The following is a 54582-nucleotide window of genomic DNA, read 5'->3' on the forward strand; positions in this document are numbered from 1 at the left end:
GGCGCCTCCGGGGCGACGCTGGTTGGGTCGGGCATCACGCGCACGAAAGAGGAGCAACTTGAGATCCTGAGCCGCAACGCAGCGCTGAAAGTCGAGCGTTGGTTGCAGGAAAACGGCCAATGGTTTGGGGTGGAACCGATCGCGCCGGAGAGCTCGGATGCGGAGGAAGCCAAGGCCGCGCTCGAAGTTCTCGCACCCGAAGCGGCAACCGAAGCCGCAAATGGCAACTGACGCTTGATTTTCCTGTTCGAAGCCACTACCTAGCCCGCGATGTTAATTTCGGGCCAGATTTCCGGCCCTTCAAACCAAGAGGCGCCTCGATATGGCTAAAGGTAAGTTTGAGCGTAACAAACCGCACGTCAACATCGGCACGATCGGCCACGTTGACCACGGCAAGACCACTCTGACGGCAGCGATCACCAAGTACTTCGGTGACTTCAAAGCCTATGACGAAATCGACGGTGCGCCGGAAGAGAAAGCCCGCGGGATCACGATCTCCACGGCCCACGTGGAATACGAGACCCCGAACCGCCACTACGCGCACGTCGACTGCCCCGGCCACGCCGACTACGTGAAGAACATGATCACCGGTGCGGCCCAGATGGACGGCGGTATCCTGGTTGTGAACGCGGCTGACGGTCCGATGCCGCAGACCCGTGAGCACATCCTGCTGGCCCGTCAGGTCGGCGTGCCGGCTCTGGTTGTGTTCCTGAACAAAGTGGACCAGGTCGACGACGAAGAGCTTCTGGAGCTGGTCGAAATGGAAGTTCGCGAACTTCTGTCCGAATACGACTTCCCGGGCGACGATATTCCGATCATCGCGGGCTCCGCTCTGGCCGCTCTCGAAGGTCGTGACCCGGAAATCGGCGAGAACAAGATCCGCGAACTGATGGAAGCCGTCGACGCCTATATCCCGGAACCCGAGCGTGCGATCGACCAGCCGTTCCTGATGCCGATCGAAGACGTGTTCTCGATCTCCGGCCGTGGGACTGTTGTGACCGGCCGTGTGGAACGCGGTGTGATCAACGTGGGCGACGAGATCGAAATCGTCGGCATCCGCGACACCAAGAAAACCACCTGTACCGGTGTTGAAATGTTCCGCAAACTGCTCGACCGCGGTGAAGCCGGCGACAACATCGGCGCCCTGCTGCGCGGTGTGGACCGTGAAGGCGTCGAGCGTGGTCAGGTTCTGTGTAAACCGGGCTCCGTGAACCCGCACACCAAATTCGAATCCGAGGTCTACATTCTGACCAAGGAAGAAGGTGGCCGTCACACCCCGTTCTTCGCGAACTACCGTCCGCAGTTCTACTTCCGTACGACGGACGTGACCGGGACCGTTGTTCTGCCGGAAGGCACGGAGATGGTGATGCCGGGCGACAACCTGAAATTCACGGTTGAGCTGATCGCCCCGATCGCGATGGAAGAAGGTCTTCGCTTCGCCATCCGCGAAGGCGGCCGCACCGTGGGTTCGGGCGTGGTGTCCAAAATCATCGCCTGATCAGCTTTGCTGATTAAGAAATAGAAAGGGCCTCCATCGGGAGGCCCTTTTTGTTTCGGGGCGATGACAGCGACGGTGTTACCCGCAGAGCGACGGTGCAAGCCGCGGGTGGCAGTTGGCTTTGCAAGGCAAAGGCTATGAGAGCCCGAGGCTGGAGAGAAAGAAACTCTGACCGGTGGGAGGCAGTGTCTTTTGCTTGCAAAAGATCATGAGACCCCACCCCGGTTGAGAAAAGAGAAGGGCGTCCCATACCGGGCGCCCTTTTGTGTCGGTTCGAGGGGGGGGGGCGACGGCGGCCGCGACGATGACGGTCTAGGTGTCGGGTGGTTGCGGTGCAGGTTGACGTTGGCGAGAGAGCTCAGGTAGCCTGATCGCGAACATTCTGGACGGCAGGTTATTTTGCGCATTCCATTTCGGCCAATCGTCACGCTCCCCGGTGCACTGGGGCTTTGCCTGTTGCTGTCGGCAGGACCGGCTGCGGCCTCTCCGCTGATCACCGGTTCAGAGGAGAATCATGCGCGGCTCTGTCTCGATTATAGTGATACGCTGGAGCGGATCGCGGCGAATTGTCAGGCCGCGCTCGATATGCCGGGGATCAGCGAGGCAACGCAATTCGACGTTCTGCTGACGCTGGCCTGGGCGCAATACGAGATGGACGAGATGAGTGCCGCGCGCGACGCGCTAAACCAGGCGCGGGGCATCCGGCCTGAGACGGCAGGGGGCTACAATCTCGACGGCTGGTTGCGCGAAGCGGAGGGGGATCTGGCGGGGGCGGAGGACAGTTTCCGCAAGGCCCTTGCCCTGTCGCCCGACGAAGAAGCCTATGCCGGGCTTGCGACCGTGATTTTCACCCAGGATATGGCGCGCGCGGAAGAAGCCATGGGGTATCTCGATCTCGCGCTGCTTTTGGCGCCGGAATATGGCTACGCGCTGCGGGAAAAAGGCTGGCAACTGTTCCAGACCGACGATTATGCGGGGGCGTTGCTGGCCTATGATCGGGCGCTGGGACTCGATCCCGACGACCTCAACGCGCTCTATGTGAAAGCGCGTGTGCTCTTGTCGCTCAATCAGCCCTTCGAGGCGATACAGCTGATTTCCCGCGCGCTCGAGCAGGCACCAGAGAGCGCCTTTCTCTACATGTACCGCGCCATGGCCTTCCGGATGCAGGATTTCAACATGGTGGCTCTGGCCAGTGCGGAAAAGGCAATCTCCCTGAACCCGGAGCTCACGGACGCCCATGTGGAAAAGGCGCGCGCGCTCATGGGGCTCTATCGCTATGGCGATGCGGTGGCGGCGCTGCAAGCGTTGATGGGGACGGAGATGGACAACGGCTATAGTCGCTACTGGTATGCGCTCGCCCTGGCCGATGACGAACAATACGAGGCGGCGGGGGAGGCGATCGAGGTGCTGACCGCCTCCGAGGGCGCCGTGGGGGCGGATTTCGAGCTGAAAGCCTTTGTCGCCATGGCGCTCGATCAGGACGACGTGGCGCAGGAGGCGGTGGAACGCGCCCTGAGTCTCAATCCCGAGCTGTCGCATGCCACCTATTACAAGGCGGTGCTTGCGGTGCGGGCTCATGAGGTGCAGGCGGGTGTGGCGGCCTATCGTGCGGCCATGGAACTCGAACAGATCGGCTGGGCGAAAAAGGATTTCATCCGTGAGTTGATCGCGGCGGGCTATGAGGCGGAAGCGCTCGCGCTGGGGCAAGGCGAGAGCGCGGCACGGGAAGACGCGGCACAGTGATCTGTGCGCGAAAACCGCGACGGAAGGGTGTGAAACCCTCTTGCAAACCTTTTCGCCTTCGCGTAGGTCGTGGCTCGGCCTTAGGGGTATAGCTCAGCTGGTAGAGCGACGGTCTCCAAAACCGTAGGTCGCGGGTTCGAACCCTGCTGCCCCTGCCATTTCACCGGACATTCTCTTCAATATGGACGTGCGATGGGCATGCGGGCTTGAAATTGCCGTTCCGCTCGCGTATCTGCGCCGGGTAATCAGAGGTTCAGGACGAAAAGATGGCCACGAAAACCAACCCGATTCAGTTCATCCAGCAGGTGCGCGCAGAGGCGGCGAAGATCGTCTGGCCGACGCGTCGTGAGGTGATGCTGACCACGTTGATGGTGTTCATCATGGCCGCGCTGACCGCGACCTTCTTCTTCCTCGTGGATCTGATCATCCGCACCGGGCTCACCGGGTTCCTGAACCTGTTCGGCTAAGTGGATTTCGGCTATAGGTAAACTCTGGAGGAGTTTCCCATGGCCAAGTTTTTCAAGAGCATCACCGATCCTCTGCGCCGCGTTGTCGAGCGTCAGAGGATTTTCTTTGTGGCGACCGCCGCCGTAGGCGCGCGGGTGAACGTCTCGCCACGCCCGACCGCCGATACGCTCAGGATCACCGGGCCGAACGAGGCGATGTATCTCGACATGACGGGGTCGGGCGCGGAAACCGCGGCGCATCTGCGGGCGGACGGGCGGATGACGATGATGTTCTGTTCCTTCGACGAACAGCCGATGATCGTCCGCTTCTTCGGCACAGGGCGTTCGGTTTTGAAGGGTACGGAAGAGTTCGATACGCTTCTGGCGAATTATTTCGACGGCAAGGATCTTCCGGGCAGCCGCCAGATCGTCGTGATGGCGATCGAGGCAACGCAAAGCTCCTGCGGGTACGGTGTGCCCTTCTTCGACTATATCGGCGAGCGCCCGACCCTGCGCGACTGGAGTGCGCGCAAGGGCGATGCCGGAATTGCCGACTATCTCGCCGAGAAGAACCTCGTGTCCCAGGACGGCCTGCCCACCGGGTTCGAGAGCGTGGTCGACGCCCTAAAGGGTTGAACTTGCGTCCGCGAGCGTATAGAGCGGGCGCACTCTCACGAGACGGGCGTGCAGCGATTCGAGTTGCGCGCCGCTTTATTGTTTCGGGGAGCCGTGCCGCAAGGCGCGATGGGAATTAACGAGACCCGGTGCAAACCGGGAAAAGCGAAAAGGCAAAGGCACCATGGCGAAGCGTTGGTATTCGGTGAGCGTTCTCTCGAACTTCGAGAAAAAAGTCGCCGAAGCGATCAAAACGGCCGTGGAAGAAAAAGGCCTTCAGGATCAGATCGAAGAAGTTCTGGTGCCGACCGAAGAGGTCATCGAGGTGCGCCGGGGCAAAAAAGTGACGACTGAGCGTCGTTTCATGCCGGGCTATGTGCTTGTCCGCATGGAGATGACCGACCAGGGCTATCACCTGATCAACTCGATCAACCGGGTGACCGGCTTCTTGGGCTCTTTCGGCAAGCCGATGCCGATGCGCGATTCTGAGGTTCAGGCGATCCTGGGCCGTGTCGAGGAAAACGCGGAAACTCCGCGCACCACGATCACCTTCGAGGTCGGCGAGCAGGTCTCCGTCGCCGAGGGTGCTTTCGAGGGCTTCGACGGGATGGTCGAGGAGGTGGACGACGCCAACCAGCGTCTGAAGGTCTCCGTGTCGATCTTTGGCCGGGCCACCCCGGTCGAACTGGAATTCACTCAGGTCAACAAACGGGCCTGAATGAGCGCGGACCTTGTGGTCCGCATTGAGCCGTGGGAGGCGAGGGCGACGCGTCGTCCGGACCAGACCACACAACGAAAGACACTGTGAAACGCGTTTCACAGGAGTTGGAAAGGAAAAGGCCAATGGCTAAGAAACTCGCAGGCAAGATGAAGCTGCAAGTGCCCGCCGGTCAAGCGAACCCGTCCCCGCCCGTGGGTCCGGCGCTCGGTCAGCGCGGTATCAACATCATGGAATTCTGCAAGGCGTTCAACGCCAAGACGCAGGATATGGAAGCCGGTGCGCCGTGCCCGACCGTGATCACCTACTACTCCGACAAATCCTTCTCGATGGACATCAAGACGCCGCCGGCGTCCTACTACCTCAAGAAGGCTGCCGGTCTCAAACCCGTCGGCAAACGCAACCGTCCCAAAGGCGCTGCGCTTCCGGGTCGTGAAACCATCGCTTCCGTGACCGTCGCGCAGGTGCGCGAAATCGCCGAAGCGAAGATGAAAGATCTCAACGCCACCGACATCGAAGGTGCAATGCAGATCATCGTCGGCTCCGCGAAATCCATGGGCATCGAGGTGAAGTGATGGCGAAACTTGGCAAACGTACCGTCGCTGCCCGCGCAGCTTTCGCTGGCAAAGAGAACGTCACCGTCGAGGAAGCCGTTGAGCTGATCAAAGCCAACGCGACCGCCAAATTCGACGAGACCGTTGAGATTGCGCTGAACCTCGGCGTCGACCCGCGCCATGCCGACCAGATGGTCCGCGGCGTTGTGACCCTGCCGAACGGCACCGGTAAATCCGTGCGCGTGGCCGTGTTCGCCCGTGGCCCGAAAGCCGACGAAGCGACCGCCGCCGGTGCGGACATCGTGGGCGCCGAAGACCTGATGGAAACCATCCAGGGTGGCGCCATCGAGTTCGATCGCTGCATTGCGACCCCGGACATGATGCCGATCGTTGGCCGTCTGGGTAAGATCCTCGGCCCGCGCAACCTGATGCCGAACCCGAAAGTCGGCACCGTGACCATGGACGTCAAAGCGGCTGTCGAAGCTGCCAAAGGCGGCGAAGTGCAGTTCAAGGCTGAAAAAGCCGGTGTCGTGCACTGTGGCGTTGGCAAAGCATCCTTTGATGCCGCCAAACTGGCCGAAAACATCCGCGCTTTCGTGGATGCGGTTCAGAAAGCCCGTCCGACCGGCGCGAAAGGCACCTACATGAAGAAAGTCTCCCTTTCTTCGACGATGGGCCCGGGCGTTTCGGTTTCTGTGGACTCCGCGACCGGCAACTAAGTCAGCGTCTCGCGAATGCGATACGCGACGGGCGAAAAGTGTATTTTGTAGAAATGCATGATCGCCTTTCCACTTAGGACAAGATTTGAAAGGCGCTCCGTTTGGGGCGCCTTTTGCTTTCTTGTGCTTTTCTTCGGGGAGAGGCATATCGGGGCCATTATGGCGAACAAAACTTCCCAGCGGCGCAGGCGCAAGCCTTATGAACCCTCGCGTTTCTTGACTTGGGCCATGACGCTTTCCACCCTGATTGGCGTGTTGTTCGCGGTCATCGGGGTCCGACTCTTGGGCGATCCTGCGCGCTTTAAAGCCCATGCGAGAGAGGTTCCGGTTGAAATCGTTGCCTTCATACCGCGCCCGACAACGGGGGCGAAAAATGCTTTCTCTCTTAAGCTGGCTGCCACAGGCCGAGATGGTGAACGTGTTGAGGTCTACGACAATTACGCTCGCATGCGTTGGCCTTATCGTGTGGGGCAGGTTGTCGATGGCTATATGGATGACGCAGACGGTCGGATTGAGACGCCTTTGACATTGTCTGGAGCAAGTCGTTTGGGCGGCGGGCTGTTCTTCTTTCTGGGGACGGGAGGCGCGCTGGTCTGTGGTTTTGTGTTGATCTATGATCTCCGCAACCGTCGGGCTTGGCGGCGAATGCGTCATTAAGCACCAGGCTCTCTCGGAAGGCTTGCACTCTCGATTAATCCCCTCTAAACACCCTCTTGCAGCCCAGCGTGCGATTCGTCGTGCGCTGTTTTGCATTTCGTCCAAGACGGTGGGTGGTCGGGATATGCCGGTCATAATTCCTGCCTGAGACGGGAAGACGACAAGTTTCTCCGCAGGCTTGGCCTCGGGCGACTTTGGCGCAGCCCCGTAACGGACTTCGTGCCGGTTCTGGCCGGTAGAATTGAGCCGGGAGGGGAAACTCTCCCATACTTGGAGTAAAACTGTGGATAGAGCACAAAAAGAAAAAATGGTCGAAGAGCTCGGCCAGATCTTTGACAGCTCTGGCGTCGTTGTGGTTGCCCACTACGAAGGTCTCACGGTTGCTGAAATGCAGGACCTGCGCGCGCGTATGCGTGAAGCTGGCGGGTCCGTCCGCGTTGCCAAGAACAAGCTCGCCAAAATCGCCCTCGATGGAAAGCCCTGCGCAAGCGTTGCTGAATTCCTGACGGGCATGACCGTTCTCACCTATTCGGAAGATCCTGTGGCTGCGGCCAAGGTCGCCGATGCTTACGCCAAAGATAACGAGAAATTCGTGATCCTCGGCGGTGCAATGGGTGAAAACGCTCTCGACGTCGCCGGTGTGAAAGCCGTGGCACAGATGCCGTCCCGCGAGGAGCTTATTGCCTCCATCGTTGGCTGCATTGGTGCACCTGCTTCCAACATCGCTGGTGCGATTGGCGCTCCTGCTTCGAACATCGCTGGTATCCTGTCTACGATCGAAGACAAGGCTGCTGCATAAGCAATTAGAGACCGACGTGGTTGTAAACACACGCGTTGGAACACATCTTAAACGAACGGAAACAGTACAATGGCTGATCTGAAGAAACTTGCAGAAGAGATCGTGGGTCTCACCCTTCTCGAAGCACAAGAACTGAAAACCATCCTCAAAGACGAGTATGGCATCGAGCCCGCCGCTGGCGGCGCCGTGATGATGGCTGGCCCGGCAGGCGACGCTGGTGCCGCTGCTGAAGAGAAGACCGAATTCGACGTCGTTCTCAAAGACGCTGGCGCTTCCAAAATCAACGTCATCAAAGAAGTCCGCGGCATCACCGGCCTGGGCCTCAAAGAAGCCAAAGAGCTCGTTGAAGCCGGCGGCAAAATCAAAGAAGGCATCGACAAAGCCGAAGCCGAAGACATCAAAGGCAAACTCGAAGCCGCTGGCGCGACCGTCGAGCTGGCCTAAGTGCCTCGGCCTCAGGGCCAATGAAATCATGGGCTGGACCGGGACTTTCCCGGTCCAGCTTAACCTGTCTTAGAAAGGGCCTTTGCGCATCCGGCGCGAGAGAAGGTCTTTTCTCAGGAGAGGTTCAAAGGTCGGGAGCCCCCTTTGGGTCGGGGGCAGGAATAGACCGAACCCCTCTGTTTCGTCAGGGCACAGTCTCCGGCACCCAACGGTGATTGTCGCTCGCGAAAATTCGAAAGGTTTAGACGCTTATGGCATCGTCCTTCCTTGGCCAGAAACGGCTCCGCCGCTCTTACGGCAAAATCCGCGAAGTCCTCGAAATGCCGAACCTCATCGAGGTTCAGAAATCTTCCTACGAACTGTTCCTGAAATCCGGTGACGCCGCCGAACCGCTTGACGGCGAAGGCATCAAGGGCGTGTTCCAGTCGGTTTTCCCGATCAAGGATTTCAACGAAACGGCTGTGCTCGAATTCGTGCGCTACGAACTCGAATCCCCGAAATACGACGTCGAAGAGTGCATGCAGCGCGACATGACCTACAGCGCCCCGCTGAAGGTCACGCTGCGTCTCATCGTGTTCGATGTGGACGAGGATACCGGCGCGAAATCCGTCAAGGACATCAAGGAACAGGACGTGTTCATGGGCGATATGCCCCTGATGACGCCGAACGGCACGTTCATCGTGAACGGCACCGAGCGCGTGATCGTGTCCCAGATGCACCGGTCCCCGGGCGTGTTCTTCGACCACGATAAGGGCAAGACCCATTCCTCGGGCAAACTGCTGTTCGCCTGCCGGATCATTCCGTACCGCGGCTCCTGGCTCGATTTCGAATTCGACGCCAAGGACATCGTCTTCGCCCGCATCGACCGTCGCCGCAAACTGCCGGTGACGACCCTGCTCTATGCGCTGGGTCTCGATCAGGAAGCGATCTGCGATGCCTATTACAACACCGTCGACTTCAAGTTGGAGAAGAACAAAGGTTGGGTGACCAAGTTCTTCCCCGAGCGTGTGCGCGGCACCCGTCCGACCTATGATCTCGTGGACGCCGCCACCGGTGAAGTGATCTGCAAAGCGGGCGACAAGATGACCCCGCGCGCGGTGAAGAAGATCATCGACGAAGCTCAGATCACCGAGCTTCTGGTGCCCTTCGAACACATCGTCGGCAAGTTCGTCGCGAAAGACATCATCAACGAAGAAAACGGCGCGATCTATGTCGAAGCCGGTGATGAGCTGACGCTCGAGATGGACAAGGACGGCGACGTGATCGGCGGCTCCCTCAAGGAGCTTCTGGATGCGGGCATCACCGACATTCCGGTTCTCGACATCGACGGCGTGAACGTCGGCCCGTACATCCGCAACACGATGGAAGCCGACAAGAACATGAACCGCGAAACCGCGCTCATGGACATCTACCGCGTCATGCGTCCGGGTGAACCGCCGACCGTTGAGGCCGCTTCGACTCTGTTCGACAGCCTGTTCTTCGACAGCGAGCGCTACGACCTCTCCGCCGTGGGCCGGGTGAAAATGAACATGCGTCTCGATCTGGATGCGCCGGACACCCAGCGCACCCTGCGTCGCGACGACATCATCGCCTGTATCAAGGGCCTCGTCGAACTGCGTGACGGCCATGGCGACGTGGACGACATCGACCACCTCGGCAACCGTCGTGTGCGCTCCGTGGGCGAGTTGATGGAAAACCAGTACCGCGTGGGTCTTCTGCGTATGGAACGTGCGATCAAGGAACGGATGTCCTCCGTCGAGATCGACACGGTCATGCCGCAGGACTTGATCAACGCGAAACCGGCCGCCGCCGCCGTGCGCGAATTCTTCGGCTCCTCGCAGCTGTCGCAGTTCATGGACCAAACCAACCCGCTCTCCGAAGTGACGCACAAGCGTCGTCTTTCGGCTCTCGGGCCGGGCGGTCTGACCCGCGAACGTGCGGGCTTTGAGGTCCGCGACGTGCACGTGACCCACTACGGTCGTATGTGTCCGATCGAGACGCCGGAAGGGCCGAACATCGGTCTGATCAACTCGCTGGCTACCTTTGCCCGCGTGAACAAATACGGCTTCATCGAGACCCCGTATCGCAAGGTCATCGACGGTCATGTGACCGACGACGTGCAATACATGTCCGCGACCGAGGAAATGCGTCACACCGTGGCGCAGGCCAACGCTGCGCTCGACGCCGCCGGTAAATTCACCGACGATCTTGTGTCCACTCGTCAGTCGGGCGAACACGCGCTGAACCCGCCGTCTTCCGTCGACCTCATCGACGTGTCGCCGAAACAGCTGGTCTCCGTCGGTGCGGCGCTCATTCCGTTCCTTGAAAACGACGACGCCAACCGTGCTCTCATGGGCGCGAACATGCAACGTCAGGCCGTGCCGCTTCTACGCGCGGAAGCGCCGCTCGTCGGCACCGGGATGGAAGCCAAGGTCGCCATCGACTCCGGCGCCGCCATTCAGGCGAAACGTGCGGGTATCATCGACCAGGTCGACGCGACCCGGATCGTGATCCGCGCCACGTCTGACCTGGAGTTGGGTGATGCGGGCGTGGACATCTACCGTCTGCGCAAGTTCCAGCGCTCGAACCAGAACACCTGTATCAACCAGCGTCCGCTGGTGAATGTGGGGCAACGGGTCGAGAAGGGCGAAGTGATCGCTGACGGCCCGTCCACCGATATGGGGGAACTGGCGCTCGGCAAGAACATCATCGTCGCCTTCATGCCGTGGAACGGCTACAACTACGAAGACTCCATCCTGATCTCCGAACGCATCGCGCGTGACGACGTTTTCACCTCGGTTCACATCGAAGAATTCGAAGTCGCTGCTCGTGACACGAAGCTCGGGCCGGAAGAGATCACCCGCGACATTCCGAACGTCGGTGAGGAAGCTCTTCGCAACCTCGACGAGGCGGGCATCGTCTACATTGGTGCTCACGTCGAGCCGGGTGACATCCTTGTCGGGAAAATCACGCCGAAGGGCGAAAGCCCGATGACGCCGGAAGAAAAACTCCTGCGCGCCATCTTCGGTGAGAAAGCCTCCGACGTGCGGGACACCTCGCTGCGTGTGAAACCGGGTGACTACGGCACCGTGGTGGAAGTGCGCGTGTTCAACCGTCATGGCGTCGAGAAAGACGAGCGTTCGCTGCAAATCGAACGTGAGGAAGTCGAACGTCTGGCGCGTGACCGCGACGACGAAATGGCCATTCTGGACCGCAACATCTACGCGCGTCTGAAAGACCTGATCATGGGCAAAGTCATTGCCAAGGGTCCGAAAGGTGTCAAATCCGGTGTGACCGTGGATGACGAACTGCTCGGTCAGTTGTCCCGTGGCCAGTGGTGGCAGCTCGCCCTCGAAGACGAGGACGATGCCCAGATCGTCGAGGCCCTGAACGCTCAGTACGAGGCCCAGAAACGGGCGCTCGAGCACCGGTTCGAGGACAAGGTCGAGAAAGTCCGTCGTGGCGACGACCTGCCGCCGGGCGTGATGAAAATGGTCAAGGTCTTCATCGCCGTGAAGCGCAAGCTTCAGCCTGGCGACAAGATGGCCGGTCGTCACGGCAACAAAGGTGTGGTCTCGCGCGTCGTTCCGATGGAAGACATGCCGTTCCTCGCCGATGGGACCCCGGTCGACTTCTGTCTCAACCCGCTGGGTGTGCCGTCGCGGATGAACGTCGGTCAGATCCTCGAAATTCACATGGGCTGGGCCGCACGCGGTCTGGGTATCCAGGTGGATGACGCTCTGGCGGAATACCGTCGGTCTGGCGACATGACCCCGGTGCGCGATGCGATGAAATTCGTCTATGGCGAAGAAGTCTACGAAGAAGGCATCGCCGGCATGGACGACGATCTTCTCATCGAGGCCGCGTCCAACATCGTCAACGGTGTACCGATCGCGACCCCGGTCTTCGACGGTGCGAAAGAAGCCGACATCAACGACGCTCTGCGCCGTGCCGGGTTCGACACCTCCGGTCAGTCCGTCCTGTTCGACGGTCGTACCGGCGAGCAATTCGCTCGGAAGGTGACGGTTGGTAAGAAGTACATGCTGAAACTTCACCACCTCGTCGACGACAAAATCCACGCCCGTTCGACCGGGCCGTACTCCCTCGTCACCCAGCAGCCGCTCGGTGGTAAGGCGCAGTTCGGTGGTCAGCGGTTCGGGGAGATGGAAGTCTGGGCTCTCGAAGCGTATGGCGCCGCCTACACGCTGCAAGAGATGCTCACCGTCAAGTCGGATGACGTGGCCGGTCGTGCCAAGGTCTACGAGTCGATCGTCAAGGGCGAAGACAACTTTGAAGCCGGCGTGCCGGAATCCTTCAACGTGCTTGTCAAAGAAGTCCGCGGCCTCGGCCTCAACATGGAACTCCTGGACTCGGAGGGTGAGGAGTAAGGGCCTCAAACCCTTACCCTCCCTCCCTTTCCGAGACACTCTGAGGAACTCAATAGATGAACCAGGAACTCACAACCAACCCGTTCAACCCGCTGGCGCAGCCCTCGACGTTTGACGAGATCAAGGTCTCTCTGGCGTCCCCGGAACGCATCCTGTCGTGGTCCTACGGGGAGATCAAAAAGCCCGAGACCATCAACTACCGGACCTTCAAGCCGGAGCGTGACGGTCTGTTCTGTGCGCGTATTTTTGGCCCGATCAAAGACTACGAATGTCTCTGCGGCAAATATAAGCGCATGAAATATCGCGGCGTTGTCTGCGAAAAATGCGGTGTTGAAGTCACCCTCCAGAAAGTGCGTCGCGAGCGCATGGGCCACATCGAACTGGCCGCCCCTGTCGCGCATATCTGGTTCTTGAAATCGCTGCCGAGCCGGATCGGCCTCATGCTCGACATGACGCTGCGCGATCTGGAACGCGTGCTGTATTTCGAAAACTACGTGGTGATCGAGCCGGGTCTGACGGACCTCTCCTATGGTCAGATGATGACCGAAGAAGAGTACATGGACGCGCAGGATCTCTATGGCATGGACGCGTTCGAAGCCGACATCGGCGCCGAAGCGATCCGCAAGATGCTCGCCAACATCGACCTCGAGTCCACCGCAGAACAACTGCGCGAAGACCTCAAGGAGGCGACCGGTGAGCTCAAGCCCAAGAAGATCATCAAACGTCTGAAAATCGTCGAGTCTTTCCTCGAATCCGGCAATCGCCCGGAGTGGATGATCCTGACCGTGATCCCCGTGATCCCGCCGGAGCTCCGCCCGCTGGTGCCGCTCGATGGTGGCCGTTTCGCGACCTCCGATCTCAACGACCTTTACCGTCGTGTGATCAACCGGAACAACCGTCTGAAACGCCTGATCGAGCTGCGTGCGCCGGACATCATCGTCCGCAACGAAAAGCGGATGCTGCAAGAGTCGGTTGACGCTCTGTTCGACAACGGCCGTCGTGGCCGCGTCATCACCGGCGCGAACAAACGCCCGCTGAAGTCGCTCTCCGACATGCTGAAAGGTAAACAGGGTCGCTTCCGTCAGAACCTTTTGGGCAAACGCGTCGACTTCTCCGGTCGTTCGGTCATCGTGACCGGTCCGGAGCTGAAACTGCACCAATGTGGTCTGCCGAAGAAGATGGCGCTCGAACTGTTCAAGCCGTTCATCTACTCGCGGCTTGAGGCCAAAGGTCTGTCTTCGACCGTAAAACAGGCGAAGAAGCTGGTTGAAAAAGAACGTCCGGAAGTTTGGGACATCCTCGACGAGGTGATCCGCGAACACCCGGTGTTCCTCAACCGCGCTCCGACGCTGCACCGTCTCGGCATTCAGGCGTTCGAACCCACGCTGATCGAAGGTAAAGCCATTCAGCTGCACCCGCTCGTCTGTTCGGCGTTCAACGCCGACTTCGACGGGGACCAGATGGCCGTTCACGTGCCGCTGTCGCTCGAAGCCCAGCTTGAAGCCCGCGTCCTGATGATGTCGACGAACAACGTGCTGTCGCCCGCCAACGGCGCGCCGATCATCGTTCCGTCGCAGGATATGATCTTGGGCCTTTATTACATCACCATGCAGCGTGATGGGATGAAGGGCGAAGGCATGGTCTTCTCCGACATCGAGGAAGTCGAATACGCCCTGACCGCCGGCGAAGTGCACCTGCACGCCAAGATCACCGCGCGGATCAAGCAGATCGACGAGCACGGTCAGGAAGTTTGGGAGCGTCACGAGACGACCCCGGGCCGTCTGCGTCTCGGCACCCTGCTGCCTCTGAACGCAAAAGCGCCGTTCTCTCTCGTGAACCAGCTTCTGCGGAAGAAAGACGTGCAGCGCGTCATCGACACCGTCTACCGTTACTGCGGTCAGAAAGAGTCGGTGATCTTTTGTGACCAGATCATGTCGCTCGGGTTCAAAGAGGCGTTCAAGGCCGGGATTTCCTTCGGCAAGGACGACATGGTGATCCCGGACACCAAGTGGACCATCGTCGATGGCACCCGCGATCAGGTGAAAGACTTTGAACAACAGTACATGGACGGCCTGATCACTCAGGGCGAAAAGTACAACAAAGTCGTCGATGCCTGGGCCAAGTGTAACGACAAGGTCACCGAGGCGATGATGAACACCATCTCGGCGCCCAAGTACGACGAGACCGGTGCCGAACAGGAACCGAACTCGGTTTACATGATGGCCCACTCCGGGGCCCGTGGTTCCGTGACCCAGATGAAACAGCTGGGCGGGATGCGCGGCCTGATGGCGAAACCTTCGGGTGAGATTATCGAAACGCCGATCATCTCGAACTTTAAAGAAGGTCTGACCGTGCTCGAGTATTTCAACTCGACCCACGGTGCGCGGAAAGGTCTGTCGGATACGGCGTTGAAAACGGCGAACTCCGGTTACCTGACCCGTCGTCTCGTCGACGTGGCGCAGGACTGTATCGTGCGCGAAGTCGATTGTGGCACGGATCGTGCCGTGACCGCCGAAGCCGCCGTCAACGACGGTGAGGTCGTGGCAACTCTGGCCGAGCGTATCCTCGGTCGTGTGTCTGCCGATGACGTTCTGCGTCCGGGCACCGATGAGGTGCTTGTGTCCAAGAACGAGCTGATCGACGAACGCAAAGCCGACGCCATCGAGGCGGCCGGTGTTGCCTCCATGCGCATCCGCAGCCCGCTGACCTGCGAGGCCGAAGAGGGCGTCTGTGCGGCCTGTTACGGTCGTGACCTGGCCCGCGGCACCATGGTGAACCAGGGTGAAGCGGTCGGCATCATCGCGGCTCAGTCCATCGGTGAACCGGGTACGCAGCTGACGATGCGGACCTTCCACATCGGCGGCGTGGCCCAGGGTGGTCAGCAGTCCTTCCAGGAAGCCAACCAGGAAGGCAAGATCGAGTTCCGTGAAGCGAACCTGCTTGAGAACAAGCACGGCGAGCAGATCGTCATGGGCCGCAACATGAAACTTGCGATCATGGACGAAAACGGGGTCGAGCGCGCCTCCTACAAACTCGGCTACGGCACGAAAGTGTTCGTCACCGAGGGCCAGACCATCGGCCGTGGCGTGAAGCTGTTCGAATGGGACCCGTACACCCTGCCGATCATCGCGGAGAAAACCGGTAAAGCGAAATTCGTCGACCTCATCACGGGCCTGTCCGTGCGTGACGAGACCGATGACGCAACCGGGATGACCCAGAAAATCGTGTCCGACTGGCGCTCTGTGCCGCGCGGTGGCGATCTGAAGCCGGAGATCCTGATCCTCGACGAAGATGGCGAAGTGCTGCGCAACGAAGCCGGGAACCCGGTCACCTATCTGATGTCCGTAGACGCCATCCTCTCCATCGAGGACGGTCAGGACATTCAGGCCGGTGACGTGGTTGCGCGTATTCCGCGTGAGGGTGCGAAGACCAAGGACATCACCGGGGGTCTGCCGCGTGTGGCCGAACTGTTCGAAGCCCGTCGTCCGAAAGATCACGCGATCATCGCCGAGATTGATGGTTACGTGCGTTTTGGTAAGGACTACAAGAACAAGCGTCGCATCTCGATCGAACCGTCGGACGACACCAAGGAACCCGTCGAATACATGGTGCCGAAAGGCAAGCACATCCCGGTGGCCGAAGGCGACTTCGTGCACAAGGGCGACTACATCATGGACGGCAACCCGGCACCGCACGACATTCTTGCGATCATGGGCGTGGAAGCGCTCGCTAACTACATGATCGACGAGGTGCAGGATGTGTATCGACTGCAAGGTGTGAAGATCAACGATAAGCACATCGAAGTCATCGTGCGTCAAATGCTGCAGAAATGGGAGATCTCGGAATCGGGTGACACCACGCTGCTCAAAGGCGAAGCGGTCGATAAGGTCGAGTTCGACGAGGCCAACGCCAAAGCCGAAGCCAAGGGCGGTCGCCCGGCGAAAGGTCAGCCGATCCTTCTCGGGATCACCAAGGCCTCGCTGCAAACCCGCTCCTTCATCTCGGCGGCCTCCTTCCAGGAGACCACCCGTGTTCTCACCGAGGCGTCCGTGCAGGGCAAACGCGACAAGCTCGTGGGTCTCAAAGAGAACATCATTGTGGGTCGTCTGATCCCGGCCGGCACCGGTGGCGCCACCCAGCGCGTCCGCCGCATTGCCGCCGAGCGCGACAACGTGGTGATCGAGGAAGCCCGTGCAGAGGCCGAAGCCGCCGCACAACTGGCGGCCCCGGTCATGGATGTGATGGGCGACGACGCGGAAGACACGCTCTTCGTCGACACCCCGGAAGGCTCCTCCGACGAGTAATCCGACCGGATCGAAAAACGAAAGGCCCTGCGGAAACGCGGGGCCTTTTGGTTTTCAGGCGTGGGTTCGTTGGCGGCAGTGCGTTGATGTCAACTCAACCGCGCCCCCTCGCTTTGATGAAACAGCCACCGGGGATCGTCCTGCGCCTCGAACCCATGCACCGCCGCAAGCCGTTCGACGTAATCCATGCAGCACAGGTGATGCAGCCGCATCAGCTCCGGCTCACGGGTGAACTCGCCATAGACCGCATCGAAGCGTTCCGCATATTTCAGCGCGCTTTCGTCCAGTTTCTCGTTGCGGTTCTTGCCGCGAAAGAACGTCTCCGTGTAGCGATCCTTGCCCGCAACGGTGGATTTCGTCCCCATCTTGAGCGCGAAGCTTTCCCATGTGCGCGAGGCGTAATGGTTGAGCTGGGCGTATTCATGGGTGATCCAGCGGGACTGGGTCATCATCACCGGGCTGTCTTTTGGATGATAGCGCCGCATTGTCGCCCCGTCGCAGCGTTTGAGCTGGTTGGGCGGTATGCCCCAGGCCCCCTTGCCTCGCCAGCCTTTCGGGGAATGCACCCCAAGTCGCCAGAAATCCGTCGGCCAGCGCACCAGCGTTTTGAAAAACACATTGCCCTTGTGACGGCGCTCGGAAGTTCTGAGGAAACGGCGGTGGGTCGGAACGTCTTCCCATCGCAGATAGCCATTGTCGCCAAAGCAACGCCAGTGCACGGCGATGGCATGGGTCTCCGTCATATCGAATTGCGCCAGAAGATCGTCGAGCAGCCCGTCGCCGACATGCACCACGAGAAACTCGTCCACGTCGATGTTGAACACCCAGTCCGCTGCCCGGATCCGGGGGTGTGTCGACATGAGTTTCAGCGTGGTCTGTTTCACCGGGCGCTCGGGGTCGGGCACATAGGGCACGGCGGTCAGCACGCCTGCGGCATCGAGCGCCTGCAACAGCTCCGGCGAGTGATCGGTGCAGTCGTTGTAGAACACAACCAGATGGTCGAATCCCAACATGAGATACCACGCCACCCACTCAAGGATGAACGGCCCCTCGTTGCGCATGGTCGTGACGACGAGACGTTCTCCCATTTCCGATTACCCTTTACCCGAACTTTCGGTTCACTATGCATGGCGCCGTCGTCAGGGCAAGACCGGCACATGTCCTCTTCCCAGAGGCCGCGCACGATGATAGCGGGGAACGGAAAGGACGCCTCATGATCACCATGCTCTCACGCCTGCCCGACAACACCCGTGGTGCGGTGCTCATGTCGCTGTCCATGGCGGCCTTCACCACCAACGACAGTTTCATGAAGGGCGTACTCACCGAGGTGCCGATCTTTCAGGCGCTGTTTTTGCGGGCGGTGCTGAATCTCGTGATGCTCTATCTCGTGCTCGCGCCGGTCATCGGGCCGGTGCGCTTCGATCTTGCGCGGCGGGACTGGGTGTTCGTCATCCTGCGCTCGCTGGCCGAGGTGGGCGCGTCGCTGTGTTTCCTCACGGCGCTCAAACATGTGCCGCTCGCCAATGCGACGGCGATCATGCAGACCATGCCGTTGTCGATCACCATCGCGGGCTGGCTGCTGTTTCGCGATGCCCTGGGCTGGCGGCGCATGGTGGCGATCTTCATCGGCTTCTTCGGCGTGCTGATGATCGTCCAGCCGGGCACGGACGGGTTCAGCGCCTATGGGCTCTGGGCCGTGGCGGCGATGCTCTGTGTCACGGTGCGCGACATCATCGTGCGCAAGATGCATGAGAGCGTGCCCAATTCGACCGTGACCTTCGGCGCCATCGTGGCGGTGGGCATCGTGACGGGGATTCTGTCGCTTGGCATCGACTGGGTGCCGATGACGGTGAAAACCTCCGCGCAGCTCTTCGGCTCGGCCGCCTGCGTGCTGGCGGGCTATGTGCTTTCGGTTGCGGTGATGCGGGTGGGTGAGATGTCCTTCATCTCTCCGTTTCGCTACACCGCACTGATCTGGGCGCTGGTGATCGGCTTTTTCGCCTTCGGGGAATGGCCGAACCTTCTGGCGCTTTGCGGGGCCGGGACCATCGCAGCGACGGGGATCTATACCGTGTTGCGCGAGGCGCGGATGAAACGCCGGGCGGGGTAGAGGCGGCGGCTGTTGACAAGCGGGTCGACTCTACCTATACCGCGCCCCATCCGGCTCAGGGTCTGACTCTGTTTGCCGACTCTCAAATCGTAGTGATCAAGATGCGGGCCACTTTGAGGTCCACATCCTCTGGGAACTCACCGCGTCGTTCGCCTCGGAATGGGAACGATTGCGGGTTTTCGTGTTATGCGCATGTCGCCTGACACAACCATCGTAATCGCCCCGGCAAAAGCCGAGGTTCACAGAAGTCTAGGAAACGGGAAAGAGCCCTATGCCGACGATTCAGCAGCTGATCCGCAAACCGCGTCAGCCCAAACGTAAGGTTTCCAAGTCGCAGCACTTGGAACAATGCCCTCAGAAGCGCGGCGTCTGCACGCGCGTCTACACCACCACCCCGAAGAAACCGAACTCCGCTATGCGGAAAGTTGCGAAGGTCCGCCTGACCAACGGTTTCGAGGTCATCTCCTACATCCCGGGTGAAAGCCACAACCTTCAGGAACACTCCGTGGTTCTGATCCGCGGCGGCCGGGTAAAAGACCTTCCGGGTGTGCGTTACCACATCCTCCGCGGTGTTCTCGACACCCAAGGCGTCAAAGACCGTAAACAGCGTCGTTCGAAATACGGCGCGAAGCGTCCGAAGTAAGGAGATCTCAGAATGTCTCGTCGTCACGCCGCTGAGAAGCGCGAAGTCCTGCCCGACGCCAAATATGGCGATCGCGTGCTGACCAAATTCATGAACAACCTGATGATCGACGGCAAAAAGTCGGTCGCAGAGAAAATCGTCTACAACGCGCTTGATCGCGTTGAGTCGAAACTCAAAAAAGCTCCGGTGGAAGTCTTCCACGAAGCCCTCGACAACGTGAAACCGTCCGTCGAAGTGCGTTCCCGCCGTGTGGGCGGTGCCACCTACCAGGTGCCCGTCGAAGTGCGTACCGAGCGTCGCGAAGCTCTGGCCATCCGCTGGCTGATCAACGCGTCCCGTGCCCGCAACGAGAACACGATGGAAGAACGTCTTGCCGGTGAGCTGCTCGACGCGGTAAATGGCCGTGGCGCTGCTGTCAAAAAGCGCGAAGACACCCATAAGATGGCCGACGCCAACAAAGCGTTCAGCCATTACCGCTGGTAACAAAACCGAAGGACACGAGCCCAATGGCACGCGATTATCCCCTCGACCGGTACCGCAACTTCGGTATCATGGCGCATATCGACGCTGGTAAAACCACCACGTCGGAACGCATCCTCTACTACACCGGGAAGTCCCACAACATCGGTGAGGTGCACGACGGTGCAGCCACCATGGACTGGATGGAGCAGGAGCAGGAACGCGGCATCACCATCACTTCCGCTGCGACGACCACCTTCTGGGAACGCACCGAAGACGGTGAAAACGCCCAAACCCCGAAGCACCGCTTCAACATCATCGACACTCCCGGTCACGTGGACTTCACCATCGAGGTGGAACGTTCGCTCGCCGTGCTCGACGGTGCGGTTGCCGTGCTCGACGCCAACGCCGGCGTTGAGCCGCAAACCGAAACCGTGTGGCGTCAGGCCGACCGCTACAAGGTTCCGCGTATCGTGTTCGTCAACAAGATGGACAAGATCGGCGCTGACTTCTTCAACTGCGTGCGCATGATCGAAGACCGTACCGGCGCCCGTCCGGTTCCGGTTGCGATTCCGATCGGTGCCGAAACCGAGCTCGAAGGTCTTCTCGACCTCGTGCTGATGAAGGAATGGCTCTGGAAAGGCGACGACCTCGGCGCATCCTGGGTTCTCGAAGACATCCGTCCGGAGCTTCAGGACCAGGCCGACGAATGGCGTGGCAAAATGATCGAAGCCGCCGTCGAAATGGACGACGACGCGATGATGGCCTACCTCGAAGGCGAAGAGCCGGACGTTCCGACGCTCCGCGCGCTGCTCCGCAAGGGCTGTCTGTCGATGTCCTTCGTGCCGATGCTCGGCGGTTCCGCGTTCAAGAACAAAGGCGTGCAGCCGCTTCTGAACGCCGTGATCGACTACCTCCCGTCCCCGCTGGATGTCCCGGATTACATGGGCTTCAAACCGGGCGACGAGGAAGAGGTGCGTAACATCCCCCGCCGTGCGGACGACGATATGCCCTTCGCCGGTCTTGCGTTCAAGATCATGAACGACCCGTTCGTGGGCTCGCTGACCTTCACCCGGATCTACTCCGGCGTGATGAACAAAGGCGACAGCATCCTGAACTCCACCAAAGGTAAGAAAGAGCGCATCGGTCGTATGATGATGATGCACTCCAACAACCGTGAGGAGATCGAAGAAGCTTTCGCTGGCGACATCATCGCTCTGGCCGGTCTGAAAGACACGACCACCGGTGACACGCTCTGCGATGCCAAAGATCCGGTCGTGCTCGAAACCATGACCTTCCCGGATCCGGTGATCGAGATCGCGGTCGAGCCCAAAACCAAGGGTGACCAGGAGAAAATGTCCGCAGGTCTGGCGCGTCTTGCCGCCGAAGACCCGTCCTTCCGCGTCGAAACCGACCTCGAGTCCGGTCAGACCATCATGAAGGGCATGGGCGAACTTCACCTCGACATCCTCGTCGATCGTCTGAAGCGCGAGTTCAAAGTGGAAGCCAACATCGGTGCGCCGCAGGTGGCTTACCGTGAGACCATCTCCCACAAGATCGAGCACTCCTACACCCACAAGAAACAGTCCGGTGGTTCCGGTCAGTTCGCTGAGGTGAAACTGGAGATCGTTCCGACCGAGCCGGGCGAAGGTTACTCCTTCGAATCCCGTATCGTCGGCGGTGCCGTGCCGAAGGAATACATCCCGGGTGTCGAAAAAGGCATCAAATCCGTGATGGACTCCGGTCCGCTCGCGGGCTTCCCGGTGATCGACTTCAAAGTGGCGCTCCTCGACGGTAAGTTCCACGACGTCGACTCCTCGGTTCTGGCGTTCGAAATCGCGTCTCGTATGTGCATGCGTGAAGGTCTCAAAAAGGCCGGCGCGAAACTGCTCGAGCCGATGATGAAAGTCGAAGTCGTGACCCCGGAAGAATACACCGGCGGCATCATCGGCGACCTCACCTCCCGTCGTGGGCAGGTGACCGGCCAGGAACCGCGCGGCAACGCGGTGGCGATCAACGCCTTCGTGCCGCTCGCCAACATGTTCGGCTACATCAACACCCTGCGCTCCATGTCCTCGGGCCGTGCGCAGTTCACGATGCAGTTCGACCATTACGAACCGGTGCCGAGCAACATCTCGGAAGAAATCCAGGCGAAATACGCGTAAGCGTCGCCTCAGCCCAACGCGGGGGTCGGATGCTCCGATCCCCACACTGAATTAGACAGGAGGCCTCTATGGCTAAAGGTAAGTTTGAGCGTAACAAACCGCACGTCAACATCGGCACGATCGGCCACGTTGACCACGGCAAGACCACTCTGACGGCAGCGATCACCAAGTACTTCGGTGACTTCAAAGCCTATGACGAAATCGACGGTGCGCCGGAAGAGAAAGCCCGCGGGATCACGATCTCCACGGCCCACGTGGAATACGAGACCCCGAACCGCCACTACGCGCACGTCGACTGCCCCGGCCACGCCGACTACGTGAAGAACATGATCACCGGTGCGGCCCAGATGGACGGCGGTATCCTGGTTGTGAACGCGGCTGACGGTCCGATGCCGCAGACCCGTGAGCACATCCTGCTGGCCCGTCAGGTCGGCGTGCCGGCTCTGGTTGTGTTCCTGAACAAAGTGGACCAGGTCGACGACGAAGAGCTTCTGGAGCTGGTCGAAATGGAAGTTCGCGAACTTCTGTCCGAATACGACTTCCCGGGCGACGATATTCCGATCATCGCGGGCTCCGCTCTGGCCGCTCTCGAAGGTCGTGACCCGGAAATCGGCGAGAACAAGATCCGCGAACTGATGGAAGCCGTCGACGCCTATATCCCGGAACCCGAGCGTGCGATCGACCAGCCGTTCCTGATGCCGATCGAAGACGTGTTCTCGATCTCCGGCCGTGGGACTGTTGTGACCGGCCGTGTGGAACGCGGTGTGATCAACGTGGGCGACGAGATCGAAATCGTCGGCATCCGCGACACCAAGAAAACCACCTGTACCGGTGTTGAAATGTTCCGCAAACTGCTCGACCGCGGTGAAGCCGGCGACAACATCGGCGCCCTGCTGCGCGGTGTGGACCGTGAAGGCGTCGAGCGTGGTCAGGTTCTGTGTAAACCGGGCTCCGTGAACCCGCACACCAAATTCGAATCCGAGGTCTACATTCTGACCAAGGAAGAAGGTGGCCGTCACACCCCGTTCTTCGCGAACTACCGTCCGCAGTTCTACTTCCGTACGACGGACGTGACCGGGACCGTTGTTCTGCCGGAAGGCACGGAGATGGTGATGCCGGGCGACAACCTGAAATTCACGGTTGAGCTGATCGCCCCGATCGCGATGGAAGAAGGTCTTCGCTTCGCCATCCGCGAAGGCGGCCGCACCGTGGGTTCGGGCGTGGTGTCCAAAATCATCGCCTGATCAGCTTTGCTGATTAAGAAATAGAAAGGGCCTCCATCGGGAGGCCCTTTTTGTTTCGGGGCGATGACAGCGACGGTGTTACCCGCAGAGCGACGGTGCAAGCCGCGGGTGGCAGTTGGCTTTGCAAGGCAAAGGCTATGAGAGCCCGAGGCTGGAGGGCTCTAGCCATCATGCCAGTTAAGAGTGAATTTTCGATAGTTTCTTATGTAGTACTTTAGCTTCACTATATATAATCAAATCTATTTCTTGTTGATGGTCCATAAGCGTTTTGGCACGCTCACCAGCCGATAAAGTGGCTCTAAAAATTTCGCGGATCGGGAAAACTTCGCCTAAACCGATAAATTGGGAAAAATCCTCATTGAAGCCGATGTTTAGCTCATGCGGTTTGGAATAGCGGGCGTCATACAGACAGATTTGTGAACTGGAGCGGCTGGCATGTGATGGCGCGTTCACGACAGATTTTTCAAATCTTTCGTCAAAATGAACGAAGAAATTTCTTAGTGCTCTATCTTTCAACTTGCATATGCTCTCGGGGCCATACAGAAAATCATCTGGCAAACTAGGTGTTGAGGAGGAGTTCTGAACTTTCTGATATGTGTCTTGATCGTCGATGTTCAAAAACATGCAAACCTCATTGACAAATAGATGCTGCATACATCTTCCACGAGTTATGCTGAAAAGTTTTTCAGGGCGAACATTTTGTTTTCGGTTTCTCGGAGTTTCTGTATGTGTAGGCCAAATTGAGAAAGAAATATGAGCGGCATGAGTGAAAAATTCCTCTGCTGCTGCAAACAACGCAAAGTTGTTGTCCTGCTTTTGTCCGTTACGGTGTTCGTAAATTTCTTTATTTAAGCGATCTCTTGCGAACCGCGCCATTTCAGAAGAACGATAAATTTCATAAATTAATCCGTTAACAATATTCTTTAAGCTTAATATAACGCTTCCAAAATTGATCTGATTTGCCATTTAAACCCCCCTTAGTTGTCGGATAACAACAAACCCCTTGCCACAAAGCCGATCCCCCTCTATATCGCGCGAGTTCTCTTTCGGGAGAACGCATGAAGAGGGATTCGCTCAGGCCCTGAGCACTCGCTTCATAAGGTTCGACGAGGGTGTCCGATGAGCGGGCATCTTCCTCTCAACCTCAATAAGCCTACGAAAGGCAATGCTATGCAAGGCCAGAACATCCGTATTCGGCTGAAGGCATTTGATTTCCGCGTGCTCGACGCGTCGACCCAGGAAATCGTCAACACGGCGAAGCGCACCGGCGCTCAGGTCCGTGGCCCGATCCCTCTGCCGAACAAGATTGAGAAGTTCACGGTTCTCCGTGGTCCTCACATCGACAAGAAATCCCGCGACCAGTTCGAGATCCGCACGCACAAGCGTCTTCTCGACATCGTTGATCCGACCCCCCAGACCGTGGACGCGCTGATGAAGCTCGACCTCGCCGCTGGCGTGGACGTCGAGATCAAAGTTTAAGGAGGGCAATAGAGATGTTGCGCTCTGGTGTTATCGCGAAAAAGGTCGGCATGACCCGCCTTTTCATGGAAGACGGCAAACAGATCCCTGTGACCGTTCTTCTGCTCGACAATCTGCAAGTGGTTGCTCAGCGCACCACCGAGAAAGACGGCTACACCGCCGTTCAGCTCGGCGCTGGCTCCGCAAAAGCAAAACGGACCTCCCAAGCCATGCGTGGTCACTTCGCTGCGGCGAACGTGGCTCCGAAGCGCAAAGTGGCTGAGTTCCGCGTGGACGAAGACAAGCTGATCGAAGTGGGTGCGGAAATCTCCGCCGACCACTACCTCGAAGGTCAGTTCGTTGACGTTTCCGGCACGTCCATCGGTAAAGGTTTTGCCGGTGCCATGAAACGCCACAACTTCGGCGGTCTGCGCGCCTCCCACGGTGTGTCCATCTCCCACCGTTCCCACGGTTCCACCGGTCAGTGTCAAGAACCGGGCCGTGTGTTCAAAGGGAAAAAGATGGCCGGTCACATGGGTGCTGCCCGTGTCACCACCCAAAACCTCCAGGTTGTCCGCACCGACGCCGACCGTGGCCTGATCATGGTCAAAGGCGCTGTTCCGGGCTCCAAAGGCGGCTGGGTCACCATCAAAGACGCCGTGAAGAAAGCAGCTCCGGCTGATCTTCCGCTTCCGGCTGCTCTGAAATCCGCTGCCTCTGAAGCGACCGCCGCTCCGGCTGTCGAAGCTCCGGCAGAAGGGGGTGAAGCATGAAACATGACGTGATCAAACTCGACGGCGCCAAGGCTGGCACGCTGGATCTGGACGAAGCTCTCTTCGGCCTCGAACCGCGCGCTGACATTCTGCACCGTGTGGTCCGCTGGCAGCGTAACAACGCGCAGCAGGGCACCCACAAGGTGAAGACGAAGTCTGAAGTGTCCTACTCCACCAAGAAGATCTATCGCCAAAAAGGCACCGGTGGCGCTCGCCACGGCTCCCGCAAGGCCCCGATCTTCCGCAAAGGTGGTATCTACAAAGGCCCGACCCCGCGGTCTCACGGCCATGAGCTGACGAAGAAATTCCGCAAGCTCGGCCTGAAACACGCGCTCTCCGCGAAAGCCGCAACCGGCAATCTCGTGGTTCTGGACGAAGCGAAACTCGCCGAAGCCAAAACCGCTCTGCTGGCCAAAGCTGTCAAGGAACAGGGCTGGAAACGCGTGCTGATCATCGACGGCGCCGACATCGACGCGAACTTCAAAGCTGCGGCTGCGAACATCGCCGGTGTGGACGTGCTGCCGACCATTGGCGCCAACGTCTACGACATCCTGAAACGTGACACGCTCGTGATCACCAAAGCAGGTGTCGAAGCTCTGGAGGCTCGCCTGAAATGACCAACAAAGCTGAACTCTACGACGTGATCCGCAAGCCGATCATCACCGAGAAAGCCACCATGGCTTCCGAAAACGGTGCCGTGGTTTTTGAAGTCGCCATCGACTCCAACAAACCGCAGATCAAAGAAGCTGTGGAAACGCTCTTCGGTGTGAAGGTGAAAGCGGTGAACACCGTTGTCACCAAAGGCAAAACCAAACGCTTCCGCGGCATGCCGGGCAAGCGTAAGGACGTGAAAAAAGCCTATGTCACCCTCGAAGACGGCAACGCGATCGACGTGTCCACCGGTCTCTAACTTTTAGAGATAGGTTAGAAATGAAGAAGCCCCTCGGTGAGAGCCGGGGGGCTTTTTTGTAATATAAAAGAATGTAAAGAAGTATAGAGTTTTTCTCTATACTTTGCTATTTATTGTTAGTCTTTAAGTGTTGAGAGGTAGAATTTTGGATCCATATAGAAATCCATTCGCACCCGGAGCTGGTAGCCGCCCGCCAGAGCTTGCGGGGCGAGATGCTATTCTGGAAGCGGCTCGAATTTCGTGCGGACGCGCTATAAGGGGGCGAAGCGCGCGCTCTATGATGTTGCTTGGGTTGCGCGGAACAGGGAAAACAGTGCTGTTAAATGAGGTGGCAAGGGTTGCCGAATCCGAAGGCTATCTTGTGTCTAAAGTGGAGGCGCCGGAAGGAGAAAGTTTAGCACGTCTACTCTATCCGGAAATGCGAAAGGTTATGCGTTCTCTTTCGACAGTTGCCGCTGCGCGGCAAATTGCAGAGAGAGGTCTCAAAGGATTAAGAGGTTTTGCATCCATTTTCAAAATTGACGTTGGCGGGGTTGAGCTCAGCGTCGAAGCTGAGCCGGGCTTAGCTGATAGTGGGGATATTCAATACGACCTCCCCGACCTGTTCGGCGTGATTGGTCGTGCCGCTCAGGTGGCGGGAAAAGGCTGGATACTGCTTATCGATGAGGTCCAATATCTTTCCTCGGAAGATCTGTCAGCTCTTATAGTGTCAATTCACAGGATGTCGCAGGATAGCTTGCCTGTTGTTCTGGTCGGTGCAGGATTGCCACAAGTAGCAAAGTTGGCAGGAGAGGCGAAGTCCTATGCTGAAAGACTCTTTCAATATCCAGAGGTTGGGGCGCTTGATGACACAGCAGCTCGTCGAGCGGTTCAATTGCCAATTGAGGAGGAGGAAGCCTCCATTTCCACTGGGGCGTTGACTGAAGTGGTTACCCGAACTCAAGGCTACCCATTTTTCCTTCAAGAATGGGCTTCCGTGGCGTGGAACAACGCGGAAGGACCTGAAATATCGACCATTGAGGTCCAACAAGCCTATGTGGAAACACTAGCTCATTTAGATTCTGGCTTCTTCAAGGTGAGAATGGATCGCCTTACGAAAGCAGAAGTGGCATTCGTAAACGCAATGGCGCAGTTAGGTGATGGCCCCTATGCAATGGCGGACATAGCAACGGCAATGGACAGAAAGTTATCATCCCTTGGACCAGCTCGGGCTAGTATTATTTCTAAAGGGATGATCTATAGTACCGATCATGGGTATCTCGACTTCACAGTGCCGCTTTTTGCTGATTTTATGCGGCGGCAGGCACCCAACTACTAGACTCCCTCCCCAACACCCACTATACCCCGCCCATCTCACGGCCCCGGATTCGTTCTTGGGGCCCGTGATTTGTGTGGGACGAGGGCCAGACGACAGTCACGAGAGCCCCCGGCCTTAGACGAAAACGGGTCGTAGCAAACGAAGCTACATCACATGACCCAAAGCAAACGGAAGACAGAAACTATGGCACTCAAGTCGTATAAACCGACGACGCCTGGCCAGCGTGGGCTGGTTCTGATCGACCGTTCGGAGCTTTGGAAAGGGCGTCCGGTCAAATCTCTCACCGAGGGTTTGACCAAGAACGGCGGCCGGAACAACACCGGACGGATCACGATGCGCCGCAAAGGCGGCGGGGCAAAGCGTCTCTATCGCATCGTCGACTTCAAACGGAACAAGTTTGACGTCGCAGCAACCGTGGAACGGATCGAATACGACCCGAACCGCACCGCGTTCATCGCGCTCATCAAATACGAAGACGGCGAACAGGCTTACATCCTGGCTCCGCAGCGTCTGGCCGTCGGCGACAAAGTCATCGCCTCCGCCAAAGCTGACGTGAAGCCCGGCAACGCCATGCCGTTCTCCGGTCTGCCGATCGGTACGATCGTCCACAACGTCGAGATGAAACCGGGCAAAGGCGGCCAGATCGCCCGTGCTGCCGGCACCTACGCTCAGTTCGTTGGTCGTGACGGTGGTTACGCCCAGATCCGTCTTTCCTCCGGCGAGCTGCGTCTCGTGCGTCAGGAATGCATGGCTACGGTCGGCGCCGTGTCCAACCCCGACAACTCCAACCAGAACATCGGTAAAGCCGGTCGTAACCGCCACAAAGGCATTCGTCCGTCCGTCCGCGGTGTTGTCATGAACCCGATCGACCACCCGCACGGCGGTGGTGAAGGCCGCACCTCTGGTGGCCGTCACCCGGTGACTCCGTGGGGCAAGCCGACGAAAGGCGCGAAAACGCGCAAGAACAAAGCGACGGACAAATTCATCGTTCGCTCGCGTCACGCTCGGAAGAAGGGTCGCTAAGATATGGCACGTTCTGTCTGGAAAGGCCCGTTTGTGGACGCTTACGTCCTCAAGAAAGCCGAAAAAACCCGCGAGAGCGGCCGCAACGAGGTCATCAAGATCTGGTCGCGTCGTTCCACCATCCTGCCTCAGTTCGTTGGTCTCACCTTTGGTGTGTACAACGGTCAGAAGCACATCCCCGTCAACGTCACGGAAGACATGATCGGTCAGAAGTTCGGTGAATACGCGCCGACCCGCACCTATTACGGTCACGCCGCCGACAAAAAAGCGAAACGGAAATAAGTCATGGGTAAGGTTGCAAATCCCCGTCGCGTGGCTGACAACGAAGCAATGGCGAAAACCCGTATGCTTCGCGTTTCCCCGCAAAAACTGAACCTCGTGGCTCAGATGATCCGCGGCAAGAAAGTCGACAAGGCCCTCACGGACCTGACTTTCTCCAACAAGCGTATCGCTCAGGACGTGAAGAAATGTCTTCAGTCCGCGATCGCAAACGCCGAGAACAACCACAACCTCGACGTCGATGAGCTCATCGTCGCCGAAGCATGGGTTGGCAAAAACCTCACCATGAAACGCGGTCGCCCGCGTGCCCGTGGTCGTTTTGGCAAGATCATGAAGCCGTTCGCGGAAATCACCATCAAGGTGCGTCAAGTTGAGGAGCAAAACTAATGGGTCATAAGGTTAACCCGATTGGCATGCGTCTCCAGGTCAACCGCACCTGGGACAGCCGCTGGTACGCTGACACGAAAGATTACGGCGATCTTCTTCTCGAAGACCTGAAAATCCGTGATTTCATCAAGGAAGAATGCAAGCAGGCCGGTGTGTCGCGCGTCATCATCGAGCGCCCGCACAAAAAATGCCGCGTGACCATTCACACCGCCCGTCCGGGCGTCATCATCGGCAAGAAAGGTGCGGACATCGAAGGTCTGCGCAAGAAAGTCGCCGCGATGACCGACTCCGAGCTGCACCTCAACATCGTTGAAGTGCGCAAGCCGGAACTCGACGCTGCTCTGGTGGCCGAGTCCATCGCCCAGCAGCTCGAGCGCCGTGTGTCCTTCCGTCGTGCCATGAAACGCGCCGTGCAGAACGCCATGCGCATGGGTGCCCTCGGCATCCGCGTGAACGTTGCCGGTCGTCTCGGTGGTGCTGAAATCGCGCGTACCGAATGGTATCGCGAAGGCCGCGTGCCGCTTCACACCCTGCGTGCGGACATCGACTACGCCCACGCCGAAGCGTCGACTGCCTATGGCATCATCGGCATCAAAACCTGGATCTTCAAAGGCGAGATCATGGAACACGACCCGCAGGCTCGTGACCGTCGCGCCGAAGAAGCCCAAGCCGGTCCGGCACCTCGCGGTGACCGCGGCGGCCGTCGCTAAGGAGGTCTGAGACATGCTTCAGCCAAAGCGTACAAAATTCCGCAAAATGCACAAAGGCCGTATCCACGGCGAAGCAAAAGGCGGTTCGGATCTGACCTTCGGCACCTTCGGCCTCAAAGCCGTTGAGCCCGAGCGTATCACTGCGCGTCAGATCGAAGCAGCTCGTCGTGCCATGACGCGTCACATGAAGCGTCAGGGTCGTGTTTGGATCCGCATCTTCCCGGACACCCCGGTGACCGCAAAGCCCGTCGAAGTTCGTATGGGTAAAGGTAAAGGCTCCGTGGACCGTTGGGTCTGCAAAGTCAAACCGGGCCGCGTGATGTTCGAACTGGACGGCGTGTCGGAAGACGTCGCTCGTGAGGCTCTGCGCCTTGCTGCGATGAAACTCCCGATCAAAACCCGCACGGTCGTGAAAGAAGACTGGTAAGACGTGCGCTCCGCGTCAGCGGAGTGTCACGCGCATGTGGCAGTCGTTTCAAAGAAACGATGAGAACATGCCCGGTTGAAAATTAAGAAACCCCCGCTGAGAAATCGGCGGGGGTTTTTGTTATCGCGGATTTAACACTACATTAAACGTATTTGCCATTTGGCGCGAGTACAGCTGGGCCTGAAACATAACTGCCATCGGGTGCCAAAGTAGGCCGACCGTACCCACCGACATAAGTCCCATCGGGGGCGAGCTGTGGGCTCCCTGCGACATATTTTCCATTTGGCGCTAAGGAAATCGGTCCACCATCTCCCACATAAGTTCCGTCGGGGCAAAGGCGCGCTTGTCCGGCTACGTAGCTACCGTCGGGCGCTAAGTTAACACTCTTCATTATATTTTCTCCTCTATTGGCGATAAGTCGTACTGCAGGTGCCTCGACAAAATGGCTTATGAATTTGCTTATTCACCTCACCTCACCTCACCTCACCTCACCTCACCTCACCCCACCTCAATCTCCAACCCAAAGCTCAACTCCGACGACACCCCATCGCCCCAGAATCCGCCTTCGATTGGCATCGTCCCCATCTGATCCGGGGCGGCTGAGAGGGCGACGTGGCCGTCCGTGACTGCCACCCCGTGGGTCGGATCATACCCCTGCCAGCCCACTCCCGACAGCCAGACTTCGGGCCAGGCATGCAGGTGGCGCTTGCCGTCCGGCGTTTCTGCCTTGGCCTGATAGCCCGACACGAAGCGCGCGGGGATGCCAAGGCTGCGACAGACGGCGATGAACAGCACGGCGAGATCGCGGCAGGCGCCCGCACCTGTGCGAAGCGTCTCTTCCGCGGTCTGGGCATAGCCCGTCGGGCGGATGTGCCGATGCGTGCGGCGGTAGAGGGTCTCGGTCAGGCTCAGGAGAAACTCCGGCACAGTTCCCGCCTCTGCTCGCAGGTCGCGGGCAAACTGCGCAACGGTCTCGTCGATGTTACCGTTCAGATAGGGAGGCAGGTCTGGCAGCTTTGACGCAGAGGGCTGCACACCTGTCTCGCAAGTGAACTGACTGACAATGCGCAACACATCGGTCTCTCCGGCAAAGCCCACGCGTGTCTCCGACGTGCCGAAAGGCGACAGGCGATCCTCTCGCCAAGAGGGCGTGGGTGTAATGTCATAGCGATGATTGAGGGCGGTCATGCCATAGGGTTTGAGGCGCAAAATCTGGTCGCCCAAACGCACGGGCGCGGAATAGCGGTAGAGCGTTTCGTGTCGGACGGTGAAGCGCATGGTGGCCTCCTTGTGAAAGAAGGCCATGCTGCGGCTGCGAAATCAAGGGCCAAGCCTCTTGTCTCGCCGATCGAGGTCTCCATATCAGAAGGCCAAAGCCCCGAATGCTTCCCTGGCACGAGACCCCATGCGCACCCAGATTTCCCTCCTCCTCGACCGCTCCGTCACCCGCCATTTCATCATGGGGGTAATCCTGTTCAACGCCGTGATCCTGGGGCTTGAGACCTCGGGCGCAGTCATGGCGCGGATGGGCGGGCTGATCGTCGCGCTCGACATGATCTGTCTGAGCATCTTCGTGGTCGAACTCTTGGCGAAAATCTATGCGCAGGGGCTGCGGTTCTTTCGCGATGGCTGGAACCTCTTCGACTTTGTGATTGTCGGCATCTCGCTCTCGCCGGTGGGGGAGGGGCTTTCGGTGCTCCGGGCTCTGCGCATCCTGCGACTTTTGCGCGTCGTCTCTGTCGTGCCAAGCCTGCGCCGGGTGGTCGAGGCCTTTATCCTCGCGCTGCCGGGGATGGCTTCGGTGTTCCTGCTGACGGGCATCATCTTCTACATCGGCTCGGTGATTGCGACCAAGCTCTACGGGCCAACATTCCCCGAATGGTTCGGCACGCTGGGCGCTTCGCTCTACACACTGTTCCAAGTCATGACGCTGGAAAGCTGGTCTATGGGCATCGTCCGCCCGGTGATGGAGGTGCATCCGGAAAGCTGGCTGTTCTTTGTGCCCTTCATCCTGATCACGGCCTTTGCCGTGATGAACCTCGTCGTCGGTCTGATCGTGTCGACGATGCAGGATGCCCATGTCGAAGAAGAACACGCCGCCACGGATGTTTACCGCGACGACGTGGTCAAGCGTTTGGAACGGATCGAGAAGGCGCTGGAGCGGCGCTGAGTTATTCGTCCGCCCACTTGTAATTAAAGCTCACCGACACCCGGTCGAATTCCGACTGGTTCATCATCACCTCATGGCGCAGCCAGCTTTCCCAGAGCATGATGTCGCCCGCTTCCGGGGACATGTAAATGAAATTCTGCATCTCGCGGCGGGCGTCTTTCTTGCGGGCGGGGGCGCCCATCATCATCACATGGCGCGGATCTTCGAGCCGCAGCGATGAGGCGCCTTCCGGCATGGCGACATAGGTCGTGCCGGAGATCACCGAATGCGGGTGGATATGGGCGGAATGATAGCCGCCCTCCGGCAGGATGTTGATCCAGAGGTCTTCGAGCACAAGTTTGCGCTCGCCCAGATCGAATTCGAGGTCTTCGGCAAATTTCGCGACATGCTGATCGAGGCTCTCGACGATGTCCTTGAAGATCGGGAAGCGCCAGGGCAGGTCGGTGAGAGAGGCATAGGAGGTATAGCCCGGATAGCCCTTGTCATCGCACCATTGCTGCCCGGCTTCGTCATCTTCGGCGATGGCATAGCAACTATCAAAGAGTTCGTCCTGATCGACCTCGGGGGAGAACTCGTTCAGTTTCGCTTTGTAGAGACGGGTGACGAAAAGGGATTCGATGTCGGCCATGGGAGGCTCCTTTGGCAGGTTTGGCCTGTCATAGCGCGCGGTGGAGGGCTTGGCGAGGCTTAGTGACGTTTCGAGCGTTGCGCGATTGCTCTCCAGATTTAACCTTTCTTAAGGTTCATTTGTTATTAACCACGTTGACGCCGTGGGGGCGTTGCGTTTACGATATGTTCCATCATTAGCCTGCGGAGTTTTTCCTGCATGAATTCCGTGGGCGGCGCTTCGTAGTGATGCGCCGAACATTGGGGAGATGCTGAGATATCCCAGCTTTCTTTTGGGAAGCCATAGGAAATGGTTGAAGCGCAAGGAAGCGCGCCCATGCAGGAAAAGAGAACTGAGGATCGTAACCGACTGTAGTCGGGGTCGTTCCTTATGTTCTCGTGACATTGAGCGACCCATATCAATTGTGGGGAAGTTTCGATGCAGATTATCGAACTTATTTCAGAAGCAAAGTTGAGCTTTGGTTTTGCAAATGGCTCAGGGCTTGGGGCTGTGCTACTGGCTCTTGTTCTTATTGCCATTGCGTGGCGCGTTCCAAGGGGGATGTTGGTGAGAGTGATCGGGGCGGTTCGAAAAGGTCAGAAGTGACTAACTTTCCCTTGCCACCACACCCCCAACCCCTTATAGAGCGGCATCTCACAGATTCCCTTCAGGGGAGTCGTGTGTATTGACATAACCCACCGGACCGAATGTCACCCCGAATAAGGGCGCATTCCGGTGCTACCAGGAACCAAGGAGAGGCGCCAAATGAACGCCCAGGAATTGCGTGCGAAAACGCCGGACGAGCTCAAGACCGAGCTTGCCAATCTGAAAAAAGAATCCTTCAACCTGCGTTTCCAGCAGGCCACGGGTCAGCTCGAAAACACCGCTCAGATCCGCAAGGCGCGCCGCACGGCCGCTCTTGTGAAAACCATTCTGAACGAAAAAGCCAAGTCGGCTGAGTAAGGAGAGCGACCTATGCCCAAGCGTATTCTTTCCGGGGTCGTGACCTCGAACCAGAACGAACAGACCGTGACCGTGCTCGTCGAGCGCCGTTTCAAACACCCGGTTCTGAAAAAGACCATCCGTAAGTCCAAAAAATACCGGGCTCACGATGAGAACAACCAATTCAACGTCGGCGACACCGTCCGTATCCAGGAATGTGCACCGAAGTCGAAAACCAAGCGTTGGGAAGTGCTCGCCTGATCTCGATCAGACAAGCCTCCTCCCAGCTTAATCGAAACCCTGGGGGCACCGATCACTGCAGATCGCCCCAAAGGTCGGGAGAAACCAAATGATCCAGATGCAGACCAATCTGGATGTCGCTGACAACTCCGGCGCTCGCCGAGTTCAGTGCATCAAGGTCCTCGGCGGTTCCCACCGTCGTTACGCCTCCGTGGGCGACATCATCGTGGTGTCGGTCAAGGAAGCGATTCCGCGTGGCCGTGTGAAAAAAGGGGACGTCCGTAAGGCCGTCGTCGTGCGCACCGCCAAGGAAGTCCGTCGTGAAGACGGCACCGCGATCCGTTTTGATCGCAACGCCGCCGTCATCCTCAACAACAACAACGAGCCCGTTGGTACCCGTATCTTCGGCCCGGTTGTTCGCGAACTTCGTGCGAAAAACTTCATGAAGATCATCTCGCTCGCTCCGGAGGTGCTCTAATGGCTGCTAAGCTGAAAAAAGGCGACAAGGTCGTCGTCCTCGCCGGCAAGGACAAAGGCAAACAGGGTGAAATCACCTCTGTGATGCCGTCCAAAGGCAAGGCCATCGTGGAAGGCATCAACATCGCCATCCGTCACGCACGCGCCACGCAGGGCGAGCAAGGCGGCCGCAAGCCGATCGCCATGCCGATCGACCTGTCGAACCTCGCGCTGCTCGATGCCAACGGCAAAGCCACCCGCGTCGGTTTCCGCATGGAAGGCGATCAGAAAGTGCGCTTCGCCAAAACCACGGGAGACGTGATCTGATGCTCGACACCACCGATTACACCCCGCGTCTTAAAGCCGCTTACAAAGACAGCATCCGTGCTGCTCTGAAAGAAGAGTTCGGCTACAAGAACGACATGCAGATCCCGCGTCTGGACAAAATCGTCCTGAACATCGGCTGCGGTGCGGAAGCTGTGAAAGACTCCAAAAAAGCGAAATCCGCTCAGGAAGATCTTTCCGCGATCGCCGGTCAGAAAGCGCTCGTCACGAAAGCCAAGAAATCCATCGCTGGTTTCCGCGTTCGTGAAGACATGCCGCTCGGTGCGAAAGTCACCCTGCGCGGCGACCGCATGTATGAATTCCTCGATCGTCTGATCACGATTGCAATGCCCCGCATCCGCGACTTCCGCGGCGTGTCCGGCACCTCCTTCGACGGCCGTGGCAACTACGCCATGGGCCTGAAAGAGCACATCGTGTTCCCCGAGATCAACTTCGACCAGGTGGACGAAGTCTGGGGGATGGACATCGTCATCGCGACAACCGCGAAGACGGACGCAGAAGCCAAGAGCCTGTTGAAAGCTTTCAACATGCCCTTCAACAGCTAATCGCGCGAGGAGTTTGAGAACATGGCAAAGAAATCCATGATCGCACGCGAGCGCAAGCGCGAGAAGCTGGTGGCGAAATACGCCGCCAAGCGCGCTGCTCTCAAAGAGGTCGTCTACGACCAGGACAAGCCGATGGAAGAGCGTTTCCGCGCGTCCCTGAAGCTTGCTGAACTGCCGCGCAACAGCTCGGCTACCCGTCTGCACAACCGTTGTCAGCTGACCGGCCGTCCCCACGCTTACTACCGTAAGCTGAAGGTGTCCCGGATCATGCTGCGGGAACTCGGCTCCTTCGGCCAGATCCCCGGTCTGGTGAAATCGAGCTGGTAAGGGAGAGAGAATATGAACGATCCTATCGGCGATATGCTCACCCGTATCCGTAACGCTCAAATGCGTGGCAAATCCACCGTCTCCACCCCGGCTTCCAAGCTGCGCGGCTGGGTCCTGGATGTGCTGCTCGACGAGGGTTACATCCGCGGCTATGAGAAAGGCACCGACGTCAACGGTCACCCGACCCTTGAAATCAGCCTGAAATACTTCGAAGGCACCCCGGTTATCCGCGAACTGAAACGGGTCTCCAAACCCGGTCGTCGCGTGTACCTCGGTGTCAAGGACATCCCGTCGGTCCGTCAGGGCCTTGGTGTGTCGATTGTCTCCACCCCGAAGGGTGTGATGTCGGACGCAAACGCTCGTGCCAACAATGTTGGTGGCGAAGTGCTTTGCACCGTCTTCTAAGGAGGTCTCTCGATGTCTCGTATTGGTAAGAAACCGGTCGAGCTGCCCAGCGGCGTTTCCGCCTCTGTGTCCGGCCAGACCATCGAAGTGAAAGGCCCGAAAGGCACTCACTCCTTCACCGCCACGGACGATGTGACCCTCGCTGTCGAAGACAACACCGTCACCGTCACCCCCCGTGGTAAATCGAAGCGCGCTCGCCAGCAGTGGGGCATGTCCCGCACCATGGTCGCCAATATGGTGACCGGTGTGACCGACGGCTTCAAGAAGGAGCTCGAAATCAACGGTGTTGGTTATCGTGCTGCGATGCAGGGCAACGTGCTCAAACTCAACCTGGGTTACTCCCACGAAGTGAACTTCGAGGTCCCCGCCGGCGTCACCGTGACGGCTGCGAAACCGACCGAGATCACTGTGGAAGGTTCCGACCCGCAACTCGTCGGCCAGGTCGCGGCCAACATCCGCGAATGGCGTAAGCCCGAGCCCTACAAAGGCAAAGGTATCAAGTACAAAGACGAGTTCATCTTCCGTAAGGAAGGGAAGAAGAAGTAAGGACGCTCATCATGGCAAACAGCAAACGGACCCTGTTTCTGAAACGCCGCCTGCGCGTTCGGAACAAACTTCGCAAGAACAATGTCGGCAAGCTCCGCCTGTCGATCCATCGTTCGAACAAGAACATCAGCGCTCAGCTGATCGACGACGTGCAGGGCACAACCCTGGCGGCCGCTTCCTCGCTCGAGAAAGATCTCGGCGTGGTCGGCAAGAACAACGTCGAAGCCGCCGCCAAAGTTGGCGCGGCGATTGCAGAGCGCGCGAAGAAAGCCGGTGTCGAAGAGTGCTACTTCGACCGTGGTGGCTTCCTCTTCCACGGCAAGGTGAAGGCTCTCGCCGACGCTGCTCGTGAAGGTGGTCTGAAGTTCTAAGACTTGAGGGAGGGGGGCAATGCTCCCCTTCCCGATGATCCGGGTCGGGCGCCTTTCGGGCGCCCTTCACTAAGGATCGAGTTCAACGGCGTTTTTCGAAGCGCCACCTCCAAAAGGAAAGTTCTATGGCAGAACGTGAAAACCGCCGGGATCGTCGCGAGCGCGAGGAAGCCCCGGAATTCGCAGATCGTCTTGTCGCGATCAACCGTGTGTCCAAAACCGTCAAAGGTGGTAAGCGCTTCGGCTTCGCCGCTCTCGTGGTTGTAGGCGACCAGAAAGGCCGCGTCGGCTTCGGCAAAGGCAAAGCGAAAGAGGTCCCCGAGGCCATCCGCAAAGCCACCGAGCAAGCCAAGCGCCAAATGATCCGCGTGCCGCTCAAAGAAGGCCGCACCCTGCACCACGACATCGAAGGTCGTCACGGTGCCGGTCGCGTCGTGATGCGCACCGCCCCGCAAGGTACCGGGATCATCGCCGGTGGTCCGATGCGCGCCGTGTTCGAAATGCTCGGCATTCAGGACGTGGTTGCCAAATCCATCGGCTCCCAGAACCCGTACAACATGATCCGCGCCACGCTGGACGGCCTCAAACTCGAAGCCTCCCCGCGCTCCGTGGCTCAGCGTCGCGGCAAGAAAGTCGCCGACATCCTGAAAAAGGATGAACCGGCTGCTGAAGCTGCTGAAGCGTAAGGAGACTGACTCATGGCTAAAACCATCGTTGTGAAACAGATCGGCTCCCCGATCCGTCGTCCCGCGAAACAGCGTCAGACCCTGATCGGTCTCGGCCTGAACAAGATGCACAAAACCCGCGAGCTGGAGGACACCCCCTCCGTGCGTGGCATGGTCAACTCCATCCCGCACCTCGTCGAAATCGTCGAAGAGCGTGGGTAAGCCCCGACCGCAAGATTTCAAACGCCCTGCCTTCTCGGTGGGGCGTTTTTCTTTTAAAAATTCATATCGGTCGGGAATAAACCCGCCTTGCGCGCTGTATCTCTCATGTCTGCACCCGAGCAGACGATGTTTTTTGGAGATCAGACATGCTCAAGACCCTTCCCCTTGCGGCGGCCCTCGCCGCTTTCGCCACCACCGCCATCGCCGCCGACGCCCCCGTCGTGACCGGCAAGCTGGGCGAGGCCACCTATCTGATGGATGCCAGCACCCACATGACGCTCTACACCTTCGACAAGGACGAAAAGGGCGTGTCGAACTGCTATGACATGTGCGCCGCCAATTGGCCGCCGGTCGTGGGCGATGCCGACATGGAGCTGCCCTCCGGCTATTCCCTGATCACCCGCAAGGAAGGTTATGAGCAGGTGGCCTACAAGGGCATGCCGCTCTATGGTTGGGTCAAGGACGAAAAACCCGGTGACATGACCGGTGAGGGCGTGAACGGCGTCTGGCACGTCGCCCGCCCGTAACAGCGCATATCAGGCCGGGGAGGGGCGACCCTCCCCATTGATCCTTCCGGGAGGCGTCATGCCGCGGTTCAGACAGGAATTGAAAGAGGCCCTGCCGTCGCTCTGGCGTTACGCCTATGTCTTGACGCGAGATCGCAGCCGGGCCGACGATCTCGTGCAGGACTGTGCCGAGCGCGCCCTGCGCAAACGGCATCTCTGGCAGGAGGATCGTCCGATCCGGCCCTGGCTCGCGAAAATGGCGCTGAACATTCATCGCAACGGGTTGCGGACATCTGCCGCGCGCCACATCCATGTTGCCTATGACGAGGCCGATCTCTCGCCTCACGCTTTGCCCTCGGCGGAGCAGGGGCTTGAGGCGATGGAGATGCTGCGTCGCGTTGACGCTTTGCCGCCCGAACAGCGCGAAGTGCTTTTGCTCGTGGTCATCGATGGTTTGAGCTATGCAGAGGCGGCGGGCGTTCTCGACATCCCGATCGGCACGGTGATGTCGCGGATCTCGCGCGCTCGTGCGAGTTTGAAGCAGGAGCCGACACCGGGACCGCCCGTGCGGCTGAGGAGTGTGACATGACGGATGCGCAGGATTTCGACATTCATCGGTATCTCGACGGGGAAATGACCCGTGACGAGGCCCTCGCGTTCGAGCGCCGGATGGAGCATGACGAGGCGCTCGCCACAGAGGTTGCGGAGATGATGCAAGATATGGACAGGTTGCGCGCCGCCGTTCCGACCCCGTCCGAGGCGCATCTGGACAACCTCCTGTCCCGCGCCGAACCCGTCGCCCGCCCGATCTGGGGGCAACTGGCCGCGGCGGTCGTGCTTTTGGCCGTGGGCTTTGGTGGCGGTCTTCTGACGCGCGGGCCGGGAGCTGCGCCGGATATGGCCGGCGATGTGCTCGCCCAGGCTTCCGCCGCCCACGCGCTTTATTCCGTCGAGGTGGTGCATCCGGTCGAGGTGCCCGCCTCCGAGCGCGATCACCTCAAGGGCTGGCTCAGCAATCGTCTGGGTGCCGAGGTGCGCATTCCCGACCTGACCGGCGCGGGGCTGTCCCTCGTCGGCGGGCGGCTTCTGCCCTTCGAACAGGGGGCCGCCGCGCAGTTCATGTATGAGGATGCGGAGGGCGCCCGCGTGACCCTTTACCTGACGCCTGCGCAGACCCGTGGCACCTCGGCGCTGCGTTACGGCCAGAAAGATACACTTTCCGCCGCCTATTGGCAGGACGGTCTCTGGCATTATGCCCTCGTCGGTCCGATGGGGCGCGACGGTCTCGCCAGAATTGCCCAGTCGGTGCAAGGCGCGCTGTTCTGATCCTCAACATTTCAGAAACAAGTTGAGAGAAAAGTCGCGTTCCCGCCGCATTGCTTTCGGCGGGCGTTAACACTTACGCGCGACACTTTTCCTGTACCAACCCGCCACGCCCACAGGGGCAGGCGATCTCGTGACAGTGAAAGGAACAGACCGATGACCGCATTTACCAAAGCCCTGCAAGACTGGATGGCCAATTTCATAACCAGCATCCCGGCTTTTGACCTCTCCGTGTTTGACATGTCGGAACCGGGCGAGCGCTGGGTCAAGTCGCATTACGGGCGACACGGCTGACCGATGAATAATTTTTGGGCCTATATGGACAAAATTTAACCAGTTTTAAAACTGCTTGCATTATGTGCATAGCGGCCTCTCGAAAACTGGGGGATGTCATTCGTCCGGACTCCCCCTACATCGGCGGCACATTGAAAGAGACCCCATTTCCGGGGCATTCCGGCCCCGTTCAATAAAGGACAAGAACAATGGCTCACTTCACCGACACCACCCGCACTTCGGGTTTCGGCTTCTCTCTGCGCAACATGGTTGCCCGCCTGCGCGAGGCCCACGCCCGCCAGCGCGCCTATGCCGACACCTACAACCAGCTCAACGCACTCTCCGACCATGAACTGCACGACATCGGTCTGGGGCGCTCCGACATCATGGACATCGCCCGGCAAACCGCCGCGCGTATCTGACACGCTTTATCCGAGAGGACCCGACATGCAACGCGCCGCCTCCTTCCTGAAACCGAACCGCCTGATGGCCGCCCTGCGCGACCGCTGGCATGCCGGTCCGATCCCGTGCTGGAAAGACTACCTGCGCGCCACCGCCGAGTGAGGCACCGGGCAGGCCGCTGTCGAGACATCGCTGGACAAGACAGACACCCCGCAGGAGACTGTGGGGTGTTTTGGTTGGGTGATTTAAATTGAAAATTAATGTATTATGACTATATTATAGGTGAGTTAGTTTAGGCAGTGTTTGTAAAGTCGTATGGGAGAGTTGTCATGAGTGTGAAGACATACCGGTATATGCACTATGTAGGTACGATGCTGGCCATCGGTGCCGCCCTCGTTGTGCTCATTTCCGTTACTATTTCTGCGCTCTGAGATTTATTTCGGTTGTGCTGCAAAAAACGCGGTTCCGACAATCATGCCCAAATGAAGATTGCCAAGAATCGACTGAAGCGCGGCAAACATTCGGGCGTCCGTTGCTGGTCTGAAGTCGCCAAAGCCTAATGTTGAGAACGTTACGGTCGAGAAATAAATGTAATCTCTGACTGAAGGCGCGATATTTTGGTCCGGCCCTATAATTTCATATATTCTATAGATGAGCGAGAAACTCATTATCGATAGGCTTATTGATATAAGTGTATCAACAGCAAGGCGAGCTGGGTTGGGCCAAAAATTCTGAGATGTCAAAAACGGAATGGCAGCAATTACCAGTAAGAAATATGCGAACGACCAGATAAGCGCTACAAACGCGACAAAACGCTGACCTGAAATGTCAAGACGGGGAATGGCTGCTTCGGCTATAAGAGCCAATACGATAACAAGTGATAGCAGGCTCCAAACTTTCCGGCCATTGCTTCCAAATGTACTGGTGCGTTTCGGGAATAAGAATTTCAAGATATAAAGCCCTAATTGGATAGTGTCGGAGAATGTAATAGCCATTCTTGCATTCTTAAACAGCTCAGTCTATACGCCCCCGGTGGACAGCCCTGTCCATCAGAATCAACACATGTAAGCCGTGTTTGCCCACTCCGTCGCTGGAGGGCACATCCGGCAAGGAGAAGCGACATGAAACTGCACGAACTGCGCGACAATCCCGGCGCAACCAAAGCCCGCACCCGCGTTGGCCGTGGCCCCGGCTCCGGCAAAGGTAAAATGGGTGGCCGTGGTATCAAAGGTCAGAAATCCCGTTCCGGCGTGGCCATCAACGGCTACGAAGGCGGCCAGATGCCGCTCTACCAGCGTCTTCCGAAACGCGGCTTCACCAAGCCGAACGCGAAGAAATACGCTGTCGTGAACCTCGGCCTGATCGAGAAATTCATCGAAGCCGGCAAGCTCGACGCCGCCAACGTGACCGAAGAGACCCTCGTGACCTCCGGTCTGGTGCGCCGCAAACTCGACGGCATCCGCGTTCTGGCCAAAGGCGATGTGAAATCCAAACTCACCATCACCGTGACCGGCGCGTCGAAATCCGCTGTCGAGGCTGTTGAAAAAGCCGGCGGTTCGCTGACCGTTGCCGTGAAGGCCGACGCGGCAGCCGAATAAGGCTTGTGGCAAGGGCCTTCGCCCCTTACATCAAGACCTGAGTTTTCCAAGCGCCGCCCCCCGGAAAGCCGGACGGGCGGCGCTGACGTGAATAGAGAGACCATATGGCATCCGCAGCAGAACAAATGGCGGCGAACCTCGACTGGGGCACCCTCGGGAAGGCCAAGGAGCTTCGCCAGCGTATCTTTTTCACCATCGGTCTGTTGATCGTCTACCGTCTCGGGACCTTCATCCCGGTGCCGGGCATCGACGGCAACGCGCTCAAAGACTTCATGGATCAGGCGGCCTCGGGCCTCGGCGGCATTCTGTCGATGTTCACCGGTGGCGCGCTCGGCCGGATGGGGATTTTTGCCCTCGGCATCATGCCCTACATCTCCGCCTCCATCATCGTGCAGCTTCTGACCTCGATGGTTCCCTCGCTCGAGAACCTCAAGAAAGAGGGCGAAGCGGGGCGCAAGAAGATCAACCAGTACACCCGTTTCGGCACGGTCGCTCTGGCGCTGTTCCAGGCCTACGGTCTCGCCGCCTCGCTTGAGGCCGGGAACCTGGCCCACGATCCGGGTTGGTATTTCCGCGCGGGCGTCGTGATCACGCTGGTCGGCGGCACCATGTTCCTGATGTGGCTCGGTGAACAGATCACCAACCGCGGCATCGGCAACGGCATCTCGCTGATCATCTTCGTCGGCATCGTCGCCGAGATCCCGGGCGCTCTGGCTCAGTTCTTTGCCTCCGGTCGTTCTGGTGCGATCTCTCCGATCGTGACGCTGATCGTGATTGCCATGGTCGTGGCCGTGATCGCCTTTGTGGTCTTCATGGAACGCGCGCTGCGCAAGGTGCATATCCAGTACCCGCGCCGCCAGCAGGGTATGAAGATCTATGATGCGCAGTCCTCGCACCTGCCGATCAAGGTGAACCCGGCGGGCGTGATCCCGGCGATCTTCGCCTCGTCCCTGCTGCTGCTGCCGACCACCATCGCGACCTTCTCGGGTCAGCAAGACGTGGGGCCGGTGATGTCCACGATCCTCGCCTATTTCGGGCCGGGTCAGCCGCTTTACCTTCTGTTCTTCACGGCGATGATCGTCTTCTTCGCCTATTTCTACACCGCCAACGTCGCCTTCAAATCGGAAGACGTGGCCAAGAACCTGAAGAACCAGAACGGCTTCATTCCCGGCATCCGTCCGGGGAAGAAAACCGAGGAACACCTCGATTACATCGTGGCCCGTATCCTCGTGATCGGCTCCGCCTATTTGGCCGCAGTCTGTCTGCTGCCGGAAATTCTGCGCAGCCAGTTCGCCATTCCCTTTTATTTTGGCGGCACTTCGGTGTTGATTGTGGTATCGGTGACGATGGACACGATTCAACAAATTCAGTCCCACCTGCTGGCGCACCAGTATGAGGGGCTCATCGAGAAATCTCAGCTGCGCGGGAGGAAGCGCAGCAAAAGAGGGACAGCAAGACGATGAATATTATTCTGCTTGGACCGCCGGGCGCGGGCAAGGGAACGCAAGCACAACGTCTCGTGGAGGAGCGGGGCATGGTGCAGCTTTCGACCGGGGATATGCTGCGCGAAGCACGCACCTCCGGCACCGAAATGGGCAAGAAAGTCGCGGCGATCATGGATGCGGGTCAACTTGTGACCGACGAAATCGTGATCGGCCTGATCGAAGAGAAGATCCAGCACGGCTCCGCCGGCGGCTTCATCTTCGACGGTTTCCCGCGCACTCTGGGTCAGGCGGACGCGCTCAACGAGTTGCTGTCCCGCAACGGCGCCCAGCTCGAAGCCGTGATCCTGCTCGAGGTCGATGACGAAACGCTGGTGAAGCGCATCGTCAATCGCGCCGCCGAAGCGGTCGCTGCGGGCAAGGAAGCGCGCGCCGACGACAACGAGGAAAGCGTTAAGATCCGCCTGATGGAATATTACAAGAAGACCTCTCCGCTGATCGGCTACTACTACGCCAAGGGCGATCTGAAGACGGTCGACGGGCTTCAGAGCATGGACCAGGTCTCCGCGGATATCGCAAAGGCGCTGGCCTGAGGAATTCAATCGCCGGAAGGTCTTGACCCTCCGGCGATTCGACTCTATGGCAACCCATCCCCTCTGGGGTAAAGGATTCGCAAACGGGTCGTTTCAGCTCATGTTCGCCCGGACGCAATCATCACCTGAATTCAGCTGTCGCTCGCGAGGGACCCCCCGCGAGCTTCCGTTGTGAAAAAAGGTTCCGGGGTTACGGAACCGCAACGAAAGGAAAGTCAACGTGGCACGTATCGCCGGCGTCAACATCCCGACCGCCAAGCGCGTTCCGATCGCGCTCACCTATATCACCGGCATTGGCAACACCTCTGCCGTCGCCATCTGCGAAGCCGTCGGCATCGACCTTACCCGTCGTGTCAACGAGCTGTCCGACGCCGAAGTTCTCGCCATTCGCGAGCACATCGACGCCAACTACACCGTCGAAGGTGATCTTCGTCGTGAAACGCAGATGAACATCAAGCGTCTCATGGACCTCGGCTGCTACCGCGGCCTGCGTCACCGCCGGAACCTCCCGGTTCGCGGTCAGCGCACCCACACCAACGCCCGCACCCGCAAGGGCCCGGCGAAGCCGATCGCCGGCAAGAAGAAGTAAGGGGAGTATTCAGACATGGCACGTGATACCCGTCGCACGAAGCGTAAGGTTTCCAAGAACATCGCCGCTGGCGTTGCTCATGTGAACTCCACCTTCAACAACACCAAAATCCTGATCTCCGACGTGCAAGGCAACGCGATCTCCTGGTCGTCCGCTGGCACGATGGGCTTCAAAGGCTCCCGCAAATCCACTCCGTATGCCGCTCAGATGGCTGCCGAGGATGCGGGCCGCAAAGCTCAGGATCACGGTGTGAAAACCCTCGAAGTCGAAGTGCAGGGCCCGGGTTCGGGTCGTGAGTCCGCGCTGCGCGCACTCGCTGCCATCGGCTTCAACATCACGTCGATTCGCGACGTGACCCCGATTGCGCACAACGGCTGCCGCCCGCCGAAACGTCGTCGCGTGTAATCGAAATAACGATTTCAGGATCGCGGGCCATGTTTGCCCGCGGTCCGTTTTTGCGTTTTGAGACCCCTCGGGCGTCCCCCCGTTTAAGGACATGGGCGGGAGGACAAGAATGGAGGCACCAGCATGATCCACAAGAATTGGGCCGAGCTCATTAAACCGCAACAGCTTGAAGTGAAACCGGGCAACGAACCGGCACGTCAGGCTACCATCGTTGCCGAACCGCTTGAGCGCGGCTTCGGTCTGACGCTGGGCAACGCGCTGCGTCGCGTGCTGATGTCGTCGCTGCAAGGCGCGGCCATCACCTCCGTTCAGATCGACAACGTCCTGCACGAGTTCTCCTCGGTCGCGGGCGTGCGTGAAGACGTCACCGACGTCATCCTGAACCTCAAAGGCGTGTCGCTGCGCATGGAAGTCGAAGGGCCGAAGCGTCTCTCGATCTCCGCCAAAGGTCCGATGGTCGTGACCGCCGGTGACATTTCCGAATCGGCTGGCATCGAGGTCCTGAACAAGGATCACGTCATCTGCCACCTCGACGATGGCGCCGATCTGTTCATGGAGCTGACCGTCAACACCGGCAAAGGCTATGTCTCTGCCGACAAGAACAAACCGGAAGATGCGCCGATCGGCCTGATCCCGGTCGATGCGATCTATTCGCCGGTCAAGAAAGTGTCCTACGACGTGCAGCCGACCCGTGAAGGTCAGGTGCTCGACTATGACAAGCTGACGATGAAAATCGAAACCGACGGTTCCGTGACCCCGGAAGACGCCGTGGCCTTCGCTGCGCGCATCCTTCAGGACCAACTGGGCATCTTCGTGAACTTCGACGAGCCGGAATCGGCTGGTCGTCAGGAAGAAGACGACGGTCTCGAGTTCAATCCGCTTCTTCTCAAGAAAGTGGACGAGCTGGAACTGTCTGTCCGTTCGGCGAACTGCCTCAAGAACGACAACATCGTCTACATCGGCGATCTCATCCAGAAAACCGAAGCCGAGATGCTCCGCACCCCGAACTTCGGCCGCAAGTCGCTCAACGAGATCAAAGAGGTTCTGTCCGGCATGGGCCTGCACCTCGGCATGGATGTCGAAGAGTGGCCGCCTGAGAACATCGAAGAGCTGGCGAAGAAATTCGAAGACCAGTTCTGAGTGAAATGTTGAGGGTCGGCAAAAAGGTCCGACGCTTGTCCGACAAAAGTCCGACGCTTTGCCGACCCTCAAATCCGGGCATTTTGCCCACCGAAGACACGGGCATTCCGCCCCAAGGAGAACCGGTGACACGCATCGCCGGTCAGACAAAGCAAAACACGCTAAAGGAGATAGAAAATGCGTCACGCTAAAGGTTACCGCCGCCTCAACCGGACCCACGAACACCGCAAAGCGATGTTCTCCAACATGGCAGGCTCGCTCATTGAGCACGAACAGATCAAAACCACGCTGCCGAAAGCCAAAGAGCTCAAGCGCATCATGGACAAGCTGATCACCCTCGGCAAACGCGGCGATCTTCACGCCCGTCGTCAGGCTGCTGCTCAGCTCAAACAAGACAAAGACGTCGCCAAACTCTTCGAAGTTCTGGGTCCGCGCTATGCTGAGCGTGCCGGGGGGTACACCCGCGTTCTGAAAGCCGGTTTCCGTTACGGCGACATGGCTCCGATGGCGATCATCGAGCTCGTGGACCGTGATCCGGCCGCCAAAGGCGCCGCCGACAAAGCCCGCCTCGAAGCCGAAGAAGCTGCGATGGCTGACGAAGACTGATCCCGGTTTTCTGTGCGATTTCGAAAGCTCCGCTTCGGCGGAGCTTTTTCATTTTGCAGGAATGGGCGCGAAATTGAGCAGCCTGTGCGCCGCCTCTTTCACTATTCACCATGTAACGTGATTTTGGCTTTCAAAATCTGACTCTTTGGTTTACTCATCTTAAGGGTGATCGCCTTATGGTTGTCACGCCTTTCGTAACCCAAAATGAATTTTACCCATGCGTGACACGACAGAACTCAATCGACTGTTTGCCCAGCTTCGCTCCGCATCTCCCGTCGGATATTCCGCCGGGTTGCACATCCGTTTCGCCTCGCCTCTGGTCGCGGAATCGACCTACGACCCGAAATGGCTCGAGCATTATGCGGCAAATGCTTACGCGTTGAGGGATCCGATGATCGCCTGGGGTTTGAGCTGCGAAGGGTCTACAAGGTGGAGCGAAATAGAACTCCCCGATCCATTCCAAATTTGGAGGCAGGCCGCCGAATTCGGCCTGAACTACGGTGTTGCCGTGTCCTGTGGACCGGTTCAGTCACGAAGCATTGTAGGTTGCGCCCGGGCCGATCGCGAATTCACGGATCAGGAGATCTCGAAAATCGTGACGATCGTGCGCACGCTGCATGAAATCTCTGAGCCGCAAACGGATCTGACACAGGCCCAAATTCAGGCCCTCCGGTGCATCGCGGGCGGTGATCGTCACGCAGCAGCCGCGGCCAAACTCGGGATCTCGGAGAGCGCGCTGAAGGCGCGTCTCGTCTCTGCCCGGGAACGTCTCATGGCCCGGACGACCTCGGAAGCCATCCAAAAAGCCAAGGAGATCAAGCTGTTGTGACGGTGCTTGCTCCCGCGTTGCGTTGAAGAAATCAACCAACACCGGAGACGTACCATGCAAACGACCACGCTTTCTTTTGCCAACCTGCACAACCATGGCGATCTTTTTGCCAATATGCTTCGCGCGCGACACGAAACGTTCATCCAGCACGCGAAATGGGATCTGCCCCAGGCGGATGGCATGGAATACGATCAATACGACACGCCCGCGTCCCGTTGGATCGCGGTTCACGAGTTTGGCGATGTGTTGGCCGGTATCCGCTTGACCCCCACGACCACGCGCTGTGGCATTTATTCCTACATGATCCGCGATGCCCAACGCGGTCTGCTCGACAGTATCCCGTCGGATCTTCTGTTCGACGAGGCCCCGGTGGCGGAGCATGTCTGGGAATCGAGCCGGATTTTCGTATCGCCACGGGTGCCTGCGAAATCCCGTCTCAAAGTCCAGATGAGCCTGATCGGGGAGATGACGAATTCCGCGCGTGAGCTGGGCGCGACCTCGGTCGTCTGCCTGATCCCGGAGAACGGCAACCGCTGGGGGCGCCGTGTCGGGCTCGACATCGACGTGATCGGTCCGGTGATGGACATCGGCGGTGCTCGCAACGCCTGCATGCGCATCAATTTGATCAACAAACTGCACTGATCCGATGTGCTTGAGAAAGGGGCCAGAACGCTGCCTTTTGGCCCCGATCCCTCTTTCGCGCGCCGCTCAGGCGGCGTAACCTCGGGCTATGGCCGATCTGTTCTCTTCCGATGATACGCCCCCGAAGCACAGTGCCGCGCCGCGGCCGCTGGCTGACCGGTTGCGCCCGCAACATCTGTCCGAGGTGATCGGTCAGCAACAGGTGCTGGGGCCCGAAGCTCCGCTGGGGGTCATGCTTGCCTCGGGGGCTTTGTCGTCGATTATTTTCTGGGGCCCGCCGGGGGTGGGCAAAACCACCATCGCGCGGCTTCTGGCGGATGAAACGGATCTGCATTTCGTACAGATCTCCGCGATTTTTTCCGGGGTGCCGGAGCTGCGCAAAGTGTTCGAGGCGGCCAAACTCAGACGCGCGAACGGGCAGGGAACGCTTTTGTTCGTCGACGAAATCCACCGTTTCAACAAGGCGCAACAGGACAGTTTCCTGCCGCATATGGAGGATGGCACGATCCTCCTTGTGGGCGCGACGACGGAGAACCCGTCCTTCGAACTGAACGCCGCTGTGCTGTCGCGATCACAGGTCATGGTGCTGACGCGGTTGACGCATGAAGACCTTGCGCAACTGACCGAACGGGCGGAGCGAGAGCTGGACAAGACCCTCCCCCTGACCGAGATGGCCCGCTTTGCGCTCTATGAGATGGCCGATGGCGACGGGCGCACGCTTTTGAACCTGATCGAACAGATCGCCGCGTGGAAAGTGGACGCCCCGCTCGATCCGGAGCAGCTTGGCAAGCGCCTCATGCGTCGGGCCTCGAAATACGACAAGAGCGGTGACGAGCATTACAACCTGATCTCTGCCCTGCACAAATCGGTACGCGGGTCCGACCCGGATGCAGCGCTGTATTGGTTCGGGCGGATGCTGGAAGGGGGCGAAGATCCGCGCTATCTGGCGCGTCGGATGTTGCGCATGGCGATCGAGGACATCCAGCTCGCCGATCCGCAGGCCCATGCGGTTGCGTTGCATGCCTGGGAAACCTATGAACGGCTCGGCTCGCCGGAGGGGGAGCTGGCGCTGGCGCAATGTGTGGTGTACCTCGCGCTCGCGCCGAAATCGAATGCGGTCTACACGGCGTTCAAGGCGGCCCGCGCGGCGGCGCGCAAGACCGGCTCTGAACCGCCGCCGAAACATATCCTGAACGCGCCGACGAAACTGATGTCGGAGCAGGGCTATGGCGAAGGTTATGCTTACGATCACGACGCAGAAGACGGGTTTTCGGGCCAGAACTATTTCCCCGACACGCTGCCGCGCACGCAGTTCTACCAACCGGTTGAGCGCGGTTTCGAGCGCGATCTGGCCAAGCGGGTGGCCTATTTCGACAAGCTGCGCAAACAACGGGGCGGTTGACATTCGGAGCCGTCCCCCACAGGAACACGGGCAACTGAAGAGGATGACATGGCACCATTGATCCAGGTTGCATTGGGCGGCGCAGTCGGTGCTTCGGCGCGCTATCTGTCCGGTCTCGCGATGACCCATCTCATGGGCAAGAGTTTTCCGTGGAACACGATGTTCGTGAACTTCCTCGGTTCTTTTCTCATGGGGGTCGTGGTGGTGACGCTGGCGCATGAAAACGGCAACCGCTTTGCGCCGCTACTTATGACGGGCATGCTGGGTGGGTTCACCACCTATTCGGCCTTCTCTCTGGATGCGATGACCATCATAGAGCGGGGCGATTACGGGATCGGGGCATTCTATGTCCTTGGCACGCTGGTGCTGGCTCTGGGCGGGATTGCCCTTGGCCTCTTCGCCGCAAGGAGTTTCTACGCATGAGCGCAGTTCAGACGATTACGATTGGCGACGACCAGCCGGAGCAGCGGCTCGACCGCTGGTTCCGCAAGATGTTCCCGCAGGTGACCCAGGGCAATATCGAGAAGATGTGCCGCAAGGGCGAGATCCGCGTCGATGGCGCGCGGGCGAAATCGAATACGCGCGTCGGTCCGGGTATGGCGATCCGTGTGCCGCCGTTGCCGGATGAAAACGCGCCGAAACCCGAGCGCAGCGATGTGAAGGTCTCGAAATCCGATGCGCAGATGATGCGCGATGCGGTGATCTATCAGGACGAATATCTCATCGTGATCAACAAACCGGCGGGGCTGCCGACACAGGGCGGTTCGAAGCAGACCCGCCATGTCGACGGGTTGTCGGTGGCGCTTCAGGGCGATTTTCCCGAAAAGCCGCGGCTTGTCCACCGGCTCGACAAAGACACGTCCGGCGTCCTGGCTTTGGCGCGCACGCCTGCGATTGCCTCGAAACTGACCGAAGCCTTCCGCCACAAGAATACGCGCAAGATTTACTGGGCGCTCGTGGCCGGCGTGCCGACGCCCTATCTGGGCGAGATCAAATACGGTTTGGTCAAGGCGCCGGGGCGCGGCAAGTCGGGCGAAGGTGAGAAAATGATTGCCGTACATCCGCGCGATGTCGATGCAACGCCGGGCGCGAAACGGGCGCAGACGCTGTACGCCACGCTCTACCGCGTCGGGTCGCGGGCATCTTGGGTGGCGATGGAGCCGATCACCGGCCGCACCCACCAGCTCCGCGCGCATATGGCGGAGATCGGGCATCCGATCATCGGCGATGGCAAATATGGTGGCTCCGGTCAGGAAAACCTCGGCGATGGCTGGGGGGCACAGCTTGGCGGAATCATCTCGAAGAAACTGCATTTGCATGCCCGGATGTTGCGGTTCGAGCATCCTGTGACGAAAAAGATCATCTCCGTGACGGCGCCGCTGCCGGATCATATGAAACACAGCTGGGACACGTTCGGCTGGACCGAAGACCTCGCCGCAGAAGACCCGTTCGAGGATCTGCGGGGATGAAGCTCGTCATTTTCGACGTGGACGGCACGCTGGTCGACAGTCAGGCACATATCGTGCTGTCCATGGCGGCGGCGTTTGAGGCGGTGGGCCTGCCGGTGCCGGATCGGGATGCGATCCTGTCCATCGTCGGATTGTCCCTGCCGCTGGCGGTGCGTGAGCTGGCCCGCAATGCCGATGACGCTACGCTGGGCCACATGGTTGACGCCTATAAAGACGCGTTCCACACCCATCGTCTGGCACAGGGCGCCGCGGCCTCGCCGCTTTATCCCGGCGCCGAAGAGGCGGTGCGCCGACTGGGGACGCGTGACGATCTGTATCTGGCGATTGCGACAGGCAAGAGCCGACGCGGATTGACGGCCTTGCTCGAAAGTTGGGATTTCGCGGATCTCTTCGTGACGACGCAAAGCGCCGACGATCACCCGTCGAAACCGCATCCGTCCATGGTGATGAGCTGTCTCGTGGACACGGGGGTAGATGCCTCCGAGGCGGTGGTGATAGGCGATACGACTTACGATATGGAGATGGCCCGCGCGGCGCGGTGCAAGAGCATCGGTGTCAGCTGGGGTTATCATGGGCGCGAGGCACTGATCGAGGCAGGGGCCGCGACCGTGCTGGATGATTTCGGACAGCTCGAAGGCGCGCTTGAGACGATTTGGAAGGACTGAACATGGCGGAATGGGCGGCGAAGCGGTTTTGGAAAGACACCACCGTGGCGGAAACGGAGGGCGGGTTCACCGTACATCTCGACGGGCGCCCAGTTCGGACGCCCGCGAAGGCCCCGCTCATTCTGCCGACCAGGGCCTTGGCCGAGCTGATCGCCGCCGAATGGGACGCGCAGGAAGGCGCGATTGACCCGAACACAATGCCTGCAACCCGTGGTGCCAATGCAGCCATCGACAAAGTGGCGGTGCAGCATGCCGAGGTCGCCGATATGCTGTCGGATTACGGCGACAGCGATCTTCTGTGCTACCGAGCCGAACATCCGCGCGAGTTGGTAGAGCGTCAGGCGGAGGGCTGGGACCCGCTGCTGGATTGGGCGTCGGAGGTTCTTGAGGTACGTTTGGAGCCACGCGCGGGGGTGATGCATGCCCCGCAGGCGACGGACGCGCTTGAGGCATTGCGCCGTAGAACCCATGCGCTGAACGCGTTCGAACTCGCGGCCTTCCACGATCTCGTGGCGCTTTCGGGGTCACTGATTCTGGGCTTTGCGGTGACCGAAGGGCGGCTTACGCCCGAGGAAGCCTGGGCGCTGTCGCGGCTCGATGAGGCGTTCCAGATCGAGCAATGGGGCGAGGATGAAGAGGCGTCCGAGGCATCCGAGATCAAGCGCCAGAGCTTTCTTCAGGCGGCGCTGTTTTACCGCGTGGTCAATTAAGCGGCGCTGGGGCGGCTGGAAAGCCCAATCGTCGCGCAGAACTGCCATGGATTTGATCAAATGTGCAGAGGCCATGCATAATTGTGATCGTGGCCTTGACGTTCTGGAATGAATCCTCCCAAACTAAGCTCATTGAAAGAGCATTTGCTCATTTCGATATCGCCCCCGGTCCACAGGGAAGACCGGTAGAAGCGCCTGGCAGAGGCGCAACATCAGGAAGAGGTAAATATGAAAAAATCCGTATTTCTTGGCGCGCTGACGCTGGCAGGTCTGGCTGCCGGGACGGCGATGGCCCAGGATTCCTCCACGCTCGCCGCCGTGAAAGAGCGCGGTGTGCTGAAATGTGGCGTGAACCCGGGCACCCCGGGCTTCGCTGCGCCGGATGCAAGCGGCAAGTTCGTGGGTTTCGACGTGGATGTGTGCCGTGCTGTTGCCGCCGCGATCTTTGGTGATTCCGAAGCCGTCGAATACACCCCGCTGACGTCGGCCGTGCGTTTCACCGCGCTGGCCTCCGGCGAAGTCGACATGCTGGCCCGCAACACCACCTGGACCTTCTCGCGTGACGTCGACCTGAAAAACACCTTCGTCGGCGTGAACTACTACGACGGCCAGGGCTTCATGGTGCCGAAAGATCTTGGCGTGTCCTCTGCGAAAGAGCTGGGTGGTGCAACCGTGTGTATCGAAACCGGCACCACGACCGAGTTGAACCTCGCCGACTACTTCCGTGTGAACAACATGGAATACGAACCGGTTCCGGTCGAAAGCTTCACCGAGGCCCAGACCCAGTTCCTCGCCGGTGCTTGCGACGTCTACACCACCGACGCCTCCGCTCTGGCCGCCTCGCGCGCCTCCTTCGAGAACCCGGAAGGCTACGTGGTTCTGCCGGAAATCATCTCCAAAGAGCCGCTCGGCCCACTCGTGCGTCATGGCGATGACAACTGGGGCGACATCGTGCGCTGGTCGCTCAATGCGATGATCGCGGCCGAAGAATACGGCGTGACCTCCGCCAATGCCACCGAACTGGCGAAAGGCACCGAAAACCCGGAGATCAACCGTCTCCTGGGTGTCGAAGGTGAGCTGGGCGCGATGCTCGGCCTCGACAACGCTTGGGCTCTGAACATCATCACCCAGGTTGGCAACTATGGCGAAAGCTTCGAGAAGAACATCGGTGAAAACACTCCGGTGGGTCTGGCTCGTGGCCTCAACGCACAGTGGACCGAAGGCGGCCTGATCTACTCGCCGCCCTTCCGCTAAGACTGACAAAAGGGAAGGGCGCGGGATACACTCCGCGCCCTTTGCCTTTCTGGCTCTGCTCACTTCAAGACCATCGAATATGCGAACGGGAAAATCCGGGCG

The 54582-nt window shown here is 59.1% G+C and carries 66 protein-coding genes and 1 tRNA gene (1 of these 67 running past the window's edge); 62 read left to right on the top strand and 5 right to left on the bottom strand.

Annotation, left to right across the window (positions count from 1 at the left end; genetic code table 11):
• The 14 genes from CEW89_RS14960 to rpoC form a co-directional block, all read left to right on the top strand.
• Positions 1 to 231: the 3' portion of a hypothetical protein gene (locus CEW89_RS14960; RefSeq protein ID WP_096806443.1), read on the top strand. Its footprint begins 411 nt before the window's first position; 231 of the gene's 642 nt are visible here — the last part of the coding sequence; its start codon lies beyond the left edge, outside the window; it ends in the stop codon at positions 229 to 231.
• A 91-nt stretch (positions 232 to 322) separates the two neighbouring features.
• The gene (tuf, locus tag CEW89_RS14965; protein WP_066707018.1) at positions 323 to 1498 is read left to right on the top strand and encodes an elongation factor Tu; all 1176 of its coding nucleotides are present in this window, start codon (positions 323 to 325) and stop codon (positions 1496 to 1498) included.
• Between the two features lie 399 nt (positions 1499 to 1897).
• Complete coding sequence (locus tag CEW89_RS14970; RefSeq protein ID WP_157779876.1) at positions 1898 to 3241, top strand: tetratricopeptide repeat protein; 1344 nt, start codon at positions 1898 to 1900, stop codon at positions 3239 to 3241.
• Positions 3242 to 3323: 82 nt separating this feature from the next.
• Positions 3324 to 3399: transfer RNA gene (locus CEW89_RS14975), tRNA-Trp, on the top strand.
• Between the two features lie 108 nt (positions 3400 to 3507).
• Positions 3508 to 3708 carry a preprotein translocase subunit SecE gene (gene secE, locus CEW89_RS14980; protein WP_066707241.1) on the top strand — a complete coding sequence of 67 codons (201 nt, stop codon included), beginning with the start codon at positions 3508 to 3510 and terminating at the stop codon, positions 3706 to 3708.
• A gap of 39 nt (positions 3709 to 3747) precedes the next feature.
• Positions 3748 to 4323 (top strand): pyridoxamine 5'-phosphate oxidase family protein, encoded by a 576-nt coding sequence (locus CEW89_RS14985; RefSeq protein ID WP_096806445.1) that lies wholly within the window; start codon positions 3748 to 3750, stop codon positions 4321 to 4323.
• Between the two features lie 163 nt (positions 4324 to 4486).
• Entirely contained in the window at positions 4487 to 5020 is a 534-nt protein-coding gene (nusG, locus tag CEW89_RS14990; protein WP_066707236.1) for a transcription termination/antitermination protein NusG, read from the top strand.
• Positions 5021 to 5145: 125 nt separating this feature from the next.
• Positions 5146 to 5595 carry a 50S ribosomal protein L11 gene (gene rplK / locus CEW89_RS14995; RefSeq protein WP_066707233.1) on the top strand — a complete coding sequence of 150 codons (450 nt, stop codon included), beginning with the start codon at positions 5146 to 5148 and terminating at the stop codon, positions 5593 to 5595.
• Positions 5595 to 6293: a 50S ribosomal protein L1 gene (gene rplA, locus CEW89_RS15000; RefSeq protein ID WP_096806446.1), complete on the top strand. Its 699-nt coding sequence runs from the start codon at positions 5595 to 5597 to the stop codon at positions 6291 to 6293. The genes rplK and rplA overlap by 1 nt, the downstream gene beginning before the upstream one ends.
• Before the next feature lie 228 nt (positions 6294 to 6521).
• Positions 6522 to 6950, top strand: coding sequence for a DUF3592 domain-containing protein (locus CEW89_RS15005; RefSeq protein ID WP_157779877.1), 429 nt, complete (start codon positions 6522 to 6524; stop codon positions 6948 to 6950).
• Positions 6951 to 7233: 283 nt separating this feature from the next.
• Entirely contained in the window at positions 7234 to 7749 is a 516-nt protein-coding gene (gene rplJ / locus CEW89_RS15010; RefSeq protein ID WP_066707226.1) for a 50S ribosomal protein L10, read from the top strand.
• Between the two features lie 69 nt (positions 7750 to 7818).
• On the top strand, positions 7819 to 8193 hold the full coding sequence (rplL, locus tag CEW89_RS15015) for a 50S ribosomal protein L7/L12 (RefSeq protein WP_066707223.1): 375 nt from the start codon (positions 7819 to 7821) through the stop codon (positions 8191 to 8193).
• Positions 8194 to 8444: 251 nt separating this feature from the next.
• Positions 8445 to 12581, top strand: coding sequence for a DNA-directed RNA polymerase subunit beta (gene rpoB / locus CEW89_RS15020; protein ID WP_096806448.1), 4137 nt, complete (start codon positions 8445 to 8447; stop codon positions 12579 to 12581).
• Positions 12582 to 12637: 56 nt separating this feature from the next.
• Positions 12638 to 16885, top strand: a complete 4248-nt coding sequence (gene rpoC, locus CEW89_RS15025) for a DNA-directed RNA polymerase subunit beta' (protein WP_096806449.1) — start codon at positions 12638 to 12640, stop codon at positions 16883 to 16885.
• Between the two features lie 89 nt (positions 16886 to 16974).
• Here rpoC and CEW89_RS15030 read toward each other — a convergent pair whose 3' ends face one another.
• Positions 16975 to 17973: a glycosyltransferase family 2 protein gene (locus CEW89_RS15030; protein ID WP_096806450.1), complete on the bottom strand. Its 999-nt coding sequence runs from the start codon at positions 17971 to 17973 to the stop codon at positions 16975 to 16977.
• Between the two features lie 125 nt (positions 17974 to 18098).
• Here CEW89_RS15030 and CEW89_RS15035 point away from each other — a divergent pair, with 125 nt between their 5' ends.
• The 5 genes from CEW89_RS15035 to tuf (CEW89_RS15055) all read left to right on the top strand — a co-directional run bounded on the left by CEW89_RS15035 (position 18099) and on the right by tuf (CEW89_RS15055) (position 23506).
• Complete coding sequence (locus tag CEW89_RS15035; RefSeq protein WP_081423910.1) at positions 18099 to 18995, top strand: DMT family transporter; 897 nt, start codon at positions 18099 to 18101, stop codon at positions 18993 to 18995.
• Positions 18996 to 19266: 271 nt separating this feature from the next.
• Entirely contained in the window at positions 19267 to 19638 is a 372-nt protein-coding gene (gene rpsL / locus CEW89_RS15040; RefSeq protein WP_008204009.1) for a 30S ribosomal protein S12, read from the top strand.
• A gap of 12 nt (positions 19639 to 19650) precedes the next feature.
• Positions 19651 to 20121, top strand: a complete 471-nt coding sequence (gene rpsG / locus CEW89_RS15045) for a 30S ribosomal protein S7 (RefSeq protein ID WP_066707212.1) — start codon at positions 19651 to 19653, stop codon at positions 20119 to 20121.
• 23 nt (positions 20122 to 20144) lie between these two features.
• Positions 20145 to 22262, top strand: a complete 2118-nt coding sequence (gene fusA, locus CEW89_RS15050; protein WP_066707209.1) for an elongation factor G — start codon at positions 20145 to 20147, stop codon at positions 22260 to 22262.
• 68 nt (positions 22263 to 22330) lie between these two features.
• Complete coding sequence (gene tuf / locus CEW89_RS15055) at positions 22331 to 23506, top strand: elongation factor Tu (RefSeq protein ID WP_066707018.1); 1176 nt, start codon at positions 22331 to 22333, stop codon at positions 23504 to 23506.
• Between the two features lie 177 nt (positions 23507 to 23683).
• Here tuf (CEW89_RS15055) and CEW89_RS20875 read toward each other — a convergent pair whose 3' ends face one another.
• Positions 23684 to 24472, bottom strand: a complete 789-nt coding sequence (locus CEW89_RS20875) for a hypothetical protein (protein WP_157779878.1) — start codon at positions 24470 to 24472, stop codon at positions 23684 to 23686.
• Positions 24473 to 24676: 204 nt separating this feature from the next.
• Between CEW89_RS20875 and rpsJ the strand changes: the two genes are divergently transcribed.
• The 10 genes from rpsJ to rplP all read left to right on the top strand — a co-directional run bounded on the left by rpsJ (position 24677) and on the right by rplP (position 30791).
• Entirely contained in the window at positions 24677 to 24985 is a 309-nt protein-coding gene (gene rpsJ / locus CEW89_RS15065) for a 30S ribosomal protein S10 (protein WP_066707020.1), read from the top strand.
• A gap of 17 nt (positions 24986 to 25002) precedes the next feature.
• Positions 25003 to 25737, top strand: a complete 735-nt coding sequence (rplC, locus tag CEW89_RS15070) for a 50S ribosomal protein L3 (protein WP_198403562.1) — start codon at positions 25003 to 25005, stop codon at positions 25735 to 25737.
• On the top strand, positions 25734 to 26354 hold the full coding sequence (gene rplD / locus CEW89_RS15075) for a 50S ribosomal protein L4 (protein WP_096806452.1): 621 nt from the start codon (positions 25734 to 25736) through the stop codon (positions 26352 to 26354). The genes rplC and rplD overlap by 4 nt, the downstream gene beginning before the upstream one ends.
• Complete coding sequence (locus CEW89_RS15080; protein WP_096806453.1) at positions 26351 to 26647, top strand: 50S ribosomal protein L23; 297 nt, start codon at positions 26351 to 26353, stop codon at positions 26645 to 26647. Before rplD ends, CEW89_RS15080 begins: the two co-directional genes overlap by 4 nt.
• Positions 26648 to 26774: 127 nt before the next feature.
• On the top strand, positions 26775 to 27965 hold the full coding sequence (locus tag CEW89_RS15085; RefSeq protein WP_244906080.1) for an ATP-binding protein: 1191 nt from the start codon (positions 26775 to 26777) through the stop codon (positions 27963 to 27965).
• Positions 27966 to 28148: 183 nt separating this feature from the next.
• Complete coding sequence (gene rplB, locus CEW89_RS15090) at positions 28149 to 28988, top strand: 50S ribosomal protein L2 (protein ID WP_096806455.1); 840 nt, start codon at positions 28149 to 28151, stop codon at positions 28986 to 28988.
• Positions 28989 to 28991: 3 nt separating this feature from the next.
• Positions 28992 to 29270 carry a 30S ribosomal protein S19 gene (gene rpsS, locus CEW89_RS15095; RefSeq protein WP_066707042.1) on the top strand — a complete coding sequence of 93 codons (279 nt, stop codon included), beginning with the start codon at positions 28992 to 28994 and terminating at the stop codon, positions 29268 to 29270.
• A 3-nt stretch (positions 29271 to 29273) separates the two neighbouring features.
• Positions 29274 to 29654: a 50S ribosomal protein L22 gene (rplV, locus tag CEW89_RS15100; RefSeq protein ID WP_066707044.1), complete on the top strand. Its 381-nt coding sequence runs from the start codon at positions 29274 to 29276 to the stop codon at positions 29652 to 29654.
• A complete protein-coding gene (gene rpsC / locus CEW89_RS15105; RefSeq protein WP_066707046.1) occupies positions 29654 to 30364 on the top strand; it encodes a 30S ribosomal protein S3 in 711 nt (236 codons plus the stop codon). Before rplV ends, rpsC begins: the two co-directional genes overlap by 1 nt.
• 13 nt (positions 30365 to 30377) lie before the next feature.
• Positions 30378 to 30791, top strand: a complete 414-nt coding sequence (gene rplP, locus CEW89_RS15110) for a 50S ribosomal protein L16 (RefSeq protein WP_066707048.1) — start codon at positions 30378 to 30380, stop codon at positions 30789 to 30791.
• A 498-nt stretch (positions 30792 to 31289) separates the two neighbouring features.
• Here rplP and CEW89_RS15120 read toward each other — a convergent pair whose 3' ends face one another.
• Positions 31290 to 32069, bottom strand: coding sequence for a transglutaminase family protein (locus CEW89_RS15120; RefSeq protein WP_096807263.1), 780 nt, complete (start codon positions 32067 to 32069; stop codon positions 31290 to 31292).
• Positions 32070 to 32196: 127 nt separating this feature from the next.
• Here CEW89_RS15120 and CEW89_RS15125 point away from each other — a divergent pair, with 127 nt between their 5' ends.
• Positions 32197 to 32961, top strand: a complete 765-nt coding sequence (locus CEW89_RS15125) for an ion transporter (RefSeq protein WP_096806457.1) — start codon at positions 32197 to 32199, stop codon at positions 32959 to 32961.
• 1 nt (position 32962) lies between these two features.
• Here CEW89_RS15125 and CEW89_RS15130 read toward each other — a convergent pair whose 3' ends face one another.
• Positions 32963 to 33589, bottom strand: a complete 627-nt coding sequence (locus tag CEW89_RS15130; RefSeq protein ID WP_096806458.1) for a TIGR02466 family protein — start codon at positions 33587 to 33589, stop codon at positions 32963 to 32965.
• Positions 33590 to 34006: 417 nt separating this feature from the next.
• On the opposite strand from CEW89_RS15130, the gene CEW89_RS20880 reads away from it, so the two are divergent.
• The 17 genes from CEW89_RS20880 to CEW89_RS15205 all read left to right on the top strand — a co-directional run bounded on the left by CEW89_RS20880 (position 34007) and on the right by CEW89_RS15205 (position 41156).
• Positions 34007 to 34174: a hypothetical protein gene (locus CEW89_RS20880; RefSeq protein ID WP_155846162.1), complete on the top strand. Its 168-nt coding sequence runs from the start codon at positions 34007 to 34009 to the stop codon at positions 34172 to 34174.
• 159 nt (positions 34175 to 34333) lie between these two features.
• Entirely contained in the window at positions 34334 to 34531 is a 198-nt protein-coding gene (rpmC, locus tag CEW89_RS15135) for a 50S ribosomal protein L29 (RefSeq protein WP_066707057.1), read from the top strand.
• A gap of 12 nt (positions 34532 to 34543) precedes the next feature.
• Positions 34544 to 34771 carry a 30S ribosomal protein S17 gene (rpsQ, locus tag CEW89_RS15140; protein ID WP_066707060.1) on the top strand — a complete coding sequence of 76 codons (228 nt, stop codon included), beginning with the start codon at positions 34544 to 34546 and terminating at the stop codon, positions 34769 to 34771.
• An 88-nt stretch (positions 34772 to 34859) separates the two neighbouring features.
• A complete protein-coding gene (rplN, locus tag CEW89_RS15145) occupies positions 34860 to 35228 on the top strand; it encodes a 50S ribosomal protein L14 (RefSeq protein ID WP_009574016.1) in 369 nt (122 codons plus the stop codon).
• Positions 35228 to 35533: a 50S ribosomal protein L24 gene (gene rplX, locus CEW89_RS15150; RefSeq protein ID WP_066707063.1), complete on the top strand. Its 306-nt coding sequence runs from the start codon at positions 35228 to 35230 to the stop codon at positions 35531 to 35533. The genes rplN and rplX overlap by 1 nt, the downstream gene beginning before the upstream one ends.
• A complete protein-coding gene (rplE, locus tag CEW89_RS15155; protein WP_096806459.1) occupies positions 35533 to 36096 on the top strand; it encodes a 50S ribosomal protein L5 in 564 nt (187 codons plus the stop codon). The genes rplX and rplE overlap by 1 nt, the downstream gene beginning before the upstream one ends.
• Positions 36097 to 36117: 21 nt before the next feature.
• Positions 36118 to 36423 (top strand): 30S ribosomal protein S14, encoded by a 306-nt coding sequence (gene rpsN, locus CEW89_RS15160; RefSeq protein ID WP_066707068.1) that lies wholly within the window; start codon positions 36118 to 36120, stop codon positions 36421 to 36423.
• A 12-nt stretch (positions 36424 to 36435) separates the two neighbouring features.
• On the top strand, positions 36436 to 36828 hold the full coding sequence (rpsH, locus tag CEW89_RS15165; protein ID WP_066707071.1) for a 30S ribosomal protein S8: 393 nt from the start codon (positions 36436 to 36438) through the stop codon (positions 36826 to 36828).
• A 12-nt stretch (positions 36829 to 36840) separates the two neighbouring features.
• On the top strand, positions 36841 to 37374 hold the full coding sequence (gene rplF / locus CEW89_RS15170; protein ID WP_096806460.1) for a 50S ribosomal protein L6: 534 nt from the start codon (positions 36841 to 36843) through the stop codon (positions 37372 to 37374).
• Between the two features lie 11 nt (positions 37375 to 37385).
• Complete coding sequence (gene rplR, locus CEW89_RS15175; RefSeq protein WP_066707081.1) at positions 37386 to 37745, top strand: 50S ribosomal protein L18; 360 nt, start codon at positions 37386 to 37388, stop codon at positions 37743 to 37745.
• A gap of 125 nt (positions 37746 to 37870) precedes the next feature.
• The gene (rpsE, locus tag CEW89_RS15180; protein WP_066707083.1) at positions 37871 to 38431 is read left to right on the top strand and encodes a 30S ribosomal protein S5; all 561 of its coding nucleotides are present in this window, start codon (positions 37871 to 37873) and stop codon (positions 38429 to 38431) included.
• Between the two features lie 12 nt (positions 38432 to 38443).
• Entirely contained in the window at positions 38444 to 38632 is a 189-nt protein-coding gene (gene rpmD / locus CEW89_RS15185) for a 50S ribosomal protein L30 (RefSeq protein WP_096806461.1), read from the top strand.
• Positions 38633 to 38778: 146 nt separating this feature from the next.
• On the top strand, positions 38779 to 39159 hold the full coding sequence (locus tag CEW89_RS15190; protein ID WP_096806462.1) for a COG4315 family predicted lipoprotein: 381 nt from the start codon (positions 38779 to 38781) through the stop codon (positions 39157 to 39159).
• 58 nt (positions 39160 to 39217) lie between these two features.
• A complete protein-coding gene (locus CEW89_RS15195; RefSeq protein WP_096806463.1) occupies positions 39218 to 39727 on the top strand; it encodes an RNA polymerase sigma factor in 510 nt (169 codons plus the stop codon).
• Entirely contained in the window at positions 39724 to 40464 is a 741-nt protein-coding gene (locus tag CEW89_RS15200) for an anti-sigma factor family protein (protein ID WP_096806464.1), read from the top strand. Before CEW89_RS15195 ends, CEW89_RS15200 begins: the two co-directional genes overlap by 4 nt.
• Positions 40465 to 40617: 153 nt before the next feature.
• A complete protein-coding gene (locus tag CEW89_RS20885; RefSeq protein ID WP_155846163.1) occupies positions 40618 to 40755 on the top strand; it encodes a hypothetical protein in 138 nt (45 codons plus the stop codon).
• A 188-nt stretch (positions 40756 to 40943) separates the two neighbouring features.
• Complete coding sequence (locus CEW89_RS15205) at positions 40944 to 41156, top strand: DUF1127 domain-containing protein (protein ID WP_066707096.1); 213 nt, start codon at positions 40944 to 40946, stop codon at positions 41154 to 41156.
• A gap of 414 nt (positions 41157 to 41570) precedes the next feature.
• Here CEW89_RS15205 and CEW89_RS15210 read toward each other — a convergent pair whose 3' ends face one another.
• Positions 41571 to 42131, bottom strand: coding sequence for an ion channel (locus CEW89_RS15210; protein ID WP_096806465.1), 561 nt, complete (start codon positions 42129 to 42131; stop codon positions 41571 to 41573).
• Between the two features lie 126 nt (positions 42132 to 42257).
• On the opposite strand from CEW89_RS15210, the gene rplO reads away from it, so the two are divergent.
• The 15 genes from rplO (at position 42258) to CEW89_RS15285 (ending at position 54480) form a co-directional block, all read left to right on the top strand.
• The gene (rplO, locus tag CEW89_RS15215) at positions 42258 to 42734 is read left to right on the top strand and encodes a 50S ribosomal protein L15 (protein WP_096806466.1); all 477 of its coding nucleotides are present in this window, start codon (positions 42258 to 42260) and stop codon (positions 42732 to 42734) included.
• A 104-nt stretch (positions 42735 to 42838) separates the two neighbouring features.
• Positions 42839 to 44197, top strand: a complete 1359-nt coding sequence (secY, locus tag CEW89_RS15220) for a preprotein translocase subunit SecY (RefSeq protein ID WP_096806467.1) — start codon at positions 42839 to 42841, stop codon at positions 44195 to 44197.
• Positions 44194 to 44769: an adenylate kinase gene (locus CEW89_RS15225; protein ID WP_066707107.1), complete on the top strand. Its 576-nt coding sequence runs from the start codon at positions 44194 to 44196 to the stop codon at positions 44767 to 44769. Before secY ends, CEW89_RS15225 begins: the two co-directional genes overlap by 4 nt.
• 220 nt (positions 44770 to 44989) lie before the next feature.
• On the top strand, positions 44990 to 45358 hold the full coding sequence (rpsM, locus tag CEW89_RS15230) for a 30S ribosomal protein S13 (RefSeq protein ID WP_066707110.1): 369 nt from the start codon (positions 44990 to 44992) through the stop codon (positions 45356 to 45358).
• Between the two features lie 15 nt (positions 45359 to 45373).
• Positions 45374 to 45763: a 30S ribosomal protein S11 gene (gene rpsK, locus CEW89_RS15235; protein ID WP_066707113.1), complete on the top strand. Its 390-nt coding sequence runs from the start codon at positions 45374 to 45376 to the stop codon at positions 45761 to 45763.
• A gap of 123 nt (positions 45764 to 45886) precedes the next feature.
• Positions 45887 to 46903: a DNA-directed RNA polymerase subunit alpha gene (locus CEW89_RS15240; RefSeq protein WP_066707119.1), complete on the top strand. Its 1017-nt coding sequence runs from the start codon at positions 45887 to 45889 to the stop codon at positions 46901 to 46903.
• Between the two features lie 177 nt (positions 46904 to 47080).
• Entirely contained in the window at positions 47081 to 47509 is a 429-nt protein-coding gene (gene rplQ / locus CEW89_RS15245; RefSeq protein ID WP_066707122.1) for a 50S ribosomal protein L17, read from the top strand.
• Between the two features lie 217 nt (positions 47510 to 47726).
• Positions 47727 to 48338: an autoinducer binding domain-containing protein gene (locus CEW89_RS15250; RefSeq protein WP_066707125.1), complete on the top strand. Its 612-nt coding sequence runs from the start codon at positions 47727 to 47729 to the stop codon at positions 48336 to 48338.
• A gap of 54 nt (positions 48339 to 48392) precedes the next feature.
• The gene (locus tag CEW89_RS15255; protein WP_066707128.1) at positions 48393 to 48980 is read left to right on the top strand and encodes an acyl-homoserine-lactone synthase; all 588 of its coding nucleotides are present in this window, start codon (positions 48393 to 48395) and stop codon (positions 48978 to 48980) included.
• An 88-nt stretch (positions 48981 to 49068) separates the two neighbouring features.
• Positions 49069 to 50382: a replication-associated recombination protein A gene (locus CEW89_RS15260; RefSeq protein ID WP_096806468.1), complete on the top strand. Its 1314-nt coding sequence runs from the start codon at positions 49069 to 49071 to the stop codon at positions 50380 to 50382.
• Positions 50383 to 50430: 48 nt separating this feature from the next.
• A complete protein-coding gene (gene crcB, locus CEW89_RS15265; RefSeq protein WP_066707133.1) occupies positions 50431 to 50805 on the top strand; it encodes a fluoride efflux transporter CrcB in 375 nt (124 codons plus the stop codon).
• Positions 50802 to 51851 carry an RluA family pseudouridine synthase gene (locus tag CEW89_RS15270; protein WP_066707136.1) on the top strand — a complete coding sequence of 350 codons (1050 nt, stop codon included), beginning with the start codon at positions 50802 to 50804 and terminating at the stop codon, positions 51849 to 51851. Before crcB ends, CEW89_RS15270 begins: the two co-directional genes overlap by 4 nt.
• On the top strand, positions 51848 to 52516 hold the full coding sequence (locus CEW89_RS15275; RefSeq protein ID WP_096806469.1) for an HAD-IA family hydrolase: 669 nt from the start codon (positions 51848 to 51850) through the stop codon (positions 52514 to 52516). Before CEW89_RS15270 ends, CEW89_RS15275 begins: the two co-directional genes overlap by 4 nt.
• A gap of 2 nt (positions 52517 to 52518) precedes the next feature.
• Positions 52519 to 53226, top strand: a complete 708-nt coding sequence (locus tag CEW89_RS15280; RefSeq protein WP_096806470.1) for an ATP12 family chaperone protein — start codon at positions 52519 to 52521, stop codon at positions 53224 to 53226.
• A 228-nt stretch (positions 53227 to 53454) separates the two neighbouring features.
• Entirely contained in the window at positions 53455 to 54480 is a 1026-nt protein-coding gene (locus CEW89_RS15285; protein WP_066707144.1) for an amino acid ABC transporter substrate-binding protein, read from the top strand.
• Positions 54481 to 54582: the final 102 nt, after the last annotated feature.

Source organism: Celeribacter ethanolicus (assembly GCF_002407265.1).
Classification (GTDB): domain Bacteria; phylum Pseudomonadota; class Alphaproteobacteria; order Rhodobacterales; family Rhodobacteraceae; genus Celeribacter; species Celeribacter ethanolicus.

Excerpts from the sequence above, each read along its gene's own strand:
- secE (WP_066707241.1), top strand. The coding sequence starts at position 3,508 with ATGGCCACGAAAACCAACCCGATTCAGTTCATCCAGCAGGTGCGCGCA.
- rplP (WP_066707048.1), top strand. The coding sequence starts at position 30,378 with ATGCTTCAGCCAAAGCGTACAAAATTCCGCAAAATGCACAAAGGCCGT.
- CEW89_RS15280 (WP_096806470.1), top strand. The coding sequence starts at position 52,519 with ATGGCGGAATGGGCGGCGAAGCGGTTTTGGAAAGACACCACCGTGGCG.
- rpsS (WP_066707042.1), top strand. The coding sequence starts at position 28,992 with ATGGCACGTTCTGTCTGGAAAGGCCCGTTTGTGGACGCTTACGTCCTC.
- CEW89_RS15270 (WP_066707136.1), top strand. The coding sequence starts at position 50,802 with ATGAGCGCAGTTCAGACGATTACGATTGGCGACGACCAGCCGGAGCAG.
- rpmC (WP_066707057.1), top strand. The coding sequence starts at position 34,334 with ATGAACGCCCAGGAATTGCGTGCGAAAACGCCGGACGAGCTCAAGACC.
- rplF (WP_096806460.1), top strand. The coding sequence starts at position 36,841 with ATGTCTCGTATTGGTAAGAAACCGGTCGAGCTGCCCAGCGGCGTTTCC.
- CEW89_RS15250 (WP_066707125.1), top strand. The coding sequence starts at position 47,727 with ATGCGTGACACGACAGAACTCAATCGACTGTTTGCCCAGCTTCGCTCC.
- CEW89_RS15225 (WP_066707107.1), top strand. The coding sequence starts at position 44,194 with ATGAATATTATTCTGCTTGGACCGCCGGGCGCGGGCAAGGGAACGCAA.
- rpsK (WP_066707113.1), top strand. The coding sequence starts at position 45,374 with ATGGCACGTGATACCCGTCGCACGAAGCGTAAGGTTTCCAAGAACATC.
- CEW89_RS15120 (WP_096807263.1), bottom strand. The coding sequence starts at position 32,069 with ATGCGCTTCACCGTCCGACACGAAACGCTCTACCGCTATTCCGCGCCC.
- CEW89_RS15005 (WP_157779877.1), top strand. The coding sequence starts at position 6,522 with ATGACGCTTTCCACCCTGATTGGCGTGTTGTTCGCGGTCATCGGGGTC.
- CEW89_RS15285 (WP_066707144.1), top strand. The coding sequence starts at position 53,455 with ATGAAAAAATCCGTATTTCTTGGCGCGCTGACGCTGGCAGGTCTGGCT.
- CEW89_RS15080 (WP_096806453.1), top strand. The coding sequence starts at position 26,351 with ATGACCAACAAAGCTGAACTCTACGACGTGATCCGCAAGCCGATCATC.
- rplE (WP_096806459.1), top strand. The coding sequence starts at position 35,533 with ATGCTCGACACCACCGATTACACCCCGCGTCTTAAAGCCGCTTACAAA.
- CEW89_RS15200 (WP_096806464.1), top strand. The coding sequence starts at position 39,724 with ATGACGGATGCGCAGGATTTCGACATTCATCGGTATCTCGACGGGGAA.
- rpsC (WP_066707046.1), top strand. The coding sequence starts at position 29,654 with ATGGGTCATAAGGTTAACCCGATTGGCATGCGTCTCCAGGTCAACCGC.
- CEW89_RS15125 (WP_096806457.1), top strand. The coding sequence starts at position 32,197 with ATGCGCACCCAGATTTCCCTCCTCCTCGACCGCTCCGTCACCCGCCAT.
- rplV (WP_066707044.1), top strand. The coding sequence starts at position 29,274 with ATGGGTAAGGTTGCAAATCCCCGTCGCGTGGCTGACAACGAAGCAATG.
- CEW89_RS15255 (WP_066707128.1), top strand. The coding sequence starts at position 48,393 with ATGCAAACGACCACGCTTTCTTTTGCCAACCTGCACAACCATGGCGAT.
- fusA (WP_066707209.1), top strand. The coding sequence starts at position 20,145 with ATGGCACGCGATTATCCCCTCGACCGGTACCGCAACTTCGGTATCATG.
- rpsJ (WP_066707020.1), top strand. The coding sequence starts at position 24,677 with ATGCAAGGCCAGAACATCCGTATTCGGCTGAAGGCATTTGATTTCCGC.
- tuf (WP_066707018.1), top strand. The coding sequence starts at position 323 with ATGGCTAAAGGTAAGTTTGAGCGTAACAAACCGCACGTCAACATCGGC.
- CEW89_RS15190 (WP_096806462.1), top strand. The coding sequence starts at position 38,779 with ATGCTCAAGACCCTTCCCCTTGCGGCGGCCCTCGCCGCTTTCGCCACC.
- rpmD (WP_096806461.1), top strand. The coding sequence starts at position 38,444 with ATGGCTAAAACCATCGTTGTGAAACAGATCGGCTCCCCGATCCGTCGT.
- CEW89_RS15035 (WP_081423910.1), top strand. The coding sequence starts at position 18,099 with ATGATCACCATGCTCTCACGCCTGCCCGACAACACCCGTGGTGCGGTG.
- rpsG (WP_066707212.1), top strand. The coding sequence starts at position 19,651 with ATGTCTCGTCGTCACGCCGCTGAGAAGCGCGAAGTCCTGCCCGACGCC.
- rplQ (WP_066707122.1), top strand. The coding sequence starts at position 47,081 with ATGCGTCACGCTAAAGGTTACCGCCGCCTCAACCGGACCCACGAACAC.
- rpsQ (WP_066707060.1), top strand. The coding sequence starts at position 34,544 with ATGCCCAAGCGTATTCTTTCCGGGGTCGTGACCTCGAACCAGAACGAA.
- rpsL (WP_008204009.1), top strand. The coding sequence starts at position 19,267 with ATGCCGACGATTCAGCAGCTGATCCGCAAACCGCGTCAGCCCAAACGT.
- rpsH (WP_066707071.1), top strand. The coding sequence starts at position 36,436 with ATGAACGATCCTATCGGCGATATGCTCACCCGTATCCGTAACGCTCAA.
- CEW89_RS15205 (WP_066707096.1), top strand. The coding sequence starts at position 40,944 with ATGGCTCACTTCACCGACACCACCCGCACTTCGGGTTTCGGCTTCTCT.
- rpoB (WP_096806448.1), top strand. The coding sequence starts at position 8,445 with ATGGCATCGTCCTTCCTTGGCCAGAAACGGCTCCGCCGCTCTTACGGC.
- rplR (WP_066707081.1), top strand. The coding sequence starts at position 37,386 with ATGGCAAACAGCAAACGGACCCTGTTTCTGAAACGCCGCCTGCGCGTT.
- rplB (WP_096806455.1), top strand. The coding sequence starts at position 28,149 with ATGGCACTCAAGTCGTATAAACCGACGACGCCTGGCCAGCGTGGGCTG.
- rpsN (WP_066707068.1), top strand. The coding sequence starts at position 36,118 with ATGGCAAAGAAATCCATGATCGCACGCGAGCGCAAGCGCGAGAAGCTG.
- rpoC (WP_096806449.1), top strand. The coding sequence starts at position 12,638 with ATGAACCAGGAACTCACAACCAACCCGTTCAACCCGCTGGCGCAGCCC.
- CEW89_RS15210 (WP_096806465.1), bottom strand. The coding sequence starts at position 42,131 with ATGGCTATTACATTCTCCGACACTATCCAATTAGGGCTTTATATCTTG.
- rplK (WP_066707233.1), top strand. The coding sequence starts at position 5,146 with ATGGCTAAGAAACTCGCAGGCAAGATGAAGCTGCAAGTGCCCGCCGGT.
- rplX (WP_066707063.1), top strand. The coding sequence starts at position 35,228 with ATGGCTGCTAAGCTGAAAAAAGGCGACAAGGTCGTCGTCCTCGCCGGC.
- CEW89_RS15275 (WP_096806469.1), top strand. The coding sequence starts at position 51,848 with ATGAAGCTCGTCATTTTCGACGTGGACGGCACGCTGGTCGACAGTCAG.
- secY (WP_096806467.1), top strand. The coding sequence starts at position 42,839 with ATGGCATCCGCAGCAGAACAAATGGCGGCGAACCTCGACTGGGGCACC.
- CEW89_RS20885 (WP_155846163.1), top strand. The coding sequence starts at position 40,618 with ATGACCGCATTTACCAAAGCCCTGCAAGACTGGATGGCCAATTTCATA.
- nusG (WP_066707236.1), top strand. The coding sequence starts at position 4,487 with ATGGCGAAGCGTTGGTATTCGGTGAGCGTTCTCTCGAACTTCGAGAAA.
- rplN (WP_009574016.1), top strand. The coding sequence starts at position 34,860 with ATGATCCAGATGCAGACCAATCTGGATGTCGCTGACAACTCCGGCGCT.
- rplD (WP_096806452.1), top strand. The coding sequence starts at position 25,734 with ATGAAACATGACGTGATCAAACTCGACGGCGCCAAGGCTGGCACGCTG.
- rpsE (WP_066707083.1), top strand. The coding sequence starts at position 37,871 with ATGGCAGAACGTGAAAACCGCCGGGATCGTCGCGAGCGCGAGGAAGCC.
- rplO (WP_096806466.1), top strand. The coding sequence starts at position 42,258 with ATGAAACTGCACGAACTGCGCGACAATCCCGGCGCAACCAAAGCCCGC.
- rplL (WP_066707223.1), top strand. The coding sequence starts at position 7,819 with ATGGCTGATCTGAAGAAACTTGCAGAAGAGATCGTGGGTCTCACCCTT.
- rplA (WP_096806446.1), top strand. The coding sequence starts at position 5,595 with ATGGCGAAACTTGGCAAACGTACCGTCGCTGCCCGCGCAGCTTTCGCT.
- CEW89_RS15260 (WP_096806468.1), top strand. The coding sequence starts at position 49,069 with ATGGCCGATCTGTTCTCTTCCGATGATACGCCCCCGAAGCACAGTGCC.
- CEW89_RS15195 (WP_096806463.1), top strand. The coding sequence starts at position 39,218 with ATGCCGCGGTTCAGACAGGAATTGAAAGAGGCCCTGCCGTCGCTCTGG.
- CEW89_RS20880 (WP_155846162.1), top strand. The coding sequence starts at position 34,007 with ATGCAGATTATCGAACTTATTTCAGAAGCAAAGTTGAGCTTTGGTTTT.
- tuf (WP_066707018.1), top strand. The coding sequence starts at position 22,331 with ATGGCTAAAGGTAAGTTTGAGCGTAACAAACCGCACGTCAACATCGGC.
- CEW89_RS15240 (WP_066707119.1), top strand. The coding sequence starts at position 45,887 with ATGATCCACAAGAATTGGGCCGAGCTCATTAAACCGCAACAGCTTGAA.
- CEW89_RS20875 (WP_157779878.1), bottom strand. The coding sequence starts at position 24,472 with ATGGCAAATCAGATCAATTTTGGAAGCGTTATATTAAGCTTAAAGAAT.
- CEW89_RS15030 (WP_096806450.1), bottom strand. The coding sequence starts at position 17,973 with ATGGGAGAACGTCTCGTCGTCACGACCATGCGCAACGAGGGGCCGTTC.
- crcB (WP_066707133.1), top strand. The coding sequence starts at position 50,431 with ATGGCACCATTGATCCAGGTTGCATTGGGCGGCGCAGTCGGTGCTTCG.
- CEW89_RS14985 (WP_096806445.1), top strand. The coding sequence starts at position 3,748 with ATGGCCAAGTTTTTCAAGAGCATCACCGATCCTCTGCGCCGCGTTGTC.
- CEW89_RS15130 (WP_096806458.1), bottom strand. The coding sequence starts at position 33,589 with ATGGCCGACATCGAATCCCTTTTCGTCACCCGTCTCTACAAAGCGAAA.